The sequence below is a fragment of the Periweissella fabalis genome (assembly GCF_012396505.1).
GTDB lineage: Bacteria > Bacillota > Bacilli > Lactobacillales > Lactobacillaceae > Periweissella > Periweissella fabalis.
In genome coordinates this window covers 1-57,671 of sequence record NZ_JAAXPN010000008.1, presented here as the reverse complement: position 1 = coordinate 57,671, position 57,671 = coordinate 1, and the positions used below count along the sequence as shown (strand labels likewise).

Annotated in this window: 56 protein-coding genes, 4 tRNA genes and 1 other annotated feature (1 of these 61 running past the window's edge); of the genes, 5 read left to right on the top strand and 55 right to left on the bottom strand. The window is 36.2% G+C overall.

All coding sequences use genetic code 11. From position 1 onward, the window contains the following. The 7 genes from pheT to yidC all read right to left on the bottom strand — a co-directional run. On the bottom strand, window positions 1–2 hold a 2-nt sliver of the coding sequence (gene pheT / locus HF964_RS07520; RefSeq protein WP_168722432.1) for a phenylalanine--tRNA ligase subunit beta. 2,422 nt of this gene lie to the left of the window's left edge; a 2-nt sliver of its 2,424-nt coding sequence is all that appears in the window; the start codon is cut by the window's left edge — 2 of its three bases fall inside, at window positions 1–2; the stop codon falls past the left edge of the window. Window positions 3–17: 15 nt separating this feature from the next. After that, the gene (gene pheS / locus HF964_RS07515) at window positions 18–1,049 is read right to left on the bottom strand and encodes a phenylalanine--tRNA ligase subunit alpha (RefSeq protein ID WP_168722431.1); all 1,032 of its coding nucleotides are present in this window, start codon (window positions 1,047–1,049) and stop codon (window positions 18–20) included. Window positions 1,050–1,104: 55 nt separating this feature from the next. After that, window positions 1,105–1,322 (bottom strand) — a binding site (T-box leader). A gap of 88 nt (window positions 1,323–1,410) precedes the next feature. Next, entirely contained in the window at window positions 1,411–1,749 is a 339-nt protein-coding gene (locus HF964_RS07510) for a winged helix-turn-helix transcriptional regulator (RefSeq protein ID WP_168722430.1), read from the bottom strand. A gap of 128 nt (window positions 1,750–1,877) precedes the next feature. Next, on the bottom strand, window positions 1,878–2,321 hold the full coding sequence (locus HF964_RS07505) for an HD domain-containing protein (RefSeq protein ID WP_168722479.1): 444 nt from the start codon (window positions 2,319–2,321) through the stop codon (window positions 1,878–1,880). A gap of 125 nt (window positions 2,322–2,446) precedes the next feature. Next, a complete protein-coding gene (gene gntK, locus HF964_RS07500) occupies window positions 2,447–3,982 on the bottom strand; it encodes a gluconokinase (RefSeq protein ID WP_168722429.1) in 1,536 nt (511 codons plus the stop codon). 178 nt (window positions 3,983–4,160) lie between these two features. Further along, window positions 4,161–4,928 carry a TrmH family RNA methyltransferase gene (locus HF964_RS07495; RefSeq protein ID WP_168722428.1) on the bottom strand — a complete coding sequence of 256 codons (768 nt, stop codon included), beginning with the start codon at window positions 4,926–4,928 and terminating at the stop codon, window positions 4,161–4,163. 109 nt (window positions 4,929–5,037) lie between these two features. Next, window positions 5,038–5,982: a membrane protein insertase YidC gene (gene yidC / locus HF964_RS07490; protein WP_168722427.1), complete on the bottom strand. Its 945-nt coding sequence runs from the start codon at window positions 5,980–5,982 to the stop codon at window positions 5,038–5,040. A gap of 271 nt (window positions 5,983–6,253) precedes the next feature. On the opposite strand from yidC, the gene HF964_RS07485 reads away from it, so the two are divergent. Next, window positions 6,254–7,180, top strand: coding sequence for a C40 family peptidase (locus HF964_RS07485; protein ID WP_168722426.1), 927 nt, complete (start codon window positions 6,254–6,256; stop codon window positions 7,178–7,180). Window positions 7,181–7,252: 72 nt separating this feature from the next. Here HF964_RS07485 and HF964_RS07480 read toward each other — a convergent pair whose 3' ends face one another. The 6 genes from HF964_RS07480 to HF964_RS07455 all read right to left on the bottom strand — a co-directional run bounded on the left by HF964_RS07480 (window position 7,253) and on the right by HF964_RS07455 (window position 12,762). Then, the gene (locus HF964_RS07480) at window positions 7,253–7,594 is read right to left on the bottom strand and encodes a YlbF family regulator (protein WP_168722425.1); all 342 of its coding nucleotides are present in this window, start codon (window positions 7,592–7,594) and stop codon (window positions 7,253–7,255) included. A 65-nt stretch (window positions 7,595–7,659) separates the two neighbouring features. Next, a complete protein-coding gene (locus tag HF964_RS07475; RefSeq protein ID WP_168722424.1) occupies window positions 7,660–9,750 on the bottom strand; it encodes a transglycosylase domain-containing protein in 2,091 nt (696 codons plus the stop codon). A 1-nt stretch (window position 9,751) separates the two neighbouring features. Then, a complete protein-coding gene (locus tag HF964_RS07470; protein ID WP_168722423.1) occupies window positions 9,752–10,219 on the bottom strand; it encodes an arginine repressor in 468 nt (155 codons plus the stop codon). Window positions 10,220–10,389: 170 nt separating this feature from the next. Continuing rightward, entirely contained in the window at window positions 10,390–12,081 is a 1,692-nt protein-coding gene (gene argS / locus HF964_RS07465) for an arginine--tRNA ligase (protein ID WP_168722422.1), read from the bottom strand. A gap of 259 nt (window positions 12,082–12,340) precedes the next feature. Then, a tRNA-Gly gene (locus HF964_RS07460) sits at window positions 12,341–12,411 on the bottom strand. 63 nt (window positions 12,412–12,474) lie between these two features. Continuing rightward, window positions 12,475–12,762 (bottom strand): hypothetical protein, encoded by a 288-nt coding sequence (locus HF964_RS07455; RefSeq protein WP_168722421.1) that lies wholly within the window; start codon window positions 12,760–12,762, stop codon window positions 12,475–12,477. A 131-nt stretch (window positions 12,763–12,893) separates the two neighbouring features. On the opposite strand from HF964_RS07455, the gene HF964_RS07450 reads away from it, so the two are divergent. Then, on the top strand, window positions 12,894–13,229 hold the full coding sequence (locus HF964_RS07450; RefSeq protein ID WP_168722420.1) for a DUF1516 family protein: 336 nt from the start codon (window positions 12,894–12,896) through the stop codon (window positions 13,227–13,229). A gap of 167 nt (window positions 13,230–13,396) precedes the next feature. Here HF964_RS07450 and obgE read toward each other — a convergent pair whose 3' ends face one another. The 5 genes from obgE to HF964_RS07425 all read right to left on the bottom strand — a co-directional run bounded on the left by obgE (window position 13,397) and on the right by HF964_RS07425 (window position 18,403). After that, on the bottom strand, window positions 13,397–14,710 hold the full coding sequence (obgE, locus tag HF964_RS07445) for a GTPase ObgE (RefSeq protein ID WP_168722419.1): 1,314 nt from the start codon (window positions 14,708–14,710) through the stop codon (window positions 13,397–13,399). A 228-nt stretch (window positions 14,711–14,938) separates the two neighbouring features. Then, window positions 14,939–16,285, bottom strand: coding sequence for a type I glutamate--ammonia ligase (gene glnA, locus HF964_RS07440; RefSeq protein ID WP_168722418.1), 1,347 nt, complete (start codon window positions 16,283–16,285; stop codon window positions 14,939–14,941). A 2-nt stretch (window positions 16,286–16,287) separates the two neighbouring features. Further along, a complete protein-coding gene (locus HF964_RS07435; RefSeq protein WP_168722417.1) occupies window positions 16,288–16,641 on the bottom strand; it encodes a MerR family transcriptional regulator in 354 nt (117 codons plus the stop codon). Between the two features lie 89 nt (window positions 16,642–16,730). Further along, window positions 16,731–17,672, bottom strand: a complete 942-nt coding sequence (miaA, locus tag HF964_RS07430) for a tRNA (adenosine(37)-N6)-dimethylallyltransferase MiaA (protein ID WP_168722416.1) — start codon at window positions 17,670–17,672, stop codon at window positions 16,731–16,733. Further along, entirely contained in the window at window positions 17,669–18,403 is a 735-nt protein-coding gene (locus tag HF964_RS07425) for a glycerophosphodiester phosphodiesterase family protein (protein WP_168722415.1), read from the bottom strand. The genes miaA and HF964_RS07425 overlap by 4 nt, the downstream gene beginning before the upstream one ends. 111 nt (window positions 18,404–18,514) lie before the next feature. Here HF964_RS07425 and HF964_RS07420 point away from each other — a divergent pair, with 111 nt between their 5' ends. Further along, window positions 18,515–18,697 (top strand): DUF3042 family protein, encoded by a 183-nt coding sequence (locus tag HF964_RS07420; RefSeq protein WP_168722414.1) that lies wholly within the window; start codon window positions 18,515–18,517, stop codon window positions 18,695–18,697. A 227-nt stretch (window positions 18,698–18,924) separates the two neighbouring features. On the opposite strand, the gene HF964_RS07415 is transcribed toward HF964_RS07420, so the two are convergent. Continuing rightward, entirely contained in the window at window positions 18,925–19,437 is a 513-nt protein-coding gene (locus HF964_RS07415; protein WP_168722413.1) for an LptM family lipoprotein, read from the bottom strand. A 149-nt stretch (window positions 19,438–19,586) separates the two neighbouring features. Here HF964_RS07415 and HF964_RS07410 point away from each other — a divergent pair. After that, window positions 19,587–19,660: transfer RNA gene (locus HF964_RS07410), tRNA-Arg, on the top strand. A gap of 208 nt (window positions 19,661–19,868) precedes the next feature. Here HF964_RS07410 and ileS read toward each other — a convergent pair. The 31 genes from ileS to HF964_RS07255 form a co-directional block, all read right to left on the bottom strand. Further along, window positions 19,869–22,667 carry an isoleucine--tRNA ligase gene (gene ileS / locus HF964_RS07405; RefSeq protein ID WP_168722412.1) on the bottom strand — a complete coding sequence of 933 codons (2,799 nt, stop codon included), beginning with the start codon at window positions 22,665–22,667 and terminating at the stop codon, window positions 19,869–19,871. Window positions 22,668–22,902: 235 nt separating this feature from the next. Next, the gene (locus tag HF964_RS07400; RefSeq protein WP_168722411.1) at window positions 22,903–23,619 is read right to left on the bottom strand and encodes a DivIVA domain-containing protein; all 717 of its coding nucleotides are present in this window, start codon (window positions 23,617–23,619) and stop codon (window positions 22,903–22,905) included. Window positions 23,620–23,629: 10 nt separating this feature from the next. Further along, window positions 23,630–24,427: a YlmH family RNA-binding protein gene (locus HF964_RS07395; RefSeq protein WP_168722410.1), complete on the bottom strand. Its 798-nt coding sequence runs from the start codon at window positions 24,425–24,427 to the stop codon at window positions 23,630–23,632. 24 nt (window positions 24,428–24,451) lie between these two features. Then, on the bottom strand, window positions 24,452–24,721 hold the full coding sequence (locus tag HF964_RS07390) for a YggT family protein (protein WP_168722409.1): 270 nt from the start codon (window positions 24,719–24,721) through the stop codon (window positions 24,452–24,454). Window positions 24,722–24,738: 17 nt separating this feature from the next. After that, window positions 24,739–25,179, bottom strand: coding sequence for a cell division protein SepF (locus HF964_RS07385; RefSeq protein ID WP_168722408.1), 441 nt, complete (start codon window positions 25,177–25,179; stop codon window positions 24,739–24,741). 23 nt (window positions 25,180–25,202) lie between these two features. Further along, window positions 25,203–26,474 carry a cell division protein FtsZ gene (gene ftsZ, locus HF964_RS07380; RefSeq protein ID WP_168722407.1) on the bottom strand — a complete coding sequence of 424 codons (1,272 nt, stop codon included), beginning with the start codon at window positions 26,472–26,474 and terminating at the stop codon, window positions 25,203–25,205. Window positions 26,475–26,491: 17 nt separating this feature from the next. Next, entirely contained in the window at window positions 26,492–27,865 is a 1,374-nt protein-coding gene (gene ftsA, locus HF964_RS07375) for a cell division protein FtsA (RefSeq protein ID WP_168722406.1), read from the bottom strand. Between the two features lie 257 nt (window positions 27,866–28,122). Beyond that, a complete protein-coding gene (locus HF964_RS07370) occupies window positions 28,123–29,160 on the bottom strand; it encodes a SepM family pheromone-processing serine protease (protein WP_168722405.1) in 1,038 nt (345 codons plus the stop codon). Window positions 29,161–29,176: 16 nt separating this feature from the next. After that, a complete protein-coding gene (gene coaD, locus HF964_RS07365; protein WP_168722404.1) occupies window positions 29,177–29,659 on the bottom strand; it encodes a pantetheine-phosphate adenylyltransferase in 483 nt (160 codons plus the stop codon). A 5-nt stretch (window positions 29,660–29,664) separates the two neighbouring features. Then, complete coding sequence (rsmD, locus tag HF964_RS07360) at window positions 29,665–30,222, bottom strand: 16S rRNA (guanine(966)-N(2))-methyltransferase RsmD (RefSeq protein ID WP_168722403.1); 558 nt, start codon at window positions 30,220–30,222, stop codon at window positions 29,665–29,667. Beyond that, window positions 30,222–30,539 carry a YlbG family protein gene (locus HF964_RS07355; RefSeq protein ID WP_168722402.1) on the bottom strand — a complete coding sequence of 106 codons (318 nt, stop codon included), beginning with the start codon at window positions 30,537–30,539 and terminating at the stop codon, window positions 30,222–30,224. The genes rsmD and HF964_RS07355 overlap by 1 nt, the downstream gene beginning before the upstream one ends. Window positions 30,540–30,554: 15 nt before the next feature. Beyond that, entirely contained in the window at window positions 30,555–31,718 is a 1,164-nt protein-coding gene (locus HF964_RS07350) for an FtsW/RodA/SpoVE family cell cycle protein (RefSeq protein ID WP_168722401.1), read from the bottom strand. 57 nt (window positions 31,719–31,775) lie between these two features. Further along, window positions 31,776–33,578 (bottom strand): excinuclease ABC subunit UvrC, encoded by a 1,803-nt coding sequence (gene uvrC / locus HF964_RS07345; RefSeq protein WP_168722400.1) that lies wholly within the window; start codon window positions 33,576–33,578, stop codon window positions 31,776–31,778. 23 nt (window positions 33,579–33,601) lie between these two features. Continuing rightward, complete coding sequence (dtd, locus tag HF964_RS07340; RefSeq protein ID WP_168722399.1) at window positions 33,602–34,048, bottom strand: D-aminoacyl-tRNA deacylase; 447 nt, start codon at window positions 34,046–34,048, stop codon at window positions 33,602–33,604. A gap of 107 nt (window positions 34,049–34,155) precedes the next feature. Then, window positions 34,156–36,387: a RelA/SpoT family protein gene (locus HF964_RS07335; protein WP_168722398.1), complete on the bottom strand. Its 2,232-nt coding sequence runs from the start codon at window positions 36,385–36,387 to the stop codon at window positions 34,156–34,158. A 487-nt stretch (window positions 36,388–36,874) separates the two neighbouring features. Next, a complete protein-coding gene (locus tag HF964_RS07330; RefSeq protein ID WP_168722397.1) occupies window positions 36,875–37,951 on the bottom strand; it encodes a M24 family metallopeptidase in 1,077 nt (358 codons plus the stop codon). Between the two features lie 6 nt (window positions 37,952–37,957). Then, window positions 37,958–38,314 (bottom strand): DUF956 family protein, encoded by a 357-nt coding sequence (locus HF964_RS07325; protein WP_168722396.1) that lies wholly within the window; start codon window positions 38,312–38,314, stop codon window positions 37,958–37,960. An 89-nt stretch (window positions 38,315–38,403) separates the two neighbouring features. Continuing rightward, entirely contained in the window at window positions 38,404–39,342 is a 939-nt protein-coding gene (locus HF964_RS07320; protein ID WP_168722395.1) for a PTS system mannose/fructose/sorbose family transporter subunit IID, read from the bottom strand. Between the two features lie 14 nt (window positions 39,343–39,356). Next, the gene (locus tag HF964_RS07315) at window positions 39,357–40,160 is read right to left on the bottom strand and encodes a PTS mannose/fructose/sorbose transporter subunit IIC (RefSeq protein WP_168722478.1); all 804 of its coding nucleotides are present in this window, start codon (window positions 40,158–40,160) and stop codon (window positions 39,357–39,359) included. Between the two features lie 63 nt (window positions 40,161–40,223). Next, window positions 40,224–41,210, bottom strand: coding sequence for a mannose/fructose/sorbose PTS transporter subunit IIA (locus tag HF964_RS07310; RefSeq protein ID WP_168722394.1), 987 nt, complete (start codon window positions 41,208–41,210; stop codon window positions 40,224–40,226). 124 nt (window positions 41,211–41,334) lie between these two features. Then, on the bottom strand, window positions 41,335–42,363 hold the full coding sequence (locus HF964_RS07305; RefSeq protein WP_168722393.1) for a zinc-binding alcohol dehydrogenase family protein: 1,029 nt from the start codon (window positions 42,361–42,363) through the stop codon (window positions 41,335–41,337). Between the two features lie 211 nt (window positions 42,364–42,574). Then, a complete protein-coding gene (locus tag HF964_RS07300; protein WP_168722392.1) occupies window positions 42,575–42,781 on the bottom strand; it encodes a YqgQ family protein in 207 nt (68 codons plus the stop codon). A gap of 17 nt (window positions 42,782–42,798) precedes the next feature. Beyond that, the gene (locus tag HF964_RS07295) at window positions 42,799–43,467 is read right to left on the bottom strand and encodes a rhomboid family intramembrane serine protease (protein ID WP_168722391.1); all 669 of its coding nucleotides are present in this window, start codon (window positions 43,465–43,467) and stop codon (window positions 42,799–42,801) included. Next, on the bottom strand, window positions 43,451–44,014 hold the full coding sequence (locus HF964_RS07290; protein WP_168722390.1) for a 5-formyltetrahydrofolate cyclo-ligase: 564 nt from the start codon (window positions 44,012–44,014) through the stop codon (window positions 43,451–43,453). The genes HF964_RS07295 and HF964_RS07290 overlap by 17 nt, the downstream gene beginning before the upstream one ends. Before the next feature lie 145 nt (window positions 44,015–44,159). Next, on the bottom strand, window positions 44,160–45,437 hold the full coding sequence (locus HF964_RS07285; RefSeq protein WP_168722389.1) for a dicarboxylate/amino acid:cation symporter: 1,278 nt from the start codon (window positions 45,435–45,437) through the stop codon (window positions 44,160–44,162). Between the two features lie 101 nt (window positions 45,438–45,538). Then, window positions 45,539–46,885: an amino acid permease gene (locus HF964_RS07280; RefSeq protein WP_168722388.1), complete on the bottom strand. Its 1,347-nt coding sequence runs from the start codon at window positions 46,883–46,885 to the stop codon at window positions 45,539–45,541. 325 nt (window positions 46,886–47,210) lie between these two features. Beyond that, complete coding sequence (dnaJ, locus tag HF964_RS07275; RefSeq protein ID WP_168722387.1) at window positions 47,211–48,317, bottom strand: molecular chaperone DnaJ; 1,107 nt, start codon at window positions 48,315–48,317, stop codon at window positions 47,211–47,213. A gap of 94 nt (window positions 48,318–48,411) precedes the next feature. Continuing rightward, complete coding sequence (gene dnaK / locus HF964_RS07270) at window positions 48,412–50,241, bottom strand: molecular chaperone DnaK (RefSeq protein ID WP_168722386.1); 1,830 nt, start codon at window positions 50,239–50,241, stop codon at window positions 48,412–48,414. Between the two features lie 35 nt (window positions 50,242–50,276). Next, window positions 50,277–50,861 carry a nucleotide exchange factor GrpE gene (gene grpE, locus HF964_RS07265; RefSeq protein WP_168722385.1) on the bottom strand — a complete coding sequence of 195 codons (585 nt, stop codon included), beginning with the start codon at window positions 50,859–50,861 and terminating at the stop codon, window positions 50,277–50,279. A gap of 10 nt (window positions 50,862–50,871) precedes the next feature. Then, a complete protein-coding gene (gene hrcA, locus HF964_RS07260) occupies window positions 50,872–51,924 on the bottom strand; it encodes a heat-inducible transcriptional repressor HrcA (RefSeq protein WP_168722384.1) in 1,053 nt (350 codons plus the stop codon). A gap of 126 nt (window positions 51,925–52,050) precedes the next feature. After that, window positions 52,051–52,599, bottom strand: a complete 549-nt coding sequence (locus tag HF964_RS07255; protein ID WP_168722383.1) for a GNAT family N-acetyltransferase — start codon at window positions 52,597–52,599, stop codon at window positions 52,051–52,053. Between the two features lie 164 nt (window positions 52,600–52,763). Here HF964_RS07255 and HF964_RS07250 point away from each other — a divergent pair, with 164 nt between their 5' ends. Continuing rightward, window positions 52,764–54,368, top strand: coding sequence for a M3 family oligoendopeptidase (locus HF964_RS07250; RefSeq protein ID WP_168722382.1), 1,605 nt, complete (start codon window positions 52,764–52,766; stop codon window positions 54,366–54,368). 181 nt (window positions 54,369–54,549) lie between these two features. On the opposite strand, the gene HF964_RS07245 is transcribed toward HF964_RS07250, so the two are convergent. The 5 genes from HF964_RS07245 to HF964_RS07225 all read right to left on the bottom strand — a co-directional run bounded on the left by HF964_RS07245 (window position 54,550) and on the right by HF964_RS07225 (window position 57,635). Further along, window positions 54,550–55,260, bottom strand: a complete 711-nt coding sequence (locus tag HF964_RS07245; protein ID WP_168722381.1) for a DnaD domain-containing protein — start codon at window positions 55,258–55,260, stop codon at window positions 54,550–54,552. 96 nt (window positions 55,261–55,356) lie between these two features. After that, window positions 55,357–56,652 carry an asparagine--tRNA ligase gene (gene asnS, locus HF964_RS07240; RefSeq protein ID WP_168722477.1) on the bottom strand — a complete coding sequence of 432 codons (1,296 nt, stop codon included), beginning with the start codon at window positions 56,650–56,652 and terminating at the stop codon, window positions 55,357–55,359. Between the two features lie 125 nt (window positions 56,653–56,777). Further along, window positions 56,778–57,290, bottom strand: coding sequence for a cell wall elongation regulator TseB-like domain-containing protein (locus HF964_RS07235; protein WP_168722380.1), 513 nt, complete (start codon window positions 57,288–57,290; stop codon window positions 56,778–56,780). Window positions 57,291–57,446: 156 nt separating this feature from the next. After that, window positions 57,447–57,520, bottom strand: a tRNA-Met gene (locus HF964_RS07230). 25 nt (window positions 57,521–57,545) lie between these two features. Continuing rightward, window positions 57,546–57,635, bottom strand: a tRNA-Ser gene (locus HF964_RS07225). Window positions 57,636–57,671: the final 36 nt, after the last annotated feature.

The following is a 57,671-nucleotide window of genomic DNA, read 5'->3' as shown; positions in this document are numbered from 1 at the left end:
ACTTGTTTGACTCCTTTTTATTTAAATTGAGATAAGAACCGTACATCATTTAAATAGAAGTTACGGATATCATCGACGCCATATTTCAACATTGCAAAACGATCAGGTCCAAGTCCAAAGGCAAATCCACCATAAACTTCTGGATCAACCCCAGCCATTTTTAAAACATTTGGATGAACCATTCCAGCTCCTAATACTTCAATCCATTCAATATCTTCTGGCTTCGTATTTTCATCAACATCATTCCACGATACATCAACCTCAACTGAAGGCTCAGTAAATGGGAAGTATGATGGTCGTAATCGAATTTGATGTTTTTCACCAAATAATTCTTGCGCTACTTTAAGTAAAGTTCCCTTTAAATCAGCCATTGTTATATGCTTATCAATTACCAATCCTTCTACTTGATGGAATTGGTGTGAGTGCGTCGCATCATCAGTGTCACGACGATATACTCGGCCTGGTGAAATCATTTTCAATGCACCTTGAGTAAAATCATGTTTTTCCATTGTGCGTGCTTGAACAGGTGATGTTTGCGTTCGCATCAAAATTTCAGGCGTAATGTAAAATGTATCTTGCATATCACGGGCTGGATGATCTTTAGGCAAGTTCATCATTTCAAAGTTATATTTATCTTCTTCAACTTCAGGCCCTTCGGCGATTTGGTAGCCCATTCCTAAGAATTGATTTTCAAGTTGTTCGATAATTTGTTGAATAACATGTGCATGTCCAGGTTCAAAATCAGTACCTGGTAGGCTGACATCAATTTTTTCAGCAGCTAATTGTGCATTTAATGCTAAATTTTCTAATTCAGCTTTTTTAAGTTCCAATGCATCTTTTAATAAGTCACGAATTTCATTTGCAAACGCGCCAATAACTGGACGTTCCTCGGCAGAAATGTCTTTCATTCCACGTAATACTTCGGTAATTGGTCCTTTTTTCCCTAAAGTATTAACACGAATTTCGTTAAGATGATCTAGATGATCGGTAGTGTTAATTTGCGTCAATACAGTTGCTTTTAATTCATTTAAACGATCTTGAAGTGACATATGATACTCCTTTTTTATTGTTCTCACGTCAAAAAAGTCCCTGTGTAAAAAATTACACAGGGACGCTTCACCGTGGTACCACCCATTTTTAGTCAATTGACTACTCAATTATCACGTAACGAGTGACACTCGATAATTGTTACCGAATAAATCGTTCCAATTATTGCTCCAAGAGTGAATTCAAATTAATTATTTTAATATCGTTAGTTCCAGTCACGCTAACGACTCCCTTGATTAATTATTAATTTTACTATTTCTTTTCAACGCTTCTATATTTTAGCCATTATACCATATCTATAAGTTACCTTCAGCTTTATTTTGAACATAATAAAAAAGATTGGCTACAATAGCCAATCTTTTTTTAAGCTTCTGTTGCGTAGGTTACATCAGCCCATTGATGGATTTCGTCCATTAATGGGCGCATAGCTTCACCACGTTCAGTTAATGCATATTCAATTAAAGCTGAATCTACATACGTCCGGCGTTCAACTAAACCTTCTTCTTCTAACTCTTTCAATCGTTCTACTAAAACTCGATCCGAGCATGTACAAACCGCGCCCGTCAAATCCTTAAAACGTGAAGGTCCATTATTTAAAAGAACTTCAATAATTAAACCATTCCATTTACGACCTAGAATTTCGAAAGTTTTCATGAACTTCGGACAAAGTTTAATATCTTCTTTTATTTCCATTTCATCCATACCTACAACTTTCTTTCATAATATACTCTAAAGTAATTCACTTACTTTTAGTCAACTATGATTATAGCATGCGTGTCAAAATTTTACATTGCCAAAATCCCAAAACATTAATTTTATCATACCATCAGTCACCAGTTAAATCGTGTTTTAACAGCATGCCACTTAGGAGCAAAATATTCTTGCAATGCTGCTACGTTGTCCACCATATCAACCAAAAAGCTTTCTCGATACTGTGGTAATTCAAGGGTTGCACCAAACATGTGTTTTAAAATAATATCTCGTTCCATCGGACTCAAGGTAGTTAATTTTTCTGCATTTCGCAAGGATACACGCGGATGAATATAGGCATGGGTACCTAATTCAAATTTAGTTTCACGCCAATCATAATAAAATAAATCATGCAACAAACCTGCTCGTGCAACTGCTTGCGCATTTAAATTTAATTTTTTAGCCCAAAGATAACTTTGATATGAGACTGAAATCGAATGCGTTAAACGATCTGAATGATGGTGTTGAACGTAATTTTGTAAGCGTAAGACTTCCGGGCGGCTTAATAAATCAGCCACATACATTTTATATTCTTCGTCATCACGCCAATTTACTTTTTTCAAATGTGTACCTCACCTTCTAAACATAAAACCAGTCACTAAGCTAATCATACATTATTCCAGTTTATAAAGGCAACTATGACGTTTAATTATTTAATATGCTTACGTTGATAGTCGGCAATGGCTTCATATTCTGATTCTAATTGCCGATCAAGACGAATATAAATAGGCATTAGATCACGATATGCTTCATAATTTTCCGGATTGGGTTGATATGTCTTGGTTGTACCAATAACTTTCGCCATTATATCATACGAATCAATAATCCCAAGTGCTTTCATCGCAACAACTGCTGCACCTAATGCTGAAGATTCAAATGAATCTGGAATAGTAACTGGCTGTTCAAAGATATCCGCTAGCATTTGACGCCAAAGTGCTGAACGTGCAAAGCCCCCTGTTGCTTGAATTGAATTTGGCTTACCAACAACTTCTTCTAATGCAAGTGTTACCGAGTACAGGTTATAAACAATTCCTTCTAAAACGGCACGTAACATATGGGCTCGTGTATGATTTTGTGTTAAGCCAAAGAAAGAACCACGAGCATTAGCATCCCAAATAGGTGCTCGTTCGCCACCAAGATATGGATGAAAAATCAAGCCATCTGCTCCTGCAGGTACCTTATCTGCAACTTTTGTTAATAAATCATATGCATCCATATTTAATAATTTAGCAGTGCTCTTTTCCGCATCAAACATGTTATCACGAGCCCATCGGAATACAACACCACCATTATTAACTGGTCCACCTACAACCCACATACCTTCGTCTAAGTAATATGTAAAAGTACGTCCTTTAGGATCAATTACCGGCTTATTAGTTACAACACGGACTGCTCCTGAGGTACCAATTGTTACTGCTACCACCCCAGGTTTAATTGCGTTTACCCCTAAATTAGATAATGTACCATCCGAAGCACCAAACACAAATGGTACATCTTGAGCTAACCCCATAAATTTAGCTAAATCAGGCTGCAACCCTGTAACATATTCCGTTGGAGCAACGAGTTTAGGTAATTGTTCTCGTGAAATTCCAGTAACTGCCAATGCTTGTTCATCCCAGTCAAGGTTAAAAATGTTAAATAACCCCATTGCATTAGCAATTGAATAATCAACTTTATTAACATGCAGTAATCGGTAAAAGATATACTCTTTAATCCCCATATAGTGTGCAGTAATATTATATATATCAGCCTTTTCAGCTTTTAACCATAGTAATTTAGCTAATGGTGACATGGGATGGATTGGTGTGCCAGTTTTAGCATATATTTCTTGGCCAATTCCACTAGCTTTTAATTCGTTTGCATAATGTTCTGCTCGATTATCAGCCCATGTTAGTACACGCGTCAGTGGTTTAAATTCTCTATCCAAGGCAATCAAACTGTGCATCGCACTTGAAAATGAAACGGCGCGAATACTATCTGTCTGCTGGTTAGTCTTTTGAACTACCTCTCGAATACCATCTAGAACCGCTTGGAAAATTTCTTCAGGATCTTCCTCTGCCATATCTGGAAGTTCTTGGTACAATGGGTATAATTTATTCACATAGCCATGGACTTGACCATCTAAATCAAACAAAACAACTTTTGTAGATGTAGTTCCTAAATCTACTCCGATAATAAATTCCATACTATCTACCTCTATTCAATATAAATTTTATTAGATTTAACTTTAGCCATCCTCTTACCATCTCTTGTATCTAATGTTACTATATGTTTGCTAAAAGTCACAGTCATTATACATTATGTCTATTAACGCTAAAAATAAAAATCCTGTAAGAATAACTTCCTACAGGATTTTTTGTTTATTAAAGTTTTAAAGCAAACATCAAGACACCAGCAGCGACCCCTACATTTAGAGATTCAGCATCTCCAGTAATTGGAATATACAGGTTGGCCGTCGTTTTTGTAGCTAACTCAGCTGCCATGCCTTGTCCTTCATTACCCATAATCAAGGCAAAATCAAGGCTAGGATCAATTTCACGGTAATTTTTAGCTTCTGGATTCAATTCTGATCCATAGACTGGAATATTATTAGATTGTAATGCCTCTGTCCAAGTAGTTAAATCACCCTTTAAAACTTCTAAGTGGAACTGACTACCTTGCATTGCACGAACAACTTTTGGCCCAAAGACATCTGCAGATCCTTCGCCAAGTACAACACCACGAAAACCAGCTGCATCAGCTGTCCGAACCATCGTTCCAATGTTACCGGGATCTTGAATGGCATCTAGTAATAGCCAAGCACCATCATGAACATAACTTGGATCAAAAGTCTTTTCAGGGAGCGTAACTTCAGCAAAAATCCCTTGTGGTGTTACAGTATCACCAATAAATTTGGCAATGTCAGTTGGTACCACAAATACAGGTACTCCAAGTGGAAATTCTTCTTGGTGCTCAGTAAGTAACTCTTCGGTTACGATAATTGCGTGAAACTTTGCCTTATGGTTCAACGCTTCTTGAACTAAGTGCCAACCATCTAGTAGATATGTACCACTTGCCTCACGACCTTTTTTTGTTGCTAACTTAGCCCATGCTTTAACACGGGCATTTTGTTTACTTGTAATTTTTTCCATTGTTGTATCCGTCCTTTTCATTAATGCTAGTGTAACATATTTTAATAATAAAAAATTCGTTAGACTCACGTGAATCTAGCGAATTTCTAAATTTCGTTTTTTTGATACCCTACTTGTGATTTTGTTTTCCAGCATTACGCTTAGAATTATCATTTGTAGAATTATCGTTATTTGTTGGTGTATTTGTTGCAGATGGTGCCTGGCTTTTAATATTTTTAATAATATCATCAGCCACATTTTTAACCACAAAATTTTCAGCAACATGTGCTTGGATTCGTGGTCGCAAAATATTAATAATAAGTGTTTGAATAACAGCAAACAGTCCGCCGACAAAGAAGTACAGTCCTAAACCAGCACTTGTTGACCAAGAGAAGATTAAAATCATTACTGGGCTTAGTAACATTGTAGTCCGCATCATTTTCTTTTGCTCTTCAGGAACTCCTAAAATCATTAAGTAACCTTGAGCTAAGTACACTACAAAGGCTAAAATTGCTAAGATTGGGCTTGAATGCTTTAATGCAATACCAAAAAATGATGAGTCTGACAATGAAGGTGAGTATCGTATGGCCGCATATAACCCAGAAAAAATTGGTAATTGGATTACTAACGGTAAACAACCAATTCCACCAGTTAACGAGACATTATTCTCACGATAAACTTGCATTGTTGCTGCTGAGGCAGCAGTTCGTTGTTCTGGAGTTTCCGCATTTTTGGCTAAATCCTGTAATTTTTCAAGTTGCGGACGTAACATCCCCATCTTTTCCTGCTGAATTGTTGCCTTATGTTGTTGTGAAACCATCATTGGTAACAAAACAAGTCGGACAATAATTGTTAAGATCATAATTGCAAAACCAACGGCATTTGGAGCATGAACACCACCGAAGAATCCTGCAATCATATTCATCAATTGTTCAAGCGGGTGTCCTAAATAATTCCAGACAAAACCGTAAGGAATTTCTTCATGATTGATATTTTTAACTCGGACACAGCCACTTAAAAATACCAGCATCATTGCAATGATTGCAATCATACCTAGCTTTTGCTTCTTTTTCATTTATATTTCTTCCTTTAACTAACGTTCTTTAAAAATCCACTCCATATTATTCTACATAAATGTAGGTAGAATAACAATGCCTAGCTAATTAATGTTAGCAGATTTTGCTTGATTTGAAAAATGAAACGTTTGTGAAATATATGTCATAAAAACATAACGTGATAACAGTTTATTAGTAACATTTAAAGGGTATATTTAATCTCAGATGCAAAGCATATTATAAAAAAAGAAATTTATCTGCATCGTAAATTTCAAGGAGACTATATTAAACATGAAAAAATCAGTAAAATCCTCAATTATCGGTTCATTAACAACTTTACTCACTTTGAGCGGTGTCGCTAATATTGCCAATGCCGATACTCAAACTATTAAAGGTGGCGATACACTTTCAGGTATCGCCAAGGAAAACAACACCTCTGTTGCAGATTTAGTAGCTGCAAACAAAATTGCAAATCCTAACTTAATATACGTTGGTCAAGAAATTAACATCAACGCTCAAAATAATGCCCCAGCAAAAACAGTAACAGTTCCAACTGCTGTTACCGTTAAAGCAGGAGATACACTTTCAGCTATTGCACAACAATATCACTTAACTATCTCTGGCCTTGCTGCTGCAAATAAATTAAGCAATCCTAATGATTTGATGGTTGGTCAAAAACTTATGCTTAAAGAAGCACCTGCTCAACAACAAGCACCTGCTCAACAACAAGCATCTGCTCAACAACAAGTTCCTCCAGTGGCAGGGGCTTCATCACGTACTAATAGCTCTTATGCTGCAAAAGCTGCTGCTAACGTAGCACCTACTCAAACATCTACTGCAGTCCCTGCTTCATCAAATGCAGCAGCGGCAGCGGCCCAATTTGCTCGTCAATTTGTAGGTAACTCAACATATGTTTGGGGTGCTGCTAATGTACGTTCACATCAATTTGACTGTTCTGGTCTTGTTGCTGCTGCTTTCCAAAGTGTTGGTATCACATTACCACACCAATCTGGCGCTCAAGCTGCAGCAACTACTCGTATTCCTGTATCACAAGCTCAAGCTGGAGATTTATTATTCTGGACTAATGCAAGTGGCGATGTTTATCACGTAGCAATTTCATTAGGTAATGGTAACTTTGTAAATGCTTTAAACCCACAAAGTGGTGTTGTTTATGGCGGTATGGGTGCTACTCCTAGCTTTGCTGGTCGCGTAAATTAATATTATCTTTTAATAATACAAATCAATAAATTATAAAGAAAAGCGGTAACTCTTAGGAGTTACCGCTTTTTACTATTGTTTGTAAAGATCAGCCATTGGCTTAGTTACAATATCGTTGATTTCTCGCATCAATGTATCCATTGCTTGTTCTTGTTTCATCAAGTCCTTAACTAATGGATATTCTTCTAGCTTAGCTGCAATTTCTTGCCATTCTTGCATCTTAGCTTCATCAGGAGATTCCCCTTGACTCATCATTCGTTGAATTTCAAGTTGTGCATTTTGAAATTCTTTAAAGACGGTGTATGAAACCTCATCTGCTTTCATGGCAGCAAAAGTTTTTTCAAGTGTTTGATATTGTTCAGTTGTCCGTAAATCACGTTCTAACTGGTTGGCTGTATCATAGATATTAGTCATATTATCACCCTTTTCTAAAAGTATACTTTTATAATAACACGTCTTAACTACTAGGTTCTACTAATTTATTTAAACAAGCCTGTAACCTTGTCCCAAACATTTTTCGCTTGATCTTTAACTTTATCGACTCCTTGTTCAACTGTTTTTTTAGCATTATTTGTAAAATCACTAATAATCCCATCCGTCTCATTGTTATTACTATTTTCTTTAGCAACTAAAGTATTCACATCAGGCACGCTAAATTTGGTTCCTTTTGTATAAGGCAACATGGCCGTTAATTCAGACTTAAATAAAACACCTACATTTTGTGATGGGTCTACTGATAAACTTTGCCCCATTTTATTATTATCGTAACCTTCCCATGTCGCAACTGTGATATCTGGTGTATAGCCGACAACCCATTTATCATTTGAACCGCCGATGCTACTTTTAGTATCTTCTGTAGTTCCTGTTTTACCAGCAATTGCATATCCAGATGGCTTTGATGTTGCACCAGTACCGTAAGTAAAGACTCCTTGTAACATGCTAGTCATTTTGTTAGCTGTTCGCGGTGAAATAACACGTGTTGAAGCTGGTTTAGTATTATCAACAATAACATTTCCTGAGGCATCAACAATTTTACGGATAAAGTATGCATGTTGCATCACCCCATTATTTGCAAAGGTACTATATGCTTGTGCTAATTGTAGTGGTGAAACTCCCGAGTGTGTCCCACCTAATGCTAATGACAAGTTTTTATCACTATCATTTAAATTCATCCCAAATTTTTGAGCCATTGCAAAGCCATTATCGATTCCGATTTTATGCAATAACCATACTGCTGGAACATTAATACTTTGTTGCAGTGCTTGGTACATTGGAATTGTATCTTGATATAAGCCATTTTCATTCGTTGGCGTATAGTTATTAGTTCCATAAGAATTTTTGCGATCATTCAACTTAGAATCATACGTATAACCATTTTGAACAGCTGGTGCATAAACAGCCAGTGGTTTCATTGTTGAACCAGGTTGTCGCTTCATTTGTGTTGCACGATCAAATCCTCGAAATACATGTTCTCCACGGCCACCAACAACTGCCAATACCCCACCTGTTTTAGGATTAACAGCAACTGAAGCAGCCTGCACATTTTGTGTTGGATAATTATATTGTGCATCAAATTGTGTTTGCATTGCTGTTTGTAACCGCTGACCTAAAGTCGTGTAAATCTTATAGCCATGATTCATAATATCAGCTTCGCTAATACCATAGCGATTAATTGCTTCATCAATAACCGCATCAAAAAACCATGGGTATTGATAAGTCGCTTCACGTTTGTAATTATTTACGATATCAATCGGCTGTCTTTGATATATCTGTGCATCTTTATCTGATAACTTCTTGTTTTCAGTCATTAAATCCAAGACCAAATTACGGCGTGACATCGCATTTTTAGGATTTGCAATTGGATCATAAATTACTGGTGAACGAAGCATTGCAGCTAACATAGCAGCTTGGGGAACACTTAGTTGACTTGCATGTACCCCAAAATAACGTTCGGATGCGTCCTCAACTCCCCAAATTCCGCGGCCAAAATATGCATTATTTAAATACATTGATAAAATTTCTTGCTTACTATAGATATTTTCTACTTCAACTGACAAGAAAATTTCACGTGCTTTTCGATCAAGAGTTTGCTTTTGTGAAAGCAACGCATTTTTAACTAACTGCTGAGTAATCGTTGAACCACCACCAGAAATATAGTTACGCCGCAATATTTTATTCTTGACAGCTAATAAGGCTGCACGCGTAATTCCTTTTACTGAAAAGCCATATTCATGATAGAAATTACGATCTTCAGTTGATAATACTGCGTTTTGTAAATTAGGTGAAATTTGATTCAAATTAACAAAGGTACCTTTTTGTGAATAAAGTGTACCTGCTTTATCATTATCTTTATCATATACGACTGTTGTTTGTGACAAAGCTGCTTTTAAGCCACGTACATTAGCCGTTTTGGCTTCAAATGTTAAGTATGCACTACTAATAAAAATTAGTGCCAGTATAGCTACCATTATCCAACGATTAATTTGAAATCGCCGCCAAAATGGTCCAAATATTTCATCAATTTTATGACCAACTTTGCTAAGCAAAATCCATCCTTTTGTATTTCTCATTTTAACTCCGTTTTATATTATTATTTATAACAGCAATTAATTCAGCATTTAATCGAACTGCTGCCGCTTCATCTGGACTGGTAATATAAATTGTATCATGCCCAGCTAGTGTCGCTAATACATCTGGCAGTTGCTGTTCATCAATCAAGGCGGCCAATAAATTACCATTTGCTGGCAAAGTTCGAACCACATTCATAAATTGCACTCGAGTAACACTAATCATTACCTCACTCATCAATTCTTGTAGCTGATTAGCCTTGCTATTAACACTATTTACTATTTGATAATGCATATTCCCATGTTGATCTGCAGTCTTGATATAATTTAACGTTTTTAAATCACGTGAAATAGCTGATTGCTTAACTTCAATTCCCCTTTGTTTCAATGCTGTCATTAATCCTTTTTGACTTGCAATATGTTCGTGTTCGAGTACCTCTTTAATAACTTCCAACCGTTGTTGTTTTTTCATGATATGTCCTACTCTTACTCCCCTTAGTTAAAGTCAAACAAAGCAAATTATACATTGTTAGAAACTATTTTAGCAAAAAAAGCTGTAAATAAATAATTATTTTAAATAAGTTTGTAATTACTAAGTTACTGCAAACAAAAAAATCGATCAAATTAGATCGATTTTTTATACTACATTTCTTTTGGTGCATGTACTCCAAGTAGTCGTAAACTTTCTGTTAAAACAATTGAGACGGCTTGCACTAATGCCAAACGAGCATCTTTTTCGTTATCTTCAACCAAAATTTTAGAGTTTGCATAGTACTTGTTGTACGCCCGTGATAAGTGTAAGGCATACTTAGCGATTACTGATGGTTCACGATCGTTCAATGCCCGGCGAACAGTTGCTGGGAATTCTCCCAATAACTTCAAGGTATCCCAAGCAGCCGCATCAGTTAAGCTTAATTCGGCATTCACAAGTTCTGGGTTACCAGCCTTACGTAAAATTGAGTTAGCCCGTGCATTTGAATATTGTACATATGGACCAGTATCACCTTCAAAACGAACAACTTCAGCTAAATTAAAGTCAAAGCTATTCATTCGTTCATTTTGTAAATCGTGGAAAATCACGGCTCCGACTCCAACTTCTTTAGCAACTTGTTCTTTGTTAGCTAAATCAGGATTTTTGTCATTGATTTGTTCATTAGCAAGCTTAACAGCATCATCTAAAACGTCTTGTAATAAGATAATCCGGCCAGAACGCGTTGATAATTTCTTACCATCAACGGTAATCAAGCCAAACGGAATATGTTCAATATCATCTGACCATGCAAAACCAGCTTCTTTAAGCACGGCCTTTAATTGTTGGAAGTGTTCACGTTGTTCACCACCAACGACATAAAAACTCTTATCAAAGTCGTATTCACGTTTCCGGTACATGGCAGCTGCTAAATCACGCGTCATGTAAAGGGTTGCCCCATCAGTCCGTTTAATCATCGCCACCGGTAAGTTGTATTTTTCAAGATCAACGATTTGGGCCCCTTGTGATTCAACGAGAAGACCTTTGTCTTCAAGTAAATTAACAATTTCATCCATTTTATCGTTGTAGAAAGCCTCACCATTAAATGAATCAAACGTAATTTCAAGTTGGTCGTAAATATTTAAGAATTCTTGTAATGATTCATCACGGAACCATTTCCAAAGTTGTTGTGCTTCTTCATCACCATCTTCAAGCTTTTTAAACCATGCCCGACCTTGGTCATCAAGCTCAGGGTTAGCTTTGGCTTCTTCGTGGAAACGAACATAATATGCAACTAGTGTATTAATAGGATCAGCCTTAACTTCGGCTTCTGAACCCCACATTTTGTAAGCCACCATCAATTTACCAAATTGAGTTCCCCAGTCGCCTAAGTGGTTAATTTTAACTGGATTGTAACCATTCTTAACAAGAATATTGGCCAAAGCATTTCCGATAACTGTTGAACGTAAGTGCCCCATTGACATTGGTTTAGCAATGTTAGGTGATGACATATCAATTGGTACATTGCGCATTTCACCATCGGTATTATTACCATAAGCGGCACCATCCGTTAAAATTTCGTGTAAGATATTGGCACCAACTAACTGCTTATCAAGGAAAAAGTTAACATATGGTCCAGTAGCCACAACTTTTTCAAAGCCTGTTTGATCAATTTCAGCAACGATATCTGCGGCAATTTGTTGTGGAGCCTTCCGCAAAGCTTTAGCCAACATAAATGTTGGAAAAGCCAAATCTCCCAAGTCTGAAGTTTTAGGCATTTCAATTTTATTTTGTATTTCTACCACACTAAGTTGATCTTTTAAAACAGCAGCCAATGCATTAGCAACTTGTAATTTGTTATCCATGTTGTATCCCCTTTTTATCCTGATTATAATGAAAATTGAGTCAGATTCCTACAAAAAAGCTCGTCCCCTACATTGCTGTAAGAGACGAGCTTTCACCCGTGGTACCACTCTAATTGAATTAAAAATTCCACTTAACTTATGTAATTTTAAAAATCAGTTAACGCGACCAATAGTTATTCTGGCTTGGCTTACATCGTCCCAAACTTGCTAAACAAAATATGTACTATCTTCCTTTAACTAACAAAGATTAATCTGACTAAGCGAAGTACGGGAATCGGACCCGCGACCACAGCTTGGGAAGCTGTTGTTTTACCACTAAACTAACTTCGCAACACAAGATTAATTATAGCTTATTAGCTAAAATATGCAATAACTAATCCGATATTTTGATTATTAAGCTTCAGTATCATTTGCCTCAGCGTCATCTTTTGGTTCTACTTCAGGAACCTCCGCTGCAATTAAGACTTTAGTTTCACTCATACGTACGACTGCACGGTGATTATATTCATTAACTGTTGCTTGATCTTCAGGATCATTTTCAGTTACGAGTACAAGCAATGAGTGCTCATAGATTTTTTCTACCACACCTTTAAAATCATGTTCAAAGTTAGCGAATTTCTTAGCTGCAACAAAGTCACCAATGTTAAAACCTGAATCATTAATAATTTCTTCTACTGCCATTTCACGCCTCCAGTCATATAACTATCCGATATATACTATCAAACTCACTATAAAATAGCAACAATTTTTAACCATTAATTTAAATGTAATATGCTATAATCAAGCTAGACAATTCTGAAAGGTGGTATTTCATGTTCGTATTAATTCACTTAATTTCTGCATTTATTTTACTTATATTGGCGATTGGTATTATTCTTTCACAAACAAATAAGCAACTAGGTGCTATGATGGTCATAAGTCGGCTATTGTATATCATTTTATTAGTTACTGGTATTTATCTTGCAATGTATACGTTTGGCTACCATCCATTCTTGACTATTGCTAAATTCATTTGTGCACTTGGCTTAATTGGAACTATCGAAGTTCTTGGTGCACATAAGGGACAATCAACAGTTGGAATACGCCAAGTTTTACCAGTTGGGGCTCTTTTTATTGTTGTTATTATTTTAGGATTTACGCTACATTAAAAAATAAAAGCACCATAACCATGGTCGAGCGATATTAAAAAACACAACAAAATGCCTCCCTGAAGATTTTTTCTTCAGGGAGGCATTGTCGTATTTGAATATATCAAATTTTTGGAATGCATTTTAATAGCAAGATTACCGCTATAAGGTTTAGCGTAATCTTTTTGTTAATCACTAAACTCAAAACGGAAGTTCAAAATTGCAACTTCATCCCCGTTTTCAGCACCAGCTTCACGTAAGGCATCATCAACACCCATTGAACGTAATTGGCGAGCAAAACGCAAGACACTTTCATCATGAGCTGTATTAGTCATGCGGAAGAGTTTTTCAATCTTCTCACCACTCAAGACCCATTCACCGTATTCACCAGTTGAAATTGTAAAGGCTGGTTCATCATCTTCTTCAAATTCGTAGTGGGCAATCGTTGGATCATCTTCAATCATCATATCCTTCATTGGGAATTCAGGTGTGACATCAAGGAGATCTGCAGTACGGTTAAGCAATGGTTCTAAACCAGTCCGTGTAATGGCTGAAATTGGCATAATTTCAGGTTTATTTTCAAGGTAATTATCAGCTGCCAATTCCTCTTTAAACTTCGCCAAATTTTCTTCTGAATCAGGCATATCCATTTTAGATGGCACAATAATTTGTGGTCGATCCAATAAGGCTGGATCATATTGTTTTAATTCTTCATTAATCTTGACGAAACTTTCGTAAGGATCAGTTTCATTCATACCACTCATATCAATAAGGTGCAAAATTACACGTGTCCGTTCAACGTGACGCAAGAATTGAATTCCTAGACCGACCCCTTGTGAGGCCCCTTCAATCAATCCTGGTAAGTCAGCCATAACAAAGTCACGACCATCATCCAAACGAACCATTCCTAAGTTTGGCACCAATGTCGTAAAGTGGTATTCCGCAATCTTAGGCTTAGCAGACGTTACAATTGAAAGTAATGTTGATTTACCAACAGATGGCAAACCAACCAAACCAACATCAGCCAACACTTTTAATTCGAGTTTGATAGTGCGCACTTGACCCGGTTCACCATTTTCAGCAATTTCCGGTGCGGGATTATTAGGGGTCGCAAAGCGCATGTTACCGCGGCCACCACGACCACCTTTAACAACCACAAATTCTTCACCGTTAGTTGTTAAATCGGCTAAAATTTCACCAGTTTCAACATCGGTAACAGTTGTTCCTTGTGGGATTTTAACATATAGGTTGTCAGATGAACGACCTGTCATCCCCTTAGTACCACCCTTAGCTCCATTTTCAGCTTTAAAGTGGCGTTTGTAACGGAAATCCATCAAAGTCCGCAAACCTTCATCAACTTTAAGAATGATTGAACCACCACGGCCACCATCCCCTCCGAAAGGACCACCCATATCAACAAATTTTTCACGACGGAATGAGACAATCCCATCTCCACCACTTCCGGCTTTAACTTCTATCTTAACTTGATCGACAAATGCCATTTATTTCCTCCACCAATCTATTTTTGATTGTTATCTTTTAATATTTCCACAGCTATATCGCGCAAAATTCCACTATTTAGTATACTAGTTAAATGTCAATGGGTAAAGTAGTCAAATCAATAGTTCCGGAATATCTCACGCTTTCCTACCCTTATTATCTTATTTTGACCGTTAAATACCAAAAAATCAGCCCAACAATATCGCTTGGGCTGATTTTCATTATATATATTAGTAGATATCGAGGTAGTTATCGATTTCCCATGTTGAAACTTCCTGACGGTAAGCTCGGTATTCAATCTTCTTAGCATCAACAAATTGTTGTGCTAAATCTTTACCAATCGCATCTTTAACCGTTTCGTCACCTTCAAGGTTAGCAACCGCTGCAAGGAGGGTATCTGGTAAATCAAAGATACCAGCCTTTTGACGTTCTGCTTCGTCCATCAAGTAGATGTTACGATCAACAGAAGCCATTGGTTCGATGTGGTTAACGATTCCATCAAGTCCTGAAGCTAAAATAGCTGACAAGGCAAGGTATGGGTTAGCTGTTGGATCAACGGCCCGTAATTCAAGACGCGTTGATTGGCCGCGCGCAGCTGGGACCCGAACCATTGGTGAACGGTTTGAACCTGACCAAGCAACGTATACTGGTGCTTCGTATCCAGGTACTAAACGCTTGTATGAGTTAACGGTTGGGTTAGTAAAGGCCGCAAAATTAATCGCGTGCTTCAACACACCACCTAAGAAGTTGTACGCAATTGGTGATAATTGCATATCGTCAGTTTCATTAAAGAATTGGTTTTTACCATCGGCAAACAATGACATGTTGATGTGCATTCCACTACCGTTAATCCCTGAAACTGGTTTTGGTAAGAAAGTGGCGTACAAGTTGTTCTTACGTGCAATTGTCTTAACAATTAATTTAAATGTTTGAATGTTATCAGCGGCTTCAAGGGCATCAGCATACTTGAAGTCAACTTCGTGTTGACCAGGGGCAACTTCATGGTGGGCGGCCTCTACTTCAAATCCCATTTGTTCTAACGTCAAGACGATTTCACGACGCACGTTTTCACCTAAATCAAGCGGTGCCAAGTCAAAGTATGAACCAGTGTCATTTAATTGCGTTGTTGGCTTGCCATCAGCATCAAGTTTAAACAAGAAAAATTCTGGCTCCGGCCCAATATTAAAAGCATCAAATCCTTGGGCTTTCATATTCTCAATGTTCTTAATCAAAACATTTCGTGGGTCACCCATAAAAGGCTTACGATCAGCAGTGTAAACACTGGCGATAATCCGTGCAACTTTACCACCGTGCGAATCAGTTGCCCATGGAAAAATCATAAATGTTGATAGATCAGGATATAAGTACATATCAGATTCTTCAATACGAACAAAACCATCAATTGATGAACCATCAAACATCATGTTATTATCTAAAACTTTTTCAAGTTGTGATACTGGTACTTCAACGTTTTTGATCATTCCAAACATATCAGTAAATGTTAAACGTAAAAACTCAACATTTTCTGACTTAATTAAGTTACGGATATCATCTTTAGTGTAGTCGTGCTTTGGCATTATTAGAGGCCCTTCCTATTCTGATTAACTTTAAAACCAACTAAATTCAAAAATTCTGATTGTAACGCTTGTCGTGCCTGATGGGCACTTATACTTTCACTTTCACGTTGGGCTTGCTTTGCATATATTTTTTTAATATTTGCAATTGAATCACCAACTGACAAGTAATCTTTTATCTCAAGTAAACGATCAATATCGTTTAACGAATACATACGTTGATTGCTAGCTGTCCGTTCCGGTATTATCAATCCTTGAGCTTCATAGTAACGAATTTGACGATCAGTTAAATCTGTCAGTTTTCGAACCGTCCCAATTGGTAATACGGCCATATTGCGTCGCAACTCTTTTTCAGCCATTCGCTATATCTCCGTTTATTAAGATAATTTCATTTTAGCAGACAATGCTATGAGTACAATCTTTAATGTTAGCTTTCCTGACATAAGAATTAATTTTTACTTTCATACTGTAAAAATAATTCAGATCTATTAAGAATAACCGTGATTTCATCTCGATTAGCAACCAGATCAAACCATTGGATACCTTCAATTTGGTGTCGAAACCAAGTTAATTGCCGCTTAGCAAAACGCCGAGAATTACGTTTAATCAATTCAATTGTACTCGTTAAATCACTTTTGTGCTCAAAATATGGATACCATTCCTTATAACCGATACCAGTCCCACTTTGCAAATTTTGACCTCCTTGTTCAAACAATTGGTATGCTTCTTTTTCTAAGCCCACTGATATCATTTCGTCAACACGTTGGTTTATTCGTTGATATAAAATATCTCTTTGTGTAGTTAAACCAATTATATAAGCATCATATTCTCGTTTGCCAAGTGTTCGTGGTTGTTTTGAAAATGGTATCCCGGTTAATTCAAATACTTCTAAAGCTCGAATAATCCGCCGAGTATTATTAGGTGAAATTTTTTCTGCCGCCTTAGAATCTACCTTATTTAGTTCTTGCCATAAGGCTTCTGAGCCATACTGTTTACTGAACGCTTCCCATTTTGTACGAATAGTTTCATCTGCCCCTGCCTCATTTCCACCAAGTGGCATATCGCCTAAGAGAGCTGCAATATAAAATCCAGTACCACCTACGATAATTGGCACCTTGCCATGACTATAAATTTCGTCAATAGCTTTACGTGCTTCATCAACCCATTCAGCAACTGTAAATGTTTCATCAACACGCTTAGTATCTAAGAGGTAGTGCTTTATACCAGCTTGTTCAGTGCAAGTTGCTTTAGCGGTTCCAATGTCTAATGTTTGATAAACTTGCATTGAATCACCTGAAATTATTTCTCCATTTAATGTTTGGGCCATCTGAATTGAAAGGGCTGTTTTACCTACTGCTGTTGGACCTACAATTACAATTATTTTTTTCAATCTTGAATTTCCTTTCTTAATTTAGCTGCTAATGCAATATCATCAGTAATAATACGGTTAAGTTGTGCTTTAAATACTGCACGCATGGCCATTTCAGTATTAACTGTCCAAGGTGCTACATTTGATTTTTTTAACCAAAACAAGCGATTAACAAACCATCGGTTATCAGGATTAATTGCCGTAATAACACCACTTCGATACATTTTTAAGACTTTAAAAGTTGGATAAAATACCAATGCATTCAACGTTAAAGTAGGTTCTAATCGGTGTAATTTCAATAGCGTATTTAGATTAAAACTCTGATAGATTACTTGATAACGGGGCTTCTCTTCTTGCATCCGCTTTAATAAATATTCCTCTATCTTAGGATATTCGATATGATCAGTTTTAACCTCAATTAGCAATGTTTTATCAAAGTTTCTTTTGCGCAATAGTGTTAATACTTCTTCTAAACTTGGAATCCTTTGATCTGCATATTGAGGACTAAACCAACTACCTGCATCAATTGTTTGTAATTGGGCCAAAGTATACTCATAAACATATCCATGCTTATTAGTTGTTCGATCGATTTTTTCATCATGGATAACAACTAATTGATTATCCTTGGTTAAATGAACATCAATCTCTAAAACGTCTAGTTCTTCAAAATCAAGGGCTTGATTATATGCAATCAATGTATTTTCTGGTGCGTTCTTTCGATCACCACGATGAGCAACTATTTGCGTTCGCATAAATTCTCCTTCAAAAAATCAGCTTGATACCAACAATTTATTATAATTTCATATATAATTTATGGTAGTACCACTATTATATTTAATTATAAACTAAGGAGGCTATATAGTATGAAAAAATTTGGTATTGGGGTTATTATTGGGGTTGTTGCAACAGTTGCAACTGGAGTTGGGGCCTTTTTAGGTTTCAAACAAAAAATTGTCAAACCAATTGCAGATGAAGAAGCCAAATTTGATTCAACACGCATTCAATCTGCTCGTAAAGCACATCAAGCACATAATCCACGTTACTAAACAAATACTCCTACGAGCATTGTAAGAGCACCGTCAATAATAGTAAATGTCTGTTGCCTAATCATTCCATCGCAACAATCGATATTAAAACGTGTTCAAGAAGTTCAATATATTCAAAATACGATAAATGCCTCCCTAAAGAAAAATCTTAGGAAGGCATTTTAGTGTATTTATCAATATCAGTTAGCTTATATCACAACCCTCTGGTGTCTTTAAAAGTGCTTCATTTACTTTTGGTGTTGTGCACCAATGCTATATAGCCGTTTTTCAATATTTAAGTTTTTAGACAATTGTGTGCTAACTTTTTGTGCTTGAACATCTGAATTTGTCACCGCTTTAGCGGTCAAATTAGTAATTACTGTAAAATTATCATGAAATTGTGATGCTACGCTAGGATCGATTGCATATTTATTTTTGCTAGCAGCTTGAATAATTCCTTTAATGCCATGTGTGGCATTATCAAGCTGAACATCTAATTTTTCTTTATCCGCTGTAGATAATCCCTTTGAATTGTCATTCATGACGGCATCAACTGCCTCGTAAACTTTTTCAGCAGAACTAGCTTTCTTATAATTAAAAGCATGAAGCCTTTTTAATAACCTATCAATATTGTTTCGACCTGTCATTAATTGCTCATATTTATTACTATCTAATTGAACACCCGCATAATTTTTTTGCCCACAAGCTGCCAATGTTACGCCAAGTAATATCACACACCCTAATAACCATAATTTCTTCATACAATATCTCCTATACTATTAAATAACAACTCTTATATAAGCATACAAAACAAACATGTGTCATTCAAATTTATTTATGTAAATACCTTGTATCATTTTACACACATATTGACTAATCTGTTTTGAACATTTATACTTTTAAGTATTGTGTCGGGCTAGCTCAGCTGGATAGAGCAACAGTCTTCTAAACTGTAGGTCATGGGTTCGAATCCCATGCTCGACATCATATCAACCGGGCTAAAAACCACAGTGCACTGTTATAATGCTACTGTGGTTTTTATTGTACACATATTATTTTATTTAATTTTTAAAGGCCTGTTATTTAATCATGCAAAAAAGGTAGTGCGAAGAACATACTTCACGCTACCTTTTTTATACTATCGAATTATTTATACTATGGCACTATCCTTACATACTAAGTATATAAATAATTATTCTTCAAATCCTTCAGCAACAACTTCTGGATAGTATTGACGCACAATATCAGCTTCATGTTTACTCAACATTGGGAAGGCTGCATCGGCACCTAAATCAGTGTGGTACAAGCGGTCACGGGCACTAACTTCCCCTTCAGCATGGGCCACAACTAACTTAAGACCTTCAATGTCTTTGGCATCGGCTGGCGCATCAACGCTCGCTGCTAAGTGTAATTGTGATACTAATAACATCACGCGAACATCAACGGCTAAGCTATCAATCAAAGCCTTTTGATCGTCATTCAAGTAAAGGGTTACCGCTGCTTCAGCTGGCTTACCAATTAACTTTTCATCACGGGCTTCTTCAAGGGCTTTATTAACGTTATCACGTAAATCACGGAAAGCGGCCCAACGGTTAATTAATTCAGTCGTATCACCTAAATCTTCAACAACTGGCATTTCTGACAAGTAACCAAACTCTTCAGTTTCCGCTGGCAAGTATTCCCAGATTTCTTCACTTGTGTGTGGCAAGATTGGCAAGAGTAACTTAGTTAAGTTTACCAAAGTCTTGTAGATAACTGTTTGCATTGAACGACGTTGTAAGCCATCTGGTGCTTCAACGTAGACAACATCTTTAGCGTAATCTAAGTAGTAAGCTGATAAATCAACGTTAATAAAGTTAACCAAACGTTTGAAGAGACTTACAAAGTTGTAAGTTTCGTAGTCGTTTAATAATTCCGCTGTCAAATCATTAACCAAAGCGTAGAAGTATTGGTCTGATTGTGGCATATCAGCAAAGGCAATCGCATCCTTAGTGGCATCAAAATCATCCGTGTTAGCTAACAAGAAACGCATGGTGTTACGAATCTTACGGTATGTTTCTGAAGATTGCTTCAAGATTTCCATTGATACGCGCACATCACTGTCAGTATCAACTGAAGCTACCCAAAGACGGATAATTTCCGCCCCCATTTGCTTGATAACATCGTTTGGAGAAATAATGTTACCAAGTGATTTTGACATCTTCAACCCCTTACCATCAAGCACAAATCCTTGTGATAATAATGACTTGTATGGGGCCTTACCCGTCACAGCAACTGAAGTGATTAATGAAGAGTTAAACCAACCACGGTATTGGTCAGAACCTTCAAGGTACAGGTCAGCTTGATCTGGTAAGTAATCACGCGCAGCCATAACAGCTTGGTGTGATGAACCAGAATCAAACCACACGTCCATGATATCTTCTTCTTTAGTAAAGATACCATTTGGTGAATGTTCAGAAGTGAAGCCTTCAGGAAGTAAGTCCTTGGCTTCACGTTCAAACCAAACATTTGAACCAAATTCAGCAAATAAATCAGCTACGTGGTTAACTGTTTCTTCAGTAAGAATGGCTTCACCATCTTCAGCATAGAAGATTGGCAATGGCACACCCCAAACCCGTTGACGTGAAATTACCCAGTCACCGCGGTCACGAATCATGTTGTAAAGACGAGTTTTACCCCATTTTTGTACAAACTCAACATCATCAAGTGAATCCAGAATCTGTTGACGGAAAGCTTCAACCGAAGCAAACCATTGTGGTACAGCTCGGAAAATAACTGGCTTTTTAGTCCGCCAGTCAAATGGATAGCTGTGGGTAATGTCTTCTTGTTTTAAAAGTAGGTTTAAATCAGCCAGCTTTTGCAATAAAATCGCATTTGCTTTTTCATAGAAGACCCCTTCAAAATCAGCCCCAGCTTCTGCCGTCATCTTACCTTGATCATCAACTGGTACCGCAACTTCAAGACCATATTTTTGACCAACCCAGAAGTCATCTTCCCCAAAACCAGGTGCCGTGTGAACTAAACCAGTTCCGGCGTCAAGCGTTACGAAGTCACCAAGCATAGTAACAAGTTTAATGTCTTCATAGAATGGGTGTTGTGCGATTACATTTTCAAGCTCGGCCCCTTTGACCGTCTTTTCAAGACTATATTCAGCCCAACCAAAGTTTTCAGCCGCCTTTGCAACTAAGTCAGTGGCAATCACAAATTTACGATTATCATTAGCAGGCTTAACAACTGAATATTCATACTTAGCACCAATGGTTATCCCACGTGAACCAGGAATTGTCCAAGGCGTGGTTGTCCAAACAACCATGTATGTGTCAGTATCAAGTACTCCTTGACCATCAACAACTTGTTCCGCATAAAAAGCAGTTGGTGATGTTACATCATGGTATTCGATTTCAGCTTCGGCTAAAGCTGATTCAGATGACCATGACCAGTAAACAGGTTTTTTACCCTTGTAAATGTAACCTTTTTTCGCCATTTCACCGAATGTGCGAATTTGGGCGGCTTCAAATTCAGGGTTAAGGGTCAAGTATGGGTTATCCCATTCGGCACTAACTCCCAAACGCTTGAAATCAGCTTTTTGTGTTTCAACTTGTTCGCGTGCATATTGTTCGGCAAGTTTACGCCATTCAACTTTACTAAGTTCCTTACGGTTGTGACCAGCTTTCGTCAATTGTTGTTCAATTGGTAAACCGTGTGTATCCCAGCCTGGAACATATGGTGAATAAAATCCGCTCATTGACTTATAACGAACAATAAAATCCTTCGTAATTTTGTTTAAAGCGTGACCCATGTGGATGTTACCATTCGCGTATGGAGGACCATCATGCAACGCAAAACTTGGTTTGCCCTCATTTAATGCTTGTCGCTTTTCATAGACTTTGTTTTCAAACCAGACGTTTTCACGTTCAAGTTCTTTAGTTGGTAAACTACCGCGCATTGGGAATTTAGTTTTACCAAGATTTAAAGTATCTTTAACTTTCATCTACATTTCTCCTTATTTTTTATTAAATAAAAACGCCCCTGCGTTCAAATTGAACACAGGGACGACTTTTTTAATCGTGGTACCACCCTAATTTGGCTAAAAAGCCCTCATTAAAGTATGCAATTGTTAAAATACGAATCGATAATCACTATTAACAGGGCCTACTAAGTTTTCACTTATTCTTAGCTCACTAAAGGTTATTAATAACAATTTGCAGTAGTCTGCTTCGTATTGGTTAAAATTTTTCGCCAGGTACAACTTCTGGCATAACAATATATGTCTGTGAATCTTGATCATCTTCAGCAGTAGTTGTATCTTCTACCACGTTTGAGTTTACGCTATCTTCAGCAGGAATGTCAATAACCTCAGCTTGATTTTCTTCAAGATATTCTTGCGTTGCTGGTGAATTAGTTAAACCAACTTCAGTTGTAAGACCAGACCAATCTTGACTCTTAATTAAATCCATTTGAGCTTGTAAAAGTGCTAATGACTTATCCTTGAATTCAAAAGTATCACGCTTAATTGCATCAGTTTCACGTAGCATTTTTTCGTTTTCATGTGCAGCCTTAGATAGCATCTCATTAGATTTGCTTTCTGCATCAGCAAGCATTTCATTAGATTTAGTTAAAGCTTCATTTACTAAACGATGTGCTTCTTCTTGCGCTTTAGCTAACGTTTTCTTGGCTGATTCATCAGCAGTCCGCTTTAAACGATCTGCAGCTTCTTGAGCAACTAAAATTGATTGGGTAACTGATTGTTTCATTTCCTCAATTTGTGTATCATTTGCTTCATAATCAGCAACACGTGTCTTCAATTGTTGATTTTCTTCAATGACGGCGGCAAAATCAGTAATGATCTGATCTAAGTAATTATTAACTTCAGTTGCTTCATAACCTTTACGACCGCTTTTAGTGAATTCTTTATTTTGAATATCAATTGGTGTTAATGCCATTAATTTTTCCTCACTTTTTTTTATTTTTTATCATTACAACGGTTATTTTAATTTTCTCTTTTTTAGTTAACCCATTTACTTCTGTCACTTGTAAACGGCCAAATCGGCGAACTGAAACAATATCATTAATTGCTAACTCATAGTCCGGTTTGTCCATCTCCCGCCAATTAACACGCACATTTCCAGTTTCAATATGTGCTTTAATTCGGCTCCGTGAAAAGTTAAAACAAGTTGATATTACAGTATCAAGCCGTAATGATGCAACTGTTGTTGTCATGCTTTCCCAATCATCATCTGGTCGAATCATATCTTGTAATTTAATTGGTATTAAATGTACTTTGACTTTACCGATATGATCAATTTGTAAATTAAAGAAATCAACCATTTTCTGTTCAACTACAAATTGCCAAATATCACCATTACCAACAATATCGCCAAAAATATTTCGTTCAATTCCTTGATTGGCAAGGGTACCTAAAATTTGATGATGTTTAATTTCAGCAAATTTAACTGGATAAACAATTTGAAGGACTTGTAGTTCAAAATCAGCTTGAACTACTTCATGATACGCCGGATAAATTAACATTCTTTGCATTTCAGCATCTGGGTAGCCACCGTTACTTGCATGCTTAAGATCATCCTCACTATTGACTAAGCTCTCAGCAATTAAGCGCTCACGAGGATTCAAAAAGTGAGTCAAAATCGGCCGATACTCATCATTTGCCTGGCGAATCCATCCTTGAACTTGCTCAATAAAGCCGATTTCATCGGAACGAAAATGCTGCGTAATTCTTGTATCGTCAACCATTTGACTCACCTTCCAAAATAGATATTAATTAATTAATAAGCGAAAAACAGCAAGCAAACCTTGTTGTGCCATTTCTAATACGATAATTGCGATTAGCGGAGAAAAATCAATGCCACCAAGCGTTGGTATAAATCGGAAAATATCTAAAAATGGCTGTACTAATCGAGTTATTATTCGGCCAAGTTTAGACTGATATGCTCCAGGTAACCAGCTCATTAACGCATTTGCAATAATTAACCAAGTGTATATTTGGATGGCTATATTGATAAAATTTAATATTGTGTACAAAGTCATCCTTATTCTCCCTATGACTAATCGTTCAAGTGACTAGTCGATGAAATCTCGCCACTAATAACATAATTTGGCGGTGTTACTAAAAATATTGCATCATCAACACGTTGAATTTCACCATTAATTGCAAAAACAGCCCCAGTTAAAAAGTCAACAATTCTTTTTGCTTGTGCATCATCAATTGTTGAAAAATTAACAATTACAGCTTGATTTGCTAATAAATTATCAGTGATTTCTTTTACATCTGAATATGTTTTAGGTGCAAAAAGTACTATTTTACGATTTTCATCATTAGCCAAACTTCGCTTTTGATCCATCGAAACTACATTTTGTCGACGAACACGAGGGGCCTCATGCTTTTGTGCATTGACTGGCTCAGGTCCTGTTTCAAAATTTTCCCGAACGGGTTCATCATCGAATTCATCACCTAAATTAAAAAAGCTTCGTAAATTAATTGCCATTACCACTCCTGTCCGTTTCTAAATTACTTGCGACGTTTAAAAAATACTGGTGTACTCAAATCACCTTCATCATTATCATCAGATTGCGACGCTGTGTCATTAGTATTAAATACTTTGAACTCTGGTTTTTCAATTCCTGAGAATTGATTATTCGCTTCTGGGTCATCCAATACTGGACGTGATTGTAAATCATTCCAACCTTCAAAACGATCTTGATTAATTGGTGTAGATTGTACTGGCTGTGTTGGTTCATTAATTTGTACACTATCATTTGGTTTGGCTTCTGATTGCGTTGGCCGCTCGAAAACTGAAACTGGTTTTTGTGGTGCAGTTTGCTTGCCGTTTTCAATTCCAGTTGCGATTACAGTAACCCGTACTTCTTCATTCATTTCCATGTCAATTGAAGTACCAAAAATAATATTAACTTCAGTTCCAGCTGCTTGTGCTACAACATCTGAGGCAGATTGTGCTTCATAAAGTGACATATCAGGGCCACCAGTAATATTAAGCAATACTTGTTCTGCTCCAGCAATCTCTGCTTCAAGTAATGGTGATGAAATTGCCTTCTTAGTTGCCTCTGAAGCACGATTTTCACCATTTGAAGCCCCAATACCCATTAAAGCTGTTCCTTGATTTGACATCACTGTTTTAACATCCGCAAAATCAAGATTAATGAATCCAGGGTTCATGATCAAATCAGAAATACCTTGAACACCTTGGCGAAGAACGTTATCAGCTTCTTTAAATGCTTCCATCATTGGAGCTTTTTTATCAACAATTTCTAACAAACGATTGTTAGCAATGACGATTAAAGTATCTACATTTTCCTTTAATTTTGATAAACCTTCAGCCGCATATCGTCCACGACGAGGGCCTTCAAAAGTAAATGGTCGTGTTACAACCCCAACAGTTAAGGCACCTTGCTCTTTAGCAATACGAGCAACAACTGGAGCAGCCCCATTACCGGTACCACCACCCATTCCGGCAGTAACAAAGACCATATCCGCACCGGCAAGTGCTTCTGCAATATCTTGTTCTGACTCTTGTGCTGCCTTTGTACCAACTTCAGGATTTGAACCAGCACCTAACCCTTTAGTGAGTTTAGGTCCTAATTGAATTTTTGTTTCTGCACGTGATGCTTCAAGTGCTTGAACATCAGTATTAGCAACAACGAATTCAACTCCAGAAACCCCTTCTTCAATCATTCGGTTAACGGCGTTTGATCCACCACCACCCACACCGATTACTTTGATTTTTGCACCGAATTGCTCGGTTTCATCTACCATGAATTCCATGTTTTTTCCTCCAATTTTTAGTCAAAGAAATTCGCAATGAAGTTTTTGACTTTATCTTTCACGTTTTTTTGCGGTTCATGTTGAAAATCATCTTCTTCCATGGCATTTTCATCATTTCCATTTGCAATCATTTGATGTTTCTCTTCATTCTCATTGTTTAATGAGAAGAAGCCATGTTTTCTCTCTTTTTCTAGTACAGGTTGGTCTTGCTGTGCGGTTGTTAATTGATTTCCAAAAATTACTTCTTTAACTACTCGCTCTGTCTGTGATTGTGCCGCAGCATACCGTGCAATTGCAAAACCTGCCATATAACTTGGATGGCGAATCCCAATTTGACTTGGAATTTCAATACGGACATTCATCCCAAACATTTGTTGTAATAGCTCTTGTACACCACCTAAAAGTGATGAACCACCTGTTAAGACAATGCCACCTGGCATTTCAAGTGCGCCCGTAGGTTGTAGTTGTTTAAATAGTTTTGAAAAAATTTGATCTACACGAGCTTCAATAATTTCTGATAAATATTTTTCAGAAACACGCATTGGCTCACGTTGCCCAACACTTTCAATTAAAAATTCATTTTGTTCAGACGTTAACGTTGAATCAGCACAACCATAATCGCGTTTAGCTTTATCTGCGTATTCGTATGAGGTGTTCAAAACTGTTGAAATATCACGTGTGATATATTCACCACCTTCTTGATCAACCGTAATGAATTTAAGTTGGTGATCATGAATGACGGCTGCAGTTGTTTGACCAGCACCCATATCAATTAAAATTGTCCCAAAGTCTTGTTCACCATTATTTAGTGCCGTGCGTCCGACTGCTAAGGGGGTTACCACAAATTCACGTAATTTAAGACCCGCCCGTTCAACAGCCATCCGGACGTTATGAGTAATTGTTTTAGGACCAGTAAATGCAATTCCTCGCATTTCTAAGCGCACGCCAACCATATCATATGGATCACTAATACCATCAAAACCATCAACGATAAACTCTGATGGTAAAACATCAATAATTTCACGTTCTGGTGGTAAATTACTAATCAAGGCTTGCCGTGCTACTTCACGGACATCATCATATGAAATTCGTTTTGTTTCATTAACAATTGCTGTCATTCCTTGGATTTGTTCAATTTTTAATTGGTTAGCTGGGATTCCTGCCACAACCTCGTCAATTTGGATATTTGCTTTTGTTGCTGCTTGTGCAACAGCTGCTTTAATTGCTGCTGCAGTTTCATTGATATCAATAATCACTCCGCGTTTAACACCTTGTGATGGTACGTTACCAACGCCGATAACGTTCACCTGACTTGATTGTGTTTCAACAACAATTACCTTTATCATTGCTGTTCCAATATCTAGGCCAACATAAATTTCATTGTTATGCATCTGAGGTAATCCCCCCTAAGTTCTAACACTTTTAAGTTAAGTTTGTAATATTATATACTGTATAATTTTAGCATAGATTTGTGTTTAAATGGACAAAAATTTGTGATATACAGATATATTTATTGACATTTTTCAAATTAGGTAATACTAGTAATTTTTAAATAAAAAAAGCGTATAGCTAATGTTGACTATACGCTTTTTTTATTTAAATTTCATCTAATAGCATCGCGTGCTTATAAATTTTGTAATTAACCTTTTTATTTTGTTTCTTCAAGATATTTTACAGCATCTTTAAAAGTGGCTACAGGAACAACTTTTAAGTTAGGTGCATACTTTTTAGCAGTCGCAACTGCTACTTGATAATTTGTTGCTCCACCGTCAATTAATTTATTAATCTTTGTTGGTGCAATATATGGTGCAAAGAAAATTGTTGCACCGGCATTTTTAGCTGCAATAATTTTCTTATCAATACCACCTATTTCACCAACTGAACCATCTAAAGCAATCGTACCGGTACCAGCAATATTGCGCCCTGCTCGTATATTTTTACCGGTTAATTGATCATAAATTTGTAAACTAAACATTAGACCACCAGAAGGACCACCAATTGATCCAGGATCAACTTTTACAGTAGGTGTTGTACTTACCTTAACGTTATCAGCTAAAATAATTCCTAAACCTGCTCGACCACCAATATCCATCAATTTTTGGGTTACTGTCTTGGTTACCTTATTACGGATATAAGTAACCGTCACTGTATCATTTGGTTTTTTAGTAGCTAAGTATGCTTGATACCCTTTAGCATTGTCAAAATGATAGCCATCAATTTTAGTTACGGTATCTCCAACTTTTAATGCTTTTGAAAAATGGGATTTGGGATTAATATCTGTAATAAAAATACCAATGTATTTTGAAGTTACTGGCTTATCAGCAGCTCTAAACGCAACTGCAACTGCCTCACTAATTGCATTTTGCATATAAAATCTTTGCACTTGATTGTATGTCTCACTGCTAACACCACCTGTAACATCTTGTGCCTTATCAATTGAGGCATGAGGATCAAAATGAGATGCTAGTAATTTAAACGGTGTTGCTTGGGCTAATTGAACATATGTAATCATATACTTTCCTTTAGCCTTATCTGGATGATTTGCGATACTAACAAATGGCTTTAAATCACTAGCTCCACCGGGTGTTTCAATATATGAGTTAACTGGCCAAAAAAAGCCAATTAGTAAAATTACTACCACTATGAATGGTAGCCCCCATTTAATAATTTTTTGCTTGTTTTTCATTTGTAATCCTCATTACTTACTTTTGCGTATGTTTAAGTTCTAATGCATCATTAATTGCTTTTGGAACTAATTTCGAAACATCCCCACCGAAATGAGCAATTTCTTTAATCATACTTGAAGCAATGTTTTGATTTTCATGATGTGCCATTAAAATTACTGTTTCGATATCTGATCTCAAACTACGATTCATTTCTGCAATATCACGTTCATACAAATAATCATTTTCATTACGTAAGCCACGTACTAAATAATCAGCATCCAAAGAATCCATAACATCAACTGTTAAGCCACTAATCTCAATGACATCGACATTTTCAAATTCAGCAGTTACTTCCCGAATTAAAATTATTTTTTCAGATGTTGAAAATAACGGTGCTTTACTAGTATTTGTTCCTACTCCTATAACTAAGCGATCAAATAATTTACTTGCTCGCTGAATGATATCTAAATGACCATTAGTTAATGGGTCAAAACTTCCCGGATACAATGCAATTTTCATATAACCTAAATCCCTTCAAATTGATATACCGTCACCTCAGTAATGCCATACTTCTTCTGATGTGTAATTGAAAAGTGTGTAATAGAATCATCTAACCCAACTGTTTGATCAGTTTCTGCAACAATAACTGCTTCATCAGCTAATAAATTAAGTTGCACCATCAAATTGATATCTTGCAAAATTTGTTGTTTTGCATATGGCGGGTCTAAAAAAATTAAATTAAATTTGATTCCTTGAGCACTAAATTCTTGTAATGCTAGTCGTGCATCGCGTTTAGTTACCGTAAATCGTTTTGCTTGTTTAGTAACAGCTATATTTTCATTAATTGTCTTTATTGCTGCAAATTGTTTATCAACTAAGTATGCATGCTCAATTCCACGAGAAACCGCCTCAATAGATAAACCACCTGATCCAGCAAATAGATCCAGACTATTGCCGCCATCAAAATATGGGCCAATCATACTAAACATTGCTTCTTTCACCTTATCAGTTGTTGGCCGTGTTGCCATACCAGGGACTGCCTTTAATGGTCGGCCCCCAAATTCTCCTGCAATAATTCGCATTAAATCTCTACTCCTTCATTTGGTACTTCTAGTGTCTCGGTATCTTCTAAAGAAAATCCCCGATCCTCAGTATCTGCCTGTAAATTGACATTTAAATCTGGTCTTACTGATATTTGAGTTTTTAAAACAAATCCTAATTGCTCAATTTTATCTTTATTTGTCAGTATCTTATCGTCATTCATGTATAAAACAACATAACGCATTCGTCGTGATACATATTCCACATTGCCATAGCGTCGTAAATTGCGAACCTGTCGTAAATTGCGCATATAGACGATTAAACTTCGCCGTGTTATTGCCTCAAATGTCTGCTCCATTTCAATCTCCTATATTCAAACTGCCTTTAAGTTAATACTATTTCCCTGCCGACTAATTGTAGCACTAGCATTTAATGCTAAACCAATCATTGTACCAATAACTAATGATGACGAACCACCATATGACATAAATGGAAAGGTAACCCCAGTAATAGGTAGTAAACCAGATACCGCACCTAAATTAAATAATACTTGAATCGTAAGATATGCACTAACTCCCATCAAAACGGTTCTAATAAAAATATTATCAGTTTGCGTTGATAACTGAATCATCCGCCCAATAATCCAGGCTAACATCATTAAAATTAATACTACAACCAAGGCACCCCATTCTTCTGTAATTACGGCCATAATAAAATCAGTATTTGGTTCTGGAAGATAACCCGTTTTTTGGATTGAATTACCTAAACCTACGCCAAATAATCCGCCATTACTAATAGCATAATACGAGTTAATAAGTTGGGAACCTGAAGTTTGAATATACTCCCAAGGATTAACAAAGGCGACAAGTCGCGCTAAAGTATAGTGTGTTGGATCGATATTTAATGATTTAAGAAGAATCGGTAATAATACCCAACCAAATATTCCGGCAGAGAAAAATCCTAAGGCCCATAAAAAATTAAAACCAACCGATATCAACATCACAAACACAATAAAGCTACAAATAGCTGCATTACCATTATCTGGCATCAGGAAAATAATAGCGATTATTAACCCTGGCCATACCCATTTCTGCCAATCAAATGTTGTACCTTTTAAATTATTAGGATTATATGGCTTCCGTTCAAAGAAATTGGCAAAATATAAAATTAAAATCACCTTTGCAAATTCAGCTGGTTGCAAACCAAAACCTGCAATCATTATCCAACCATGTGCCCCATTAATTTCTGGAGCTATCAAACGTGCAAAAAGTAGTAAAAAAATTAGTACTCCAATTGACCATGTACGAATTTTAACATTCCTTAGATGGTTTAAATTGATTCTAAACATAAAAGCCGCACTAACGATACCTACACATACGAAAAATATTTGCTTAAGCAAATAACTTATTGCCGAGCCAGATGCCATGTTCGAACTTGCTGAATAGACATTTACTATTCCAAATAAAGCTAGTAAAAGACTCGGAATAGCAATATACCAATCCAAAAAATTCAATTTTTTTGATTTATTTTCTGTCATTTTTAATTCCTAATTATACTGATTTTTTTAACTATCTACCGTTTACTATAATACCACTTACTTTTTCAATTCATTAGCCCGTAATGCTGCTGCTATCGAAACCTTAACCAAATTAGCAGTTTTATTTGAAATTCCTAAAGCTTCAATTTCTTCAATAGTAGCTTGATTGATTTTTTTTAATGATCCAAATTGCCGCAATAACTTTTGGCGTGTTTTTGGGCCGACTCCTTGAATACTATCTAATCGTGAAGCAAGTGTATTTTTCCCGTGAAGTTGTCGATGAAAAGTAATTGCAAATCTATGCACTTCATCTTGTATCCGCTGTAATAACATAAAACTTTGTGATTTTGGATTAAGATTTAAATGTTCATCCCCAGTTGCCTTTATTAAATCGGCTGTTTTGTGGTGTTCGTTTTTAACCATTGCTGCAACTGGAATATTTAATCTAAGTTCATTTTCAAGAACGTCTTTAGCAGCATCTAATTGAATTTCACCACCATCAACTAAGATTAAATCCGGTAATTGTGCTTTTTCTTTCAACAATCTTGTATATCGACGACGAATTACTTCACGTGTTGCTGCAGCTTCATCAGCATGATTGATAGTTTTTAATTTGTACTTACGGTATAACTTTTTTTCTGGTAATCCATCATCAAAAACAACCATCGCTGATACGATGTCTACTCCTTGAGTATGTGAGTGATCAAACGCTTCAATTCGATGTCCTAAAGGGATATCAAGAGCTTTTGATAACTCCTGCATTGCCCCAGTTGTCTTTTGATCACTTAAAAGCATTAAACGCAGTTTTTCATCTAAAGCAATTTGGGCATTCTTTTCTGCTAAATCTAGCAGTTCGCGTTTAGCTCCACGTTGTGGTGTCTTCACATGAACTTGTAAAATTTGTTCTAATAAATTATGATCAATAGTTGCTGGAACTAAAATTTCATTTGGCAATTTAGTATTTTTACGATTATAAAATTGCAAGATAAAACTAACCAGTTCTTCAGTTGGGTCATCAACTAATGTAAAAAAACGTTTCTCACGTTTCATTAAGCGTGCTTGCCGAATAAAAAATATTTGGATAGACAGCCAGCCATCTTTAACATAATAATTAAAAATGTCACGTGGAGTTGCATCTTGTGAAATAATTTTTTGTTTTTCCACAGTAGCATCAATAAATTGAATTTGATCACGAATATCAGCAGCTTGTTCAAATGCTAAATTAGCAGCGGCTGTTTCCATTTTAGCCGTTAACTTTTGCTTAATAGCACTGGTATTACCATTCAAGAATGATTTAATTTTTTTTATCTCAGCTTCATACTCACTTTGCGGAACTTCTCGAAAACAAGCCCCCAAGCATTGACCCATATGATAATAAAGACATGGCCGTCCTTGATAACCATTACAACGTCTTAACGGATAAACTTTTTGCAAAAAATGTAACGTCTCTTGAGCAGCATACACATTAGGATATGGCCCAAAATAAAAGGCATCATCTTTTTTTACTTCACTAACTAAGATAAGTTGTGGATTCTGCTCATTAGATATTTTTATATATGGATATCCAGTACCACGTTTTAAGCGAATGTTATAATAAGGCTGCCATTTTTGAATCAAAGTTATTTCTAATAAGAATGCTTCTTTATCAGAATTAGTTACAATAAAATCAAAATCAGCTATATTTTTAACTAACTCAGCAGTTTTCCCAGTGTGCTCGAGTTTAAAATATGAGCGTACCCGATTACGTAAATTTTTGGCCTTACCTACGTAAATAATCTTGCCATTCTTATCTTTCATTTGATAGGAACCAGGTTCGTTAGGTAATAGTGCGAGTTTATTTTCAATATGTTCTGATGCCACTTTGCCCCCCCTTTTTTAATTTATTAATCTATTTCAGTATCTAAGATAATCGTTACTGGGCCATCATTTATCAATGATACCTGCATATCAGCACCAAATACTCCTGTTGCAACCTTTAACCCACTAGCCGCAAGCTTTTCATTTAAATCATGATATACCTTACTAGCATATTCTGGAGTACCTGCATCAGTAAAACTTGGTCGATTTCCCTTTCGCGTTCTAGCATATAATGTAAATTGTGAAACTGATAATATCTCTCCATCAATATCCAATAACGATTGATTCATTTTACCATCTGAATCTTCAAAAATTCTTAAGTTAAGAATTTTTCGGCAGATATATTCAATATCTTGTTGTTTATCACTATCTTTAACTGCTATCAAAAGCATGACGCCTTGCTTGATAGCACCTTGAACTTTATTTTCAATTGCAACTTGTGCCTCAGTAACTCGTTGAACTATTACACGCATGATCTCTCCTAAAAAAATGAGGATGGAATAAACCGTAGTTTGCATCCCATCCTCTAGTTTTGAATATTATTTAAACTTAAAAAATAGCATTTGCCTAATTTACGTAGTTAGTGTTGTGCACGTTTTACATCATAAACATCTGGAATGTTATTTAATCCATTCATCAATTGATCTAGATGTATTTTATTACGAACACCTACCGAGAGTGAAATCAGCGCTAAGCCGTTATGATCTACTCGCCCGTTAACTGATGTAAGATACTTAGTATTATTGTTAGCAATTTTGATAACATCATTTAACAAACCGTTACGATTATTCCCACTGATTGTTAAATCTGCGTCATAGTTTGGTCGCTCACCCTCAGGATTTTCCCAAGAAACCTCAATTAAGCGCTGACCATTTCTTTCAGCATCTCGTATATTGGGACAATCAGCACGATGGACTGATACACCACGTCCTTTAGTAATATATCCCACAATTTCATCACCAGGAATTGGTGTACAACAATGACTCAATCGCACTAATAGTCCATCAACACCTTGAATCATTACTCCTTCAGAAGAGGAGTTACTTCGCTTCTGTGTAAACTTAGAAGAAACATCCATTTGTTTATGTTCTTCAAGTAATTCACGTTGCTGCTGTTCAATACGATCAGCTTCCATCTCAGCCCGTTTAATCTCGGTAAGTTTATTAGCTACTCCTTGTGGCGCCAAATCACCAAAACCAAGTGCTGCAAACATATCTGGAATACTCATAACATGAAGCTTGCTAATTGTTCGTTCTTCATTTTCTTCCGTTAAAATATCTTCAGGATTAAATCCTTCGCTTTGTAGAAAATCAATAATTAACGTTTTTCCAGCCTCAATGTTTTCTTCACGATTCTGTTTACGGAAATACTGGCGAATTTTATTTCGTGCCCGTCGAGTTGAAACAATATTAAACCAATCCCGACTCGGGCGAGCTGTATTGCTAGTTATAATTTCAACGATATCACCAGTCTTTAACTCATAATTTAATGGAACCATTTTTCCATTTACGCGAGCACCCGTTGTTTTGTGGCCAATTTCAGTGTGAATCGTGTAAGCCATATCAAGAGGACCTGCACCTTTTGGTAATTCATAGACATCACCCTTAGGTGTAAAAGCAAAGACACGATCAGTAAATAAATCACCCTTAACTGAATCCATAAAATCATCAGCATCTTTGGATTCTTTTTGCAATTCCAAAATACCTTGAATCATGTTTAATTTCTGTTGGTCATTACTTTGAACATTGGCACCATCAAAATTACCTTCTTTATAGGCCCAGTGTGCGGCAACTCCATATTCGGCAATGCGGTGCATTTCATGAGTGCGAATTTGAATTTCTAATCGCTTACCTTCTGGTCCAATTACAGTGGTGTGTAAACTTTGATACCCATTAGCTTTTGGTAAGGCAATGTAATCTTTAAAACGTCCTGGAATTGGCGTCCATTTTGAATGAATAATTCCTAAAACAGCGTATGTTTCAGGAATCGTATTAACTTCGATTCGGATTGCTAGTAAATCATAAATTTCATCAAATTTTTTTTTCTTATCGACCATTTTCCGATAAACTGAATAAATGTGCTTGGGCCGACCATAAATTTTAATGTTATGATAACCTAACTCATCAGTTGCATTAGTAATGTAGTCGATTGCATCCCGAATGTATTCTAAGCGTTCATCACGCCGACTATCCATTAAATGTGCAATGCGGTGATATTGTTCCGGATTCAAATATCTTAAGGCCGTATCTTCAAGTTCCCATTTAATAGTGCTAATCCCTAATCTATCGGCTAGTGGTGCATAGATTTCTAGGGTTTCAGCCGAAATACGACGTTGTTTTTCAGGTCGTAAATGTTGCAAAGTGCGCATATTGTGTAAACGATCAGAAAGTTTGACGATAATAACTCGAATATCTTTAGACATTGCCAAGAGGAGTTTGCGATGATTTTCAGCCAATTGCTCTTGGCTACTCTTATATTCAATTTTTCCTAATTTTGTCACACCATTAACAATTAGTGCCACATTATCGCCAAACTTATGTTGCAAATCAATTATCGTTGCATCGGTATCTTCAACGACATCATGCAAATATCCGGCAACAATCGTTTCTGGATCCATATGAAGCTGCGCCAAAATACCTGCAACTTGGATTGGATGAATAATATATGGTTCCCCTGATTTACGTACTTGATCTTTATGCAAAGAAGCCGCATATTCATATGCTTTATCAACAAACGCAACATGCTCAGGATTCATGTACGTTGTTACTGCCTGATGAACTTCATCAGCTGTCCAATTTTTTTGTTTTGGCATTGCTTTCACCTTACTTTCGGTAAGATAAATGTCCGATTCAGTATCAATAGCAGACAATTACCTTGCATGTTTAAATTAATGTATATTATAACGTAAAATTTTCAGAAAATGTACTGTTCTAAATCTTAAATCTTGGCTAATAATGAATTTATTACCTAAACTTTCTAAAAAAGCATTCGGACAATATTGATAAATACTACTAAAAATAGGTTGTGACATAACTCTTTTTGAGTACTAAATTGCTACCAAAATGCACTCCCGAAGTCCGATATATTCGAAATACGACAAAATCCTCTATGAAGAATTTTCTTCATAGAGGATTTTTAATGCATTTCTCGATATCGCCCGAACTCTGTCACAACTCCTTTTATTATATATTTGTACTTTTAAAAGACGCTTTAGCTGTAAGCAATACTGGTAAAAAATAGTTATATTATCACATTTTTTAGTTCACGATTGTTTAGCTTCAAATTAACTAGTTTATTATTTAGATATGAATTAACTCAGTTGTCAAATCAGCCGTTAAATTAATATAGCCATTCTCAGTTACAATAATGTCATCTTCAATTCTAACCCCTCCAATATTTGGCAAATAAATTCCAGGTTCAATTGTTAATAAATTATTAGTAACCATTTCATCTGTCAATGAGCGACTAATATTAGGGCCTTCATGAATGGCTAAACCAATTCCATGACCCATGCCATGATTAAACTCCTTACCATAACCAGCCTTAGTAATATAATCACGTCCAATACGATCAAGTTCACTACTTGGGACACCATTAAAAACACTCTCGACTACTAATTTTTGTGCTACTCGTACAATTTCATAGATTTCTTCTAACTCCGCTGAAATTGCGCCGACTGCAAAAGTTCTAGTAATGTCAGAAGTATAACCATCTACAAAATAACCAAAATCAATGGTTACCAATTCACCCGTAGCAATTGGTTTATTAGAAGCTAATCCATGCGGTAATGCACCACGCCAACCACTAGCGACAATGGTATCAAATGATGCTTTTTGTGCACCGCGTTTACGAGCCTCATAATCAAGTTCATTGCTGATTTCAAGTTCTGTCATACCTGGCTTAATCTTAGGTAAAATCGCATTAAAAGCTGCAATAGAAATATCACATGCTTTTTGTAATGCTTTCAATTCATTTATATCCTTGATTTCACGCATGGCCTCAATAATTCCGGGCACTGGTAAAAATTCTTCAGCTACAATTAATTCATCAAGTAAGTCAAAAATTTTAAATGGTAAATCATCTTCAAAACCAACTCGTTGCAGATTTTGTTTTTCAATAATATCAGCCGCGGTTTGATAATAGTTACGTGTAATAATTAAAGTAGCATTATCATCCATTGATTGCCCTAATTCTTCTTCATACCGAGCATCAGTAATCACGCTGACACCCGCTTGTGAGACAACTACTAGCCCGTCACCTTCTCCACCAAGAAAGCCACTTAAATAACGCATATTATCACCATTAGTGATTATAATCCCATCTAATTCACTCATTTGAAGTAATTTTTTTAACTTTGTAACTCTTTCTTGATACATTTATGTTTACCTTTTAGTTATCCTTTTAAACATACCTTCAAACGAACTAATATTACGTGTGAAAATATTATGCGGCAAATGTTGACCCATTGTTTGCAATGCACGTCGCCCTTTACTGACAACAAAATTAAAAGTGCCGCTTTTAGTATCAACGAAAAAGCCCCTGACATAGCGACGGCCAAAAAACAATTGCGCACGAACACCAACAATTTCTTTATAGGGAATTTGAATATATCCTTGACCTTCCCCACGAAATTCAAGGCCACGTTCTCCAATAAACAATACACCTGGCTTTGGAATCATTGACGTATACATTGAATTAGCTTTAATTTCTAGCTCAACTTTTTTATTTAGTGGTTCCATGTATTCATCCCCAATCTATTAAGGTATTACCATTTTAGCATTATCTTGGTATTCAAAACATAAAAAAAACCGGTTACCCGGTTTTTTTATTATCCTAAGATACCAGCCCAGTAACCAAGAATACCAACGATAAATAAACCGAAGATAATCCAGATTGGGTTAACCTTACGCTTAAGTAACCAAAGAACAATCAATAAGAGTAAGAGTGGTGCAAGACCTGGAAGAAGTGAATTCAAAGTATCTTGTAAAGTTGTAACTTTAAAAGTATCAACTGTCTTACCTGCAACAACTTGATCAATTACATTTCGTAATTGATCAACACTTAATTTACCGTTATTTGCGGCATTTGTTAAGTGATGTAAATCAACTACGTTAGCAGCTTGATTCTTAACTTTAGAAACTTGAAGTACAAAGTTCATTGTTGTCCAACGTGGAACCAAAACACCTAAAACAAACATCCCAAGGATTGAAGCACCTTGTGTAATTTTTGGCAACATTCCACCTGATAAATCTTGTGTGATATTAACCCCTTGTTTGTAACCAAATGATTGTGTGTACCAGAGGAAGCTCATCCGAATAGCATTCCATACAACGAAGAAAATAATTGGTGCAAGTACATTTTGTGCTAATGCAAGTGAAGCACAGAAAGCTCCAAGTACTGGCCGAATTGTTGCCCAGAAAACTGGGTCTCCAACTCCGGCAAGTGGTCCCATCATCCCAACTTTAACCCCATTAATAGTTTCATCATTAATGTCAGCTCCGTTGGCACGTTGTTCTTCTAAAGCAAGTTCAACACCAAGAATTGGTGATGCTAAATATGGGTGAGTATTAAAGAACTCTAGGTGGCGCTTTAAAGCGTCAATGCGTTCTTCTTTTGTTTTGTATAAGCGACGAATCGCTGGAATCATTGCATATGCCCAACCAAGATTTTGCATACGTTCGTAGTTCCATGAACCTTGAAGGAAGAAACTACGCCACCAAACGGTGATTAAATCACGTTTTGTTAATTTTTTTTCGTTATCAGCCATGATTGCATTCCTCCTTAGTAATTATTTAAAATATCATCAATTGGGTCCCCACCATTCGATGAGCCACCATTTGATGGACCGCCACCACGGCCATTAAATTCAGGTGAGAGTTGAAGATAAAGTAAGGCAATTACTACCCCAATGATACCCATTGCAATTAAGTTTAATTGTGTAACTGCAGAAAGGGCAAAACCAAGGAAGAAGAATGGCCATAATTGTGGTGTTGCCATCATACTAATAACCATTCCATAACCAACAACAACAATAAAGCCACCGGCAACACCTAAACCACCAGTAATAACCTTAGGAATAGCCCCAAGTGCATCTCGGACTGGGCCAGCTCCAACAGCCATAACAATCATTGTTGGAATCGCAATTCGAAGACCTTGAATAATAAGTGCTATTACGTGAACCATTTCAACACCTCGAAGGCTACCTTTTTCGGCATAACGGTCCGCAGTGTGGGCTAACGCAACTGTTAATGTCCGAACAAAGATCGTTAATACTTGACCTGCAACGGCAAGTGGAATTGCAACAGCAATCCCAGTATTAACTTCAACTTGAGCCGGTCCAGTAACCAAATAAGCGGAAATAACAGATGCTAATGCAGCATCTGGGGCAACCGCAGCCCCAACGTTAAACCATCCCAAAGCAATTAATTGGAGTGTCCCACCAAGAACTACTCCTTCCATTAAGTGCCCATTAGCCAAACCAATCAAAGAAGCAGCAACAATTGGTTGGTGAAATTGGAATTCATCAAGAATTCCTTCAACCCCGGCTAAGAAGGCAAACAAGACAACAAAAAATGCTGACATAATAATTCCTCCATAATAAAATATAAAAATTTAGATAATTAAATAAATCCCATCGAATAAGCTAAATTAAGCCATTCCTTTTTTCTTAAGAGCTGCAAATAAATCTTCACTTGAGTCCGCAGGTACTTTACGAATTTCAAATTTAACACCCTTTTCAGCCATGCTTTTATATGTTTCAACATCATTTTGGTCAACCGCAATTGTGTTAGTAACCATCGTTTTACCATCACTAAATGACATCGAACCGATGTTAACTTCATCAAACACAACCCCTGCATCTACCACCCGTTTAACATCTTGTGGATTTTCAAATAGGAATAATGCTTTAACTGAACGGAAACGTGGATCGTCATAAACTTCAATCAATTTATCAACCGGAATCACGTTAGCCTTAACCCCTGAAGGTGCTGCTTGCGTAATCAATGTCTTTCGTAATTCATCGTGGGATACTCCATCAGATACAACAATAATTCGATTAGGTCGTACTGACTTTGTCCAAGCTGTTGCAACTTGACCATGAAGTAATCGCGAATCAATTCGAACTAAACGAACATCAAATTCGATTTTGCCAGTATGCTCGGCTGGCGTAGTTGCTGACACTTGAGGTGTATCTTCAACAGTTGCAACTGTCTGTGTTGTTGCCTCGGTAGCTTCAACAGTTTCAGGAATACTTTTGACACCATCACGTGCAACTCCAACAAGATAATGAGCAATTTCTTCAGCTTTTTGCATTGAAAAGCGTGCACCATAAGCTTCAATTAGCATTGGTAAATTTAGGCCTGTTACAATCGCTGTTTTATCAGGGTTTACTGCTTGAATACGATTAGCTGCATTAAAAGGTGAACCACCCCATAAATCAACTAAGAATAAAACTTCGTCCCCCTCATCAAATGTTTTGATTGCTTGATCTAAATGTGCCATCAAATCATCTGGTCCTTCATCGGGCATGAATGTAACCACTTGAACCTTTTCTTGTTCCCCGAAAATCATTTGTCCGGATTGCTTGATACCTTCGGCAAACTTACCGTGGCTTGCAATAATAATTCCGACCATGTTAATTTCCTTCCTTTCCATTATTCACTTTTCCGTGAACATAAGTAAATAATAGTTAATTTCTCAGCTTTTGTAAAGCGCTTTCATTTAAAAATAATTATCTTTTTTTAATTTTTTACATTGACTATTCAACTGGCCCAGTTATTACTAATTTCCCAATCATTTCACCATTCTCAATAATTTGGTGTGCTAATTTTAAATTAGCTAACGTGAGTCCTTTAAGTGTCTTTGTTAGCGTTGAATGAATTATGCTTGTATTCAACAATTCAGCTATTTGTTGTAAATATTCACCTTGAGATTCAATTTGAAAATTATACTGTGTTTTAGCAAACATAAATTCCCAATTAAAACTAGCACTCTTATTTTTAAGTAAATTCATCGGTAATAAAGCTTCACTAGCTGCGATGGCCCCAATTTGTCCAAAAGGAGCAATTAACGTCGCTACTTTTTTGAAATGCATATCAGTTGCATTCAATATTACTGCATTATCAACGGTTTCAAATCCTAATTCATGTACAGTAGTTACATAATCTTCACGATGATTTACGATATAATCCGCTCCCATCTTTGCTACAAAGGCTTTAGTTTCAGGCCGTGAAGCTGTTGCGATAACAGTCATGCCAATCCATTTAGCGAGTTGAATTAATACTGACCCTACCCCACCAGCACCATTCACTACTAATAATGTTTCGCCATCGTGTGCGTCAGCTTCAGGACGTAGATGTAGCTTTTCAAAAAGTAACTCGTATGCAGTTAACGCTGTTAATGGCATTGCTGCTGCTTGCGCATCAGACAACGTAACCGGTGCTAAAGCCATAATTTCTTCACGAACTAACTGGTATGTTGCGTTGCTACCTGCTCGAGTCGCATCACCGGCGTAAAACACTCGATTTCCTGGCTTGAATTTGGTTACTTCGCTCCCAATAGCGATGACTTCACCAACTGCATCATAACCAAAAACCTTTGGAGTTGCAGTTTTAGCTAATCCCATCCGTAATTTAGTATCAACTGGATTGACCGAAACTGCGCTTATTTTAACTAATACATCATGTCCTGTCGGTGTTACTATTGGCAACTTAACATATTCAAAACTAGATTCATTTTCAATTGGCAAACCTTGGTATGCACCAATTCCTAAATTTTGTTTAATCATTTTTATTCCTCGCTTAAAAATTTATTCCGTGTTCACCATCTATTATATGTTTTTTATACTGTTATAGCTAAAATATTTTGTCAAGAATTACTAACTTTCAAAAGCTTCATTGCTTCAAAAAATTTTATATTATTTATTGTATAGTAGCCTCAAATATATCCTAAATATAATAAAAAAACCTTGAAGAATTTCTTCAAGGCTATCTAATAATTTAAATTCTTTGTCGTTGTTCTTCCAAAGTATGCTCATGGCGCAAAATCAACTTAAATTTCGCATATCGCTGTTCTTCAAGGACTCCCGCACGATATAAATTATCGATTTCTAAAGCCGCTAATTCAAGATCACCTAACCGGCTACCAACATAAATATAGACATCAAATTTCTTTAAATATTGTAAAATATCATAATACGTATTCATTTATCTCACCTATTGCTTTATCCATTATAAAGCCACCACATTGTTACTATGGTATAAATTGCCAAGCCAATCATCCCCCAAAACTGATAACGCCTAATATTAGGACCAAAATTTTTGGGTGTACCAACCATTAATGCAGTAAGAAAACCAGTTATTAAACCACCAACATGCCCCAAAATATCAATTCCGCTCCCTGGCCACAAAGCAAAAACTAAGTTCATAATGATTAAAATTCCAAATTGACGCCCTAAAGCATGAAAATAATCTGATTGACGATATATGAATCCTAACATTACAAAGGCTCCAAACATACCAAAAATTGAAGTTGAAGCACCAGCTGAAATTGTATTTGGCATCAATGAACTACTTAAAAGATTACCACCTATCCCTGCAATCATATAAATTAGTGTAAAGCGCCACCAACCAAATAGCTGTTCTAAAAATATGCCACAGAAATATACCGTTAACATATTTAAAAATAAATGTTCAAATCCAATATGAATGAATATAGGAGTTATTAATCGATACCATTGGCCAGCAAGGATATACGGTTGAAAACTTGCACCAAACCGTAATAGATTTGGGATAGCCGTCGTTCCTCCGCTTACAGTCATAATTATAAAAACAATTATACTTATTGCAACCAACAGATATGTGATATATGGCTTTTTATTTATTATTTGCATTTTTTTCTCCAATAAGTATTCGATCAACCGGCTGGTCAAATGATTCACTTTGCCAATCCATTTGCTCAGTGACTAATTCTTTAGCACTTAAACTAATTTTAGTCCCCACAAAATTTACCAAAAAGCGATCATAATAGCCACCGCCAAAACCAATTCTCATACCATTATTACATGCAAAACGTAATCCAGGCACAATTAGTAAATCGATGGGTGCGGGAGTAGGAACCTCTTGTTCAATTGGTTCTAATACCCCAAAACTATTTTTAACTAGTTGATCATTTAATTGATATGGTAAAAATTTTAATTGATGCCCAGGCATACATTTTGGTAGATAAACATTTTTTCCAATTTCAAGTGCTTTATTAATAATAAGTTGTGTTGGTAATTCTAATGGCATGCTGTACGTTATACCAATATTTTGTGCATTTTGCCAATCTGGTAAATTGCTTAGTTGTTTTAAATTATCAGCCATAATTGCGTTTTTTGCATCTAGTGTTAGTTGGCGTAACGCAATGATAGCATCCTGCCTTAAAGTTTCTTTATCCATGGTTACCTCCAACTTATAATATTACTAATTATACCATTTTAACTTATTAAAATTATTTGTTTAACAAATTTAAACTCTATTATTGCCATTAATAAAAAAAGCGGTAGGAAAAATTTCCCACCGCTTTTGGATACATTTTTTACTATTACTTTTTGTAACTTGCAACATATTCAACGTACTTATCATGATCAAATTCATGCTCTGATTTACCAATAATAAGTGTTGCTAATCCATTACCAGCTACGTTAACTGCCGTTCGACCCATATCCACTAGTCGATCAATTCCAGCAATTAGTGCTAAACCAGATACTGGTACCCCAATTGTTGAAACAGTTGCTAAGAGAACCACAAACGATGCTCCTGGTACACCAGCCATCCCTTTTGATGAGACCATTAAAACAACTAATAAAGTCAACTGTTGCCCAATTGAAAGATGAATGTGATATGCCTGAGCCATAAATACTGCAGCCAATGCTTGATAAATTGCTGAACCATCTAAGTTAAAAGTATATCCAGTTGGGATAACAAAGGAAACAACTCCCTTTGAAACACCCATTTTTTGTGTCTTTTCAATCAACTTTGGTAAGGTAACTTCTGAACTAGCAGTTGAGAAAGCAAGTACTAATTCATCCTTAAAAACTGTTAAGACATCAAAAATATTAATTTTGTAAATTGCAGCAATTGCCCCAAGAATTACGATGATGAAGATCGCCATCGTTAAGTAAGCAACTCCAATAAACAAGCCTAATGGTTTTAATGATGCCAATCCAAGTTGAGCAACAGTAACTCCGATTAGTCCAGCTACACCGAATGGCGCAAATTCCATAACCCAAGCAGTAACTTTAAACATAACCTCGGAAACAGCTTGTAAGAAATCAATAACAATTTGACCTCGTTCACCAATAGCTGAAATCCCTAAACCGAAGAAAACTGAAAAGAAAATTACGGGTAACATGCTGCCTTCGCTTAAGGCGGCAAAAATATTTGTTGGTACAATTGACATTAAAATGGATCCCAAACCATTATGACTTGCAACCTTTGCTGTAGCAACATATTTTGAAATATCTGCGGCTTCTAGTCCCTTTAGATTTACAAAGTGTCCAATATCAGTGATATTAGCAACGAGCAAACCTAGAATTAAAGCAATTGTGGATACCACCTCAAAATATAAAATGGTTTTACCACCCACACGGCCTAATTTATGCAAATCACCAATATTAGCAATTCCGACAGTTAGACTAGTTACAACAATTGGTAATACGATCATTGATATCATATTAATGAAAAATGTTCCTACACCTTGAGCAAAAACGGTAAATCCTTGATTTTTATAAAAAATAACTCCAAGGATTATCCCAACAGCTAGCCCAATTAAAATCCGCCAGCCTAGAGAAATCCGCATTACCTTCTTATTCATCTTCATTCTGCTTGCTCCTCTATTTATACATTAAAAAATTAAAAATACATTAGTTTCTATTGTAGAATGAATTTAAGGTAATTGTAAATGTTTTTTACGAATATTTTTCAAATTTTTTTCTTTTTTTCTTTAAATCTCCATACAATCAACACAATAAACCATATGATTGTTCCTATTGCTGCATACATAGTTTCTTTTTGCATGAACAATACTACAAAAACAAAAGCTAAAAATGCAAGAATCAGATAGTCTGTAAAAGGTGCTCCAGGCATTTTAAAGGCTGTATTTTCAAGCGTATTTTTCAATGTTTTTTTATATCTTAAATGGGCCAAGACAATTAATGCATAGATTGCAATAAATGTTGTCGTTGCAACACTAGTAATAAAACCAAAAACTTTACCCTGAAGAACACCATTTAAAACAACTGCTAAACTAATAATCGCAACTGACATATTTACAGCACGGGTCGGTACTTGTGCGTGTGATAATTTATGAAAATAATTGTTTTCACTTGTAAGTGCAAAAATCATGCGGCTAGTTGTGAAAATTGAACTATTTAAAGCAGAAGCAGAGGCTGTTAAAACAACAAAATTAATTATTCCTGCAGCCGCGGGTATACCAACTGCAGCAAAGACTTTCACAAATGGTGATTCTGAACCAGAAAAATTAACCCATGGATAGATACTCATAACAACTAACAACGACCCAACATAAAATAATAAAATTCGAGTTGGAATATCATTTATTGCTTTAGGAATAATTTTTTTAGGATTCTTAGTCTCTGAAGCCGTTACCCCCACAATTTCAATACCAACAAAGGCAAAGAATACCATTTGAAAAGCTAAAATTGCATTTTTGGGACCAGTTGGGAACCAACCACCGTGATTTACTAAATTGCCAAGTGAAGCATGGCCCATTGGGGTCTTAAAATGAATTGCAATTAATACAATCCCTAGGATAATTAAAGCAATAATTGCAACAATTTTAATCATTGCAAACCAAAATTCAGTTTCTCCAAACGCCTTAACCGTGATTGAGTTCAAGCCCCAAATAATTAACAAAAATATTAAATCAGGAATCCATTGCGGAATACTTGGAAACCAATATTGAATATAAATCCCTGTAGCTGTCAGATCTCCCATGGCAATAGTTATCCAACTAATCCAATATGTCCAACCAGCAATGTAACTAGCATCAACACCTATATATTGTTCAATAAAATTAATAAAACTATGTTTACTAGTATCTGACAATAATAACTCACCGAGAGCCCGCATAATTAGGAAGGCAAAGACTCCTGTTAACATATAAATCCAAATAATTCCAGGTCCAGCTAATTTAATAGACGACCCTGCTCCCATAAAAAGTCCTGTTCCAATTGTCCCACCAAGGGCAATTAATTGAATATGGCGCCCTTTGAGGTCACGTGCCATTTCTACTTCTTGTTTATCCATAATTGATATCCTACTCTCTAATTTATCGATAAATTTAGTGTATCGTTTTTGCCTAGGTGAATCAAATGACTCTTATTCATTGTTTAGATGAATTTTATTCACTTAAATAAAAAATTGTGATACTACATTTCAATACTATTCATCATTAAAAAAAATGGCCTTACACCGGCATAATTCCGATATAAGGCCATTTCAAAACAGTTAATTACATAACTATTTTTATGTTATTTAATTTGTCAACTTGACAAGTACCAGTACACTAATTCACACTAGCACTTAACTTCTGTCATAGTTTAACTTTTATTCAACTATTTACCGCATTATCTTATTTAAAAAACCCGGTTTTAGGTGCTTTATCGCCACTAGCAATAGCAAAAGCTTTCAAAGCTTCTTTTTGCCCTTTATTTAAACTTGTTGGCACCTTAACTGTCACAGTCACATGTTGATCACCATTACCGTGTCCACGGAATACTGGCGCCCCCTTCCCCTTTAAACGGAAGTTTGTGCCTGGTTGAGTTCCAGCTGGAATTTTCATCTTAACATCCCCATGAACGGTTTTAATTAAGACTTCATCACCTAGTGCTAATTGTGAGAACGTTAAACCTTGCGTACTGTAAATATCAGCTCCGTTACGTTCAAAATCAGGTGATTTAGCAATATTGAAACTTACATACAAATCACCATAAGGACCACCGTTAACTCCCGCATTACCTTGACTAGAGAAGCGCATTTGAACGTGATCTTCCACTCCAGCAGGGATTGGTAAATCAACTTCATGCATTTCACGTGTGTGCCCAGTTCCGTGACAAGTTTCACATTTTTCTTTGATTTCTTTACCAGTTCCATGACAAACATCACATGTAGCCTGTGTTTGAATGCGACCAAACATTGTATCTTGCACAACATTAATCACACCAGAACCACCACATTTGTGACAGGTTACTGGTGATGTGCCCGCCTTAGCTCCTGAGCCATGACAAGTTTCACATTCTTCATCACGTTGATACTTAACTCGAACAGTTTTACCAAAAACAGCTTCTTCAAAAGTTAAGTTAACAACTTGTTCTATATCATCACCAACTTGTGGGGCATTTGGATCACGGCGACGGCTACCGCCACCCCCAAACATTTGTCCAAAAATATCTTCAAAGCCACCAAAGCCGCCTTGACCACCGAAACCACCTTGACCACCGCCAAAACCACCAAAGCCTTGGGGACCATCAGCAGAACCATACTGATCAAAATTAGCACGTTTTTGTTCATCGCCAAGTGTTTCATAAGCTTCCTGTACTTGCTTATACTTATCCTCAGCACCTGCTTCATGATTAATATCCGGGTGATACTTCTTTGACAATTTACGGTATGCTTTTTTTATTTCATCTTGTGAGGCGCTTTTATCAACACCTAATGTTTCATATGGATTATTGCCCATCGTTTCATCCCTTCTTACTGCATCGCACAATTAAATACTTGATAGACAAAGCGGGTTTGGGAAATTTCCCAAACCCACTAGGTCGATTCATAAATTACTTCTTATTCTTAGGATCTACTTCTTCAAAGTCACCATCAACAGTGTTATCAGTGGCTTTACCATCAGTTTCACCAGCTTGACCTTGAGCAGCTTCACCTTGTTGGTATAACTTAACAGCTAATTCTTGAGCAGCTTCACTTAAAGCTTCTTTCTTAGCTTTCATATCATCAAGGTTATCGTCAGCTTGAGCCTTCTTCAAATCTTCAAGAGCAGTTTTAGTTGCTGCAGTATCTGTTTCTGGTAACTTATCACCAACTTCTTTTAATGTCTTTTCAGTTTGGAAAATTAATTGGTCAACTTCATTGCGTAAGTCAACTTCTTCCTTACGCTTAGCATCGGCTTCTTCGTTAGCCTTAGCATCGTTCATCATACGTTCGATTTCTTCATCAGTTAAACCTGAGTTTGACTTGATAGTAATCTTTTGTTCCTTGTTAGTTCCAAGGTCCTTAGCAGATACGTTAACAATTCCGTTCTTATCAATATCGAAAGTAACTTCGATTTGAGGGATTCCACGTGGAGCAGCTGGAATGTCAGTTAATTGGAAACGTCCCAAAGTCTTGTTATCAGCAGCCATTGAACGTTCACCTTGCAACACGTGGATATCCACAGCTGGTTGGTTATCAGCGGCAGTTGAGAATGTTTGTGACTTAGAAACTGGAATCGTTGTGTTACGGTCGATTAACTTAGTAAAGACCCCACCCATTGTTTCGATACCAAGTGAAAGTGGTGTAACATCAAGAAGGACCACATCAGTAACATCCCCAGTGATAACTCCACCTTGTACGGCCGCACCAAGGGCAACGGCTTCATCAGGGTTAATTGAGTGTGATGGTTCCTTACCAGTTAACTTCCGTACTGATTCTTGAACAGCTGGAATCCGTGTTGAACCACCATTTAAGATAACTTGATCAATATCAGCCATTGTAAGACCTGCATCCTTCAAGGCATTACGAACAGGTTCTTCAGCGCGTTCAATCAAATCAACTGTTAATTGGTTAAACTTTGCTTGTGAAAGTGAAGTTTGGATGTGCAATGGACCTTCGTTGCTTGAAGCAATAAATGGCAAGTCAATTTGAGCTTCGGTTGAAGAAGAAAGGGTCTTCTTAGCTGCTTCAGCGGCATCCTTCAAACGTTGCATTGCAAGTGTATCTGATGACAAATCAACACCATGTTCAGCCTTGAAATCAGCAATTAACCAATCAATAATCTTGTTATCAAAGTCATCCCCACCAAGGTGAGTATCACCATTAGTTGAAAGAACGTCAAAGACACCATCTCCTAATTCAAGAATTGAAACGTCAAAAGTACCACCACCAAGGTCATATACTAAGATTTTTTCATCACGGTCATCACTATCCATACCGTAAGCTAATGCGGCAGCTGTAGGTTCGTTAATAATTCGTTCAACCTTCAAACCAGCGATTGTACCGGCATCTTTTGTTGCTTGACGTTGGGCATCGTTAAAGTAGGCAGGTACTGTAATAACAGCTTGAGTAACTTCTTCACCTAAGTAATCTTCAGCGTACTTCTTGATGTATTGTAATACCATTGCTGAAACTTGTTCTGGTGTGTATGAAGTACCTTCAACGTCAACTTTGTAACCTGATTCACCCATGTGACGCTTAATTGATGCAATTGTGTTAGGGTTAGTAACCATTTGACGTTTAGCAGTATCCCCAACAACCGTTTCACCGTTCTTAAACGCAACTACAGAAGGCGTAGTACGGTTACCATCTGGGTTAGTGATAATTTTTGCTTTACCACCTTCTAAGACTGCAACAGCTGAGTTAGTTGTACCTAAATCAATACCAATAATCTTTGACATTATATCCTTACCTCTTTTAATAATTTTTTTATTTTTTATTGTGCTACGCTAACCATTGCTGGTCGCAAAACACGATCTTTTAACATATATCCTTTTTGAAGCACACTTACAACCGTATCAGCTGGATGTTGCTCATCAGCTGCCACTGATTGAATGGCTTGGTGACAAGTTGGATCAAAAGCTTCACCTTCAGCACCAACTGCTTTAATATCGTTACTCTCAAGCGCCTGGTTAACAGTCTTTAAGACCATTTCAACACCTGTTTTCAACTTTTCGGCAGCTTCACCTTCAGCTGGTACTGCTAACGCACGTTCTAAATTATCAATAGCAGGAATAACTGCTTTAGCTAATTTAGTACCTTCGTATTTAAGCATGGTTTCTTGTTCCTTCTTAAAACGCGTATGCATGTTAGCAATTTCAGCTTGACTACGAAGATATTTATCTTCCATTGCGGCTAATTGTGCTTCTAAGTCAGCGATTTGATTAGCTTCCGGTGTATTTTGGTCAACTGTTGCGTCTGCTTCAGTTCCTTGGGGTTCATTACCCTCAATATTTTCACTTGCAGTCGCTTGCGTAGCATCAATTTCTTGTTCATCTACGCTTTTCTTTTCCTCGGCCATTTAGCACCTCCTACTCATCATAAAATTGATAATAATTTATTAGTTTATTTGTTAGCTCTTGCTTAAATGCTCCAAGTAGGCCAATCGTACGTGAATACGACATCCGGGTTGGACCAAGAATTGCAATCATACCCCGTCCATGATTACCAACATCATAGGTTGCTGTTAGTAATGAATAATTTTTTAGTAAATCGTTGGCAATTTCATCTCCAATTTTGACTGACACTTTCGTGCTATCTTCCATTTGAGAAGGAATCATCATATCGTGCATATCAGTTTTATTGCTTAACAAATGATATAAATCCTTAATAGTTGTAGGATCATCAATACTACTAAAATCAAGTAGATTCAATCGCCCACCTACAAAGAATTGATCTGATGTTGCACGATCTAATGCCTGGCCAAAGGTTTGTAAAAAACCATCAGGGGTTTTCAAGTACTGTGTTATTTGAATTGGTATATCAGTCAACAACCGTTGCAAAACAATACTTAATGGCTGACCGACAAGTTGATCATTAACTATACGCACGATTGCTTCTAGTTGATCACCGCTGACATCTTTACCAATTGCAAATTGTTGACTCTCAACTTCTCCACTATCAGTAACTAGAATTGCTAAAACTTGGTGATTACCAAGAGGTACTAATCGAAAACCAGATAATCGAACATCACTTATCTCGGGTTTTATTGCTAATGCAGTATATGACGTTAATTTTGACAACATATTCGTAGAATTAGCAATTATCTCATCAACTTTTGCATATGATCCATTAAGTGACTGTCGAATCATTGATAAGTCATTTTGACCAATCAAAATATCACGATGTTTTAAATGGTCTACATAATAGCGATACCCCGCTAATGATGGGATTCGACCAGAACTTGTATGTTCTTTTTGAATCAAACCAAAATCTTCCAAGACGGCCATTTCATTTCGAATTGTTGCTGAACTAACTGAAATACTCAGCATTTCAACTAACTTCTTGGAACCAACAGCATGCCCGGTTTCAGTGTAAGCAAGTACAATCGCTTGGAGAATTAATTTCTGGCGATCTGTTAACATACCTTTCACCTCACTTTAGCACTCATAACCTCCAAGTGCTAACAATTAATATAATACTCTTTAGTCAAAGAATGTCAAACATTTGCATAAAAAAATTGCAAAAAAAGCCAAAAATTTATTACCACTTTAATCTAAAGCTTTAATCATATGTTTATAGGCATGCTCACCAATCATTATTTGACTTACTGTAGAGAAACCTTGCTTACTGTATAGCTTTTCTGCACGTGGATTACTGTTATCTACGTTCAAACTAATTTTTTCAAAATCATTTAGACGTGCACTTTCAATTGTTGCTTCTATTAATGCTTTACCAATTCCATGACCACGATAATTTGGATTAACTGATAACATTTCTAAATACCATTCTTCTGGCCATGCTTCTTGGTTAGGATGTAAATCAATTCCCTGAGTGCTTTTTAAGATATCAGCACGTGTTTGCATTTCAACATCAGCAGGATAAGAATAACTCATCCCCACAATTTTACCATCAATTTCAGCAAGCAAAATATCTGTATAATCTAGTAATCTTTCTAAATTATATGCTTGTGTTATTAAATTTATTTTATCATTATCAGTAAAATTAACTAATTCTTTTAATTCCATTTGATTGATAATCGTCAATATTAAATTTGAAACTAACGATTGATCACTGGAATGGGCTTCACGAATTTTCATTTTTTTCCTCTTAGTTTAACTTATTTTATTGCAAGTTTACCATAGCTTACTATATATGTTATTAGAATTATGTCATTAAATGATTCTTTTGTTTTGTGTAAAGCACTTTCTCAGGCCAAAAATTATGGTATGATTAAAGGAATATTAGAATTTAGGAGAATATTATGGCCCAAAAATTACAAGTGCTACAGTATGTTCGACCAGATTTTGATGTCTTTCGTTTAGACTATATTGATGCAGTTCAAAAATTTAAAAAAGCTGAGTCTGTAAATATTGCTCAAATGACCATTCAGAATCTAGACAATCTCAATGACTCCCTAATATCAACTTATGAAATTTTACAAACTTTAGCAACTCAACATCCAGCTGATAAAACATATATCGATGAATTAGCTATCTGGGACATGCAAGTCCCACTTTTACAAGACTTAGCATACCGCCTTGCAAATAGCTTAATAAAATCAAAATTTCGTAATCAACTAGCAATCGCCTTACCATTAGCAAAGTTTAAATTAGCTGAAAATCAATTAAAGACATATTCTACTGAGATTGACGCTTTATTACTAGATGAACAAATCCTTATCAATCAATATCATAAAATATTATCAACGGCAACAATTAACGTCAATGGCCATGTTTTGTCATTAACTAGCGCATTACAAATATTATTCACTTTAGATATTCAGACACAGACACTGATTGAAACTACTGTTACCAATTTTTTAACATTAAATCAAGCTAAACTAATTACCTTATTTGAAAAATTAACAGCCAATCGTAAACAACAAGCTAAAATACTTAACTATTCTACTTATAGTGAATTTAATATGGCTCGTCATAATCATATTGATTACACTATCAATGAAGTCCTAACCCTTTGCGACACAATTCTTAATACCATACCAATTAAACTTGATCAACCCGATTTGCCACAAACAAACGCTAATTTCACTAGTACTAATCTTCAAAAAAATTTAAAACCGTTTTTAGATGCCATTGATCCAGTAACTACGCGTTTTTATGATTATTTAGTAGAGCATAATAGTTTGCATTTCACGAATAACATATATTGTGATGTCCCAAGCCTTGCTACATTTATTATCAATAAACAATTGCCAGAAATCACAATTAATACTGATTGTTTACCTAATCAGGTTGATGCACTATTAAATCAATTTGGCCGGGCCTTTCAAGCGTTCTCAATTCGTGGTCTTAAATCAGGTAACTTAATTTTTTCATTTACCGATACACAAACGGCTTTAGCTAAAGGATTTGAATTTATTAGCTGGCCTTGGCTTCATTTACTAATTGGCAATGATGCACAAACATTTCAAAAATTAATGATTAAAAAGAATTTACAAGCGTTAAACTATCACGCCAATCAAATTAAATTTGCTAATTATTTATATCAACCATCTACACCATCTCTAGCTGAATTAAATAATTTGTGGCCTAATCAATTAGGACAGTTACCAACATGGTTATTAGACGAAACACTAATTACTCATCCTAATACCGCGGTTGATGATCTTTTAGGTATTGTTATCGGAATGCAGTTTTGGCAGCCGACTGAAGAACAAGGAAATGCTGATATTGTTAATAAGTATATCCAATTTGCAAAAAACAGTTCACACGATAGTTTACTAAATTTACTAAACTTATGTGCTATTGAATCACCATTTGATTCAGCCACCTTACCTTCATTATTAAATACCATTAACGATTACGCGCAACATCTAGTATCTACTGGCTTAACGGTCAGTGACTAAATAGTAATAGATGGTAACAGCTATACGATAAAAGTTTAATGAGACTGCGCCAAAGCTGGTCTCGATAAATATACACAAAAAAGCTAGGAAAAGTAAATTCCTAGCTTTTTTGTGTATGTCTATGGTCACACTCCTATTTTGTCTGTATTAAGAGGCTATTAAAATTTTAATTCAAGCGTGCTTAATTATTTTCTAAATTTGTGATATCAATATATGGAATATTTCGAATCCTCATATTTTCTGGTTTCTTATCATTGTTCATTTTTTGTTGTCGTGCATTTCGATGCTGAGCAACATCTAGCTCGGTTTTAATATTCTTTTGTTGCCAATTTACTAATATCTGCTCAATATATCGGAAGTTATAAACATTATTTAGTACAGCTTCCCTTAATGCCATTAAAATTGTTTCTGGGTCATAATTTTCATCATCAAGCCATTTACTAACAGTTTGTAATTCAAACGTTGATAATGGTCGTCTAAACTCACTTTCAATGGTTGCAAATACCTCTTGTCGAGTGGCACGTTTTGATTGTTGTGGAGTAATAATTTTATTTTCTACATCAATTTCACCCAAAAGCTTAGCATATAGGCCATCAAAATTTAGTTGATCAATTTTCTGGCCGAATTCATTTGTAACTGTCTTTATTTCAGCTAATTTGGCAGCAATCATGCTTTGTAGTACATTGGCAACTGCATTTTTGGTCATATGTAAAAATTTCGCAATAATAGTTAAATCAGGCAAATCTTGTCCCCGTTCTACTGCTTTTTTCAATTGAATGTAGACAACTAATTGCTCGTTATTCATCCCAATATCTTGATAATGTTCTAACAAGTAATTGCTTATCGATAAGCTACCTGCTTTGATAAAAGCATCCACTGTTTCTTGTTTCATTGTGTAGCCCTCCACTGCTAGTAATATATTTATTATATATAATAAAACGCGGTAGATTCAAAAAATAATCTACCACGTTCAAAAGTATTATATTTATTATGGACGGATTCGCGTAATTGTTCGAGGGAATGGAATTGCTTCACGAATATGTTCAGTTCCAGTAATCCAAGTAACAGCACGTTCAAGACCTAAACCAAAACCACTGTGTGGCACTGAACCGTACTTACGTAAGTCTAAATACCAACCATATTCATCAAGACTCAAACCTTGTTCTTCGATGCGGGCTTTTAAGTATTCGTAGTCAGTATCACGTTCTGAGCCACCAATAATTTCACCGTAGCCTTCTGGTGCAAGCAAGTCAGCTGAAATAACAATATCATCACGAAGCGGATGACGTTTCATATAGAAGGCCTTAATTGCTTTTGGAAAGTTAACGATAAAGACTGGTTTTTCAAAGTGGTTAGCCAAGAATGTTTCTTCAGGTGAGCCAAAATCGACACCCCATTCAACATCGAAGCCATTTTCTTTTAATAATTCAACCGCATCATCATATGAAAGACGTGGGAATGGTAATTGGGTGTATTTACGAAGTGTTTCAATATCACGATCAAGCAATTTTAATTCGTAAGCACAGTGATCAATCACGTTTTGCACTAGAAATGCAATGTAGCGTTCTTGTAATTCAAGACTATCTTCTTGGTGCATCCACGCCATTTCAGGTTCAATCATCCAAAATTCAGTCAAGTGACGACGAGTCTTTGATTTTTCAGCACGGAAAGTTGGGCCGAAAGTAAAGACCTTACCATATGCCATTGCACCTGCTTCAGCATATAATTGACCAGTTTGTGATAGGAAAGCTGGTTGGCCAAAGTAATCAGTTTCAAATAATTCAGTTGTTCCTTCCGGAGCTGAACCAGTTAAAATTGGGGCATCCAATTTGGTAAAGCCTTCGTTATTAAAGAATTCGTAAGTTGCACGAATAATTTCGTTACGGACTTTCATGATAGCGAATGGTTTTTGGTGACGAAGATACAAATGACGGTTATCCATCAAAAAATCTGTACCATGTTCTTTAGGTGTGATTGGATATTCATCAGATTCACCGATAACTTCAATATTTGAAATTTCAATTTCATAACCAAAATGTGAGCGTTGGTCTTCGTGAATGGTCCCAGTAATTTTAATTGCGGTCTCTTGCTTCAATTCCTTAGCTAATTCAAAGATTTCTTCTGCAACATTAGCTTTAATAACTACTCCTTGGAAATATGCTGAACCATCACGTAATTGTAAGAACGCAATTTTACCACTAGAACGTTTATTTGTTAACCAAGCGCCAATCACGACTTCTTCATCAACATGTTTTCCTGCATCAATAATGTTAATACTTTCCATTTTTTCATCCTTTTGATTGATATTATTAGCTATTTTGGGGTCATTACACTTATTGTTGTGTAATGACCACCAGATTGACATAGCTCATCCAAACGATACTTTTTAACATTTAAAATGTACCTCTATTATAGATTTTGAATTAATTTCAATTGCTTACCATTTGTAAATTGAATGGTCGCAAAGCTTAGATTTTGTTTTTGATCTAAATATGAAACATCCCAGGCAGGTGCCCCATCATATAATGTTAAGGCAACTGAATAAACCTTTTTAGGACTGTAACGTTGTTGCACAAGACTTCTAACTTGATTTTCTGATAGGCCATCATTCATTTTTAAAATTACTGGCTTAAATTTTTTATCATTTGCATGCATGATAACTGCTATATCTTGCTTTTTATTGTTTTCTCCAATTACCGAATAGTAAATCTTAGAGCGCTTTGAAACTAGAAAAGAATCTACCTGTGTAATTCCACTCTTCTTAGCAATCGCCTCATATGTGTTTTTATCACTTTTTGCTGGATTTAAAGCAACTTCAAAAATCACAATTATTGCAATAATTACTAACAATAATACACTAATAATTACCATGCTTGGCTTTATTTTAAATTTACGCTGGTAAATATTTTGGCGTAATTGCATTTACTTTTCTCCTTTTCAATTTGGCCTAACTATTTTACATTATATCAAAAAAATGGCTTGTTTAACTATGATTTCTTTTTTTTCAAAAAATATTTCAAAAAACTTTTACCATTAAGAACAAAAAAAGACTAAGCTAAAGCCTAGTCTTTTGTTTAATTGCGGGAGCTGGATTTGAACCAACGACCTTCGGGTTATGGGCCCGACGAGCTACCGAACTGCTCCATCCCGCGATAATATTATTTAAATTTATTGATAAGGAGGATGAGAGATTCGAACTCTCGCGCCGGTTTCCCGACCTGATGGTTTTCAAGACCATTCCCTTCAGCCAGACTTGGGTAATCCTCCATAATATTCAATTATACAATTAACATTTACATCAAT

What these genes read in the sequence shown, in the direction of transcription:
- HF964_RS07390 (WP_168722409.1), bottom strand. Translation starts at nt 24,721, where the DNA reads ATGACTTTGTACACAATATTAAATTTTATCAATATAGCCATCCAAATA.
- HF964_RS07505 (WP_168722479.1), bottom strand. Translation starts at nt 2,321, where the DNA reads ATGTATGTGGCTGATTTATTAAGCCGCCCGGAAGTCTTACGCTTACAA.
- HF964_RS07420 (WP_168722414.1), top strand. Translation starts at nt 18,515, where the DNA reads ATGAAAAAATTTGGTATTGGGGTTATTATTGGGGTTGTTGCAACAGTT.
- HF964_RS07480 (WP_168722425.1), bottom strand. Translation starts at nt 7,594, where the DNA reads ATGACTAATATCTATGATACAGCCAACCAGTTAGAACGTGATTTACGG.
- HF964_RS07495 (WP_168722428.1), bottom strand. Translation starts at nt 4,928, where the DNA reads ATGGAAAAAATTACAAGTAAACAAAATGCCCGTGTTAAAGCATGGGCT.
- pheS (WP_168722431.1), bottom strand. Translation starts at nt 1,049, where the DNA reads ATGTCACTTCAAGATCGTTTAAATGAATTAAAAGCAACTGTATTGACG.
- asnS (WP_168722477.1), bottom strand. Translation starts at nt 56,652, where the DNA reads ATGGAAAGTATTAACATTATTGATGCAGGAAAACATGTTGATGAAGAA.
- HF964_RS07370 (WP_168722405.1), bottom strand. Translation starts at nt 29,160, where the DNA reads ATGAAAAACAAGCAAAAAATTATTAAATGGGGGCTACCATTCATAGTG.
- HF964_RS07250 (WP_168722382.1), top strand. Translation starts at nt 52,764, where the DNA reads ATGGCCCAAAAATTACAAGTGCTACAGTATGTTCGACCAGATTTTGAT.
- HF964_RS07350 (WP_168722401.1), bottom strand. Translation starts at nt 31,718, where the DNA reads ATGACAGAAAATAAATCAAAAAAATTGAATTTTTTGGATTGGTATATT.
- HF964_RS07235 (WP_168722380.1), bottom strand. Translation starts at nt 57,290, where the DNA reads ATGCAATTACGCCAAAATATTTACCAGCGTAAATTTAAAATAAAGCCA.
- HF964_RS07485 (WP_168722426.1), top strand. Translation starts at nt 6,254, where the DNA reads ATGAAAAAATCAGTAAAATCCTCAATTATCGGTTCATTAACAACTTTA.
- dnaJ (WP_168722387.1), bottom strand. Translation starts at nt 48,317, where the DNA reads ATGGGCAATAATCCATATGAAACATTAGGTGTTGATAAAAGCGCCTCA.
- HF964_RS07470 (WP_168722423.1), bottom strand. Translation starts at nt 10,219, where the DNA reads ATGAAAAAACAACAACGGTTGGAAGTTATTAAAGAGGTACTCGAACAC.
- HF964_RS07415 (WP_168722413.1), bottom strand. Translation starts at nt 19,437, where the DNA reads ATGAAGAAATTATGGTTATTAGGGTGTGTGATATTACTTGGCGTAACA.
- HF964_RS07435 (WP_168722417.1), bottom strand. Translation starts at nt 16,641, where the DNA reads ATGGCTGAAAAAGAGTTGCGACGCAATATGGCCGTATTACCAATTGGG.
- ileS (WP_168722412.1), bottom strand. Translation starts at nt 22,667, where the DNA reads ATGAAAGTTAAAGATACTTTAAATCTTGGTAAAACTAAATTCCCAATG.
- HF964_RS07385 (WP_168722408.1), bottom strand. Translation starts at nt 25,179, where the DNA reads ATGGCAATTAATTTACGAAGCTTTTTTAATTTAGGTGATGAATTCGAT.
- glnA (WP_168722418.1), bottom strand. Translation starts at nt 16,285, where the DNA reads ATGCCAAAGCACGACTACACTAAAGATGATATCCGTAACTTAATTAAG.
- HF964_RS07395 (WP_168722410.1), bottom strand. Translation starts at nt 24,427, where the DNA reads ATGGTTGACGATACAAGAATTACGCAGCATTTTCGTTCCGATGAAATC.
- HF964_RS07330 (WP_168722397.1), bottom strand. Translation starts at nt 37,951, where the DNA reads ATGTATCAAGAAAGAGTTACAAAGTTAAAAAAATTACTTCAAATGAGT.
- yidC (WP_168722427.1), bottom strand. Translation starts at nt 5,982, where the DNA reads ATGAAAAAGAAGCAAAAGCTAGGTATGATTGCAATCATTGCAATGATG.
- HF964_RS07510 (WP_168722430.1), bottom strand. Translation starts at nt 1,749, where the DNA reads ATGGATGAAATGGAAATAAAAGAAGATATTAAACTTTGTCCGAAGTTC.
- HF964_RS07450 (WP_168722420.1), top strand. Translation starts at nt 12,894, where the DNA reads ATGTTCGTATTAATTCACTTAATTTCTGCATTTATTTTACTTATATTG.
- HF964_RS07300 (WP_168722392.1), bottom strand. Translation starts at nt 42,781, where the DNA reads ATGAATACGTATTATGATATTTTACAATATTTAAAGAAATTTGATGTC.
- rsmD (WP_168722403.1), bottom strand. Translation starts at nt 30,222, where the DNA reads ATGCGAATTATTGCAGGAGAATTTGGGGGCCGACCATTAAAGGCAGTC.
- coaD (WP_168722404.1), bottom strand. Translation starts at nt 29,659, where the DNA reads ATGAAAATTGCATTGTATCCGGGAAGTTTTGACCCATTAACTAATGGT.
- HF964_RS07320 (WP_168722395.1), bottom strand. Translation starts at nt 39,342, where the DNA reads ATGGCTGATAACGAAAAAAAATTAACAAAACGTGATTTAATCACCGTT.
- HF964_RS07355 (WP_168722402.1), bottom strand. Translation starts at nt 30,539, where the DNA reads ATGGAGCAGACATTTGAGGCAATAACACGGCGAAGTTTAATCGTCTAT.
- dtd (WP_168722399.1), bottom strand. Translation starts at nt 34,048, where the DNA reads ATGCGTGTAATAGTTCAACGAGTTACTGAGGCACAAGTTGCAATTGAA.
- gntK (WP_168722429.1), bottom strand. Translation starts at nt 3,982, where the DNA reads ATGGAATTTATTATCGGAGTAGATTTAGGAACTACATCTACAAAAGTT.
- HF964_RS07335 (WP_168722398.1), bottom strand. Translation starts at nt 36,387, where the DNA reads ATGCCAAAACAAAAAAATTGGACAGCTGATGAAGTTCATCAGGCAGTA.
- obgE (WP_168722419.1), bottom strand. Translation starts at nt 14,710, where the DNA reads ATGGCATTTGTCGATCAAGTTAAGATAGAAGTTAAAGCCGGAAGTGGT.
- HF964_RS07295 (WP_168722391.1), bottom strand. Translation starts at nt 43,467, where the DNA reads ATGCAAATAATAAATAAAAAGCCATATATCACATATCTGTTGGTTGCA.
- HF964_RS07455 (WP_168722421.1), bottom strand. Translation starts at nt 12,762, where the DNA reads ATGGCAGTAGAAGAAATTATTAATGATTCAGGTTTTAACATTGGTGAC.
- HF964_RS07475 (WP_168722424.1), bottom strand. Translation starts at nt 9,750, where the DNA reads ATGAGAAATACAAAAGGATGGATTTTGCTTAGCAAAGTTGGTCATAAA.
- HF964_RS07280 (WP_168722388.1), bottom strand. Translation starts at nt 46,885, where the DNA reads ATGGATAAACAAGAAGTAGAAATGGCACGTGACCTCAAAGGGCGCCAT.
- HF964_RS07285 (WP_168722389.1), bottom strand. Translation starts at nt 45,437, where the DNA reads ATGAAGATGAATAAGAAGGTAATGCGGATTTCTCTAGGCTGGCGGATT.
- HF964_RS07255 (WP_168722383.1), bottom strand. Translation starts at nt 52,599, where the DNA reads ATGAAAATTCGTGAAGCCCATTCCAGTGATCAATCGTTAGTTTCAAAT.
- ftsA (WP_168722406.1), bottom strand. Translation starts at nt 27,865, where the DNA reads ATGCATAACAATGAAATTTATGTTGGCCTAGATATTGGAACAGCAATG.
- HF964_RS07305 (WP_168722393.1), bottom strand. Translation starts at nt 42,363, where the DNA reads ATGATTAAACAAAATTTAGGAATTGGTGCATACCAAGGTTTGCCAATT.
- dnaK (WP_168722386.1), bottom strand. Translation starts at nt 50,241, where the DNA reads ATGTCAAAGATTATTGGTATTGATTTAGGTACAACTAACTCAGCTGTT.
- HF964_RS07290 (WP_168722390.1), bottom strand. Translation starts at nt 44,014, where the DNA reads ATGGATAAAGAAACTTTAAGGCAGGATGCTATCATTGCGTTACGCCAA.
- HF964_RS07425 (WP_168722415.1), bottom strand. Translation starts at nt 18,403, where the DNA reads ATGCGAACGCAAATAGTTGCTCATCGTGGTGATCGAAAGAACGCACCA.
- HF964_RS07310 (WP_168722394.1), bottom strand. Translation starts at nt 41,210, where the DNA reads ATGGTCGGAATTATTATTGCAAGCCACGGTAAGTTTGCCGAAGGTATC.
- argS (WP_168722422.1), bottom strand. Translation starts at nt 12,081, where the DNA reads ATGGATAACAAATTACAAGTTGCTAATGCATTGGCTGCTGTTTTAAAA.
- HF964_RS07400 (WP_168722411.1), bottom strand. Translation starts at nt 23,619, where the DNA reads ATGGCATTAACACCAATTGATATTCAAAATAAAGAATTCACTAAAAGC.
- ftsZ (WP_168722407.1), bottom strand. Translation starts at nt 26,474, where the DNA reads ATGGAATTCATGGTAGATGAAACCGAGCAATTCGGTGCAAAAATCAAA.
- hrcA (WP_168722384.1), bottom strand. Translation starts at nt 51,924, where the DNA reads ATGTTAACAGATCGCCAGAAATTAATTCTCCAAGCGATTGTACTTGCT.
- HF964_RS07325 (WP_168722396.1), bottom strand. Translation starts at nt 38,314, where the DNA reads ATGGAACCACTAAATAAAAAAGTTGAGCTAGAAATTAAAGCTAATTCA.
- grpE (WP_168722385.1), bottom strand. Translation starts at nt 50,861, where the DNA reads ATGGCCGAGGAAAAGAAAAGCGTAGATGAACAAGAAATTGATGCTACG.
- HF964_RS07245 (WP_168722381.1), bottom strand. Translation starts at nt 55,260, where the DNA reads ATGAAACAAGAAACAGTGGATGCTTTTATCAAAGCAGGTAGCTTATCG.